This window comes from Alkalibacterium pelagium, from assembly GCF_900109325.1.
Lineage (GTDB): Bacteria > Bacillota > Bacilli > Lactobacillales > Carnobacteriaceae_A > Alkalibacterium > Alkalibacterium pelagium.
Map to the genome: position 1 here is coordinate 69122 of NZ_FNZU01000007.1, position 57671 is coordinate 126792.

The 57671-nt window shown below is 44.2% G+C and carries 54 protein-coding genes (2 of these 54 running past the window's edge); 15 read left to right on the top strand and 39 right to left on the bottom strand.

Annotated elements, in window-relative coordinates; translation table 11 throughout:
- The 5 genes in view from aroC to BMX79_RS07020 are tightly spaced (at most 12 nt apart) and all read right to left on the bottom strand, a layout consistent with a single transcriptional unit that may run on beyond the window.
- Positions 1-516 carry the 5' portion of a chorismate synthase gene (gene aroC, locus BMX79_RS07000; RefSeq protein WP_091480749.1) on the bottom strand. 573 nt of this gene lie to the left of the window's left edge, so 516 of the gene's 1089 nt are visible here — the first part of the coding sequence; its start codon is at positions 514-516; its stop codon lies beyond the left edge, outside the window.
- On the bottom strand, positions 517-1776 hold the full coding sequence (gene aroA, locus BMX79_RS07005) for a 3-phosphoshikimate 1-carboxyvinyltransferase (RefSeq protein WP_246117664.1): 1260 nt from the start codon (positions 1774-1776) through the stop codon (positions 517-519). It lies immediately after the preceding gene.
- Complete coding sequence (aroB, locus tag BMX79_RS07010; RefSeq protein ID WP_091480752.1) at positions 1773-2861, bottom strand: 3-dehydroquinate synthase; 1089 nt, start codon at positions 2859-2861, stop codon at positions 1773-1775. Before aroB ends, aroA begins: the two co-directional genes overlap by 4 nt.
- Positions 2862-2873: 12 nt before the next feature.
- On the bottom strand, positions 2874-3914 hold the full coding sequence (gene aroF / locus BMX79_RS07015) for a 3-deoxy-7-phosphoheptulonate synthase (RefSeq protein ID WP_091480754.1): 1041 nt from the start codon (positions 3912-3914) through the stop codon (positions 2874-2876).
- Positions 3911-4468 carry a hypothetical protein gene (locus BMX79_RS07020; protein ID WP_091480757.1) on the bottom strand — a complete coding sequence of 186 codons (558 nt, stop codon included), beginning with the start codon at positions 4466-4468 and terminating at the stop codon, positions 3911-3913. The genes aroF and BMX79_RS07020 overlap by 4 nt, the downstream gene beginning before the upstream one ends.
- 571 nt (positions 4469-5039) lie before the next feature.
- On the opposite strand from BMX79_RS07020, the gene BMX79_RS07025 reads away from it, so the two are divergent.
- Genes BMX79_RS07025 through BMX79_RS07040 form a run of 4 tightly spaced genes read left to right on the top strand, consistent with a single transcriptional unit; the run spans position 5040 to position 7649 of the window.
- Positions 5040-5849 (top strand): shikimate dehydrogenase family protein, encoded by an 810-nt coding sequence (locus BMX79_RS07025; RefSeq protein ID WP_091480759.1) that lies wholly within the window; start codon positions 5040-5042, stop codon positions 5847-5849.
- Positions 5850-5853: 4 nt separating this feature from the next.
- On the top strand, positions 5854-6366 hold the full coding sequence (locus BMX79_RS07030) for a shikimate kinase (RefSeq protein ID WP_091480762.1): 513 nt from the start codon (positions 5854-5856) through the stop codon (positions 6364-6366).
- On the top strand, positions 6366-6812 hold the full coding sequence (aroQ, locus tag BMX79_RS07035) for a type II 3-dehydroquinate dehydratase (RefSeq protein WP_091480765.1): 447 nt from the start codon (positions 6366-6368) through the stop codon (positions 6810-6812). Before BMX79_RS07030 ends, aroQ begins: the two co-directional genes overlap by 1 nt.
- Positions 6813-7649, top strand: a complete 837-nt coding sequence (locus tag BMX79_RS07040) for a prephenate dehydrogenase (protein WP_091480768.1) — start codon at positions 6813-6815, stop codon at positions 7647-7649.
- A gap of 186 nt (positions 7650-7835) precedes the next feature.
- On the opposite strand, the gene BMX79_RS07045 is transcribed toward BMX79_RS07040, so the two are convergent.
- From BMX79_RS07045 to BMX79_RS07060, 4 genes are all read right to left on the bottom strand, one after another.
- Complete coding sequence (locus BMX79_RS07045) at positions 7836-8288, bottom strand: GNAT family N-acetyltransferase (protein ID WP_091480770.1); 453 nt, start codon at positions 8286-8288, stop codon at positions 7836-7838.
- Between the two features lie 59 nt (positions 8289-8347).
- Positions 8348-9361: a tryptophan--tRNA ligase gene (gene trpS, locus BMX79_RS07050; RefSeq protein ID WP_091480773.1), complete on the bottom strand. Its 1014-nt coding sequence runs from the start codon at positions 9359-9361 to the stop codon at positions 8348-8350.
- Between the two features lie 90 nt (positions 9362-9451).
- Positions 9452-11131 (bottom strand): hypothetical protein, encoded by a 1680-nt coding sequence (locus BMX79_RS07055; RefSeq protein WP_091480775.1) that lies wholly within the window; start codon positions 11129-11131, stop codon positions 9452-9454.
- Entirely contained in the window at positions 11121-11909 is a 789-nt protein-coding gene (locus BMX79_RS07060) for an ABC transporter ATP-binding protein (RefSeq protein ID WP_246117663.1), read from the bottom strand. The genes BMX79_RS07055 and BMX79_RS07060 overlap by 11 nt, the downstream gene beginning before the upstream one ends.
- Before the next feature lie 127 nt (positions 11910-12036).
- Between BMX79_RS07060 and BMX79_RS07065 the strand changes: the two genes are divergently transcribed.
- Together BMX79_RS07065 and BMX79_RS07070 are read left to right on the top strand one after the other, a co-directional pair.
- Entirely contained in the window at positions 12037-12921 is an 885-nt protein-coding gene (locus BMX79_RS07065) for a CPBP family intramembrane glutamic endopeptidase (protein ID WP_091480780.1), read from the top strand.
- 130 nt (positions 12922-13051) lie between these two features.
- Entirely contained in the window at positions 13052-14425 is a 1374-nt protein-coding gene (locus BMX79_RS07070; protein WP_091480783.1) for a M20/M25/M40 family metallo-hydrolase, read from the top strand.
- 144 nt (positions 14426-14569) lie between these two features.
- On the opposite strand, the gene BMX79_RS07075 is transcribed toward BMX79_RS07070, so the two are convergent.
- The 6 genes from BMX79_RS07075 to BMX79_RS07100 all read right to left on the bottom strand — a co-directional run bounded on the left by BMX79_RS07075 (position 14570) and on the right by BMX79_RS07100 (position 18657).
- Positions 14570-15211: an HD domain-containing protein gene (locus tag BMX79_RS07075; protein WP_091480784.1), complete on the bottom strand. Its 642-nt coding sequence runs from the start codon at positions 15209-15211 to the stop codon at positions 14570-14572.
- A 119-nt stretch (positions 15212-15330) separates the two neighbouring features.
- On the bottom strand, positions 15331-16002 hold the full coding sequence (locus BMX79_RS07080; RefSeq protein ID WP_091480787.1) for a PepSY domain-containing protein: 672 nt from the start codon (positions 16000-16002) through the stop codon (positions 15331-15333).
- Between the two features lie 133 nt (positions 16003-16135).
- Positions 16136-16393 (bottom strand): metal-sensitive transcriptional regulator, encoded by a 258-nt coding sequence (locus BMX79_RS07085; protein ID WP_091480789.1) that lies wholly within the window; start codon positions 16391-16393, stop codon positions 16136-16138.
- A 1-nt stretch (position 16394) separates the two neighbouring features.
- Entirely contained in the window at positions 16395-16691 is a 297-nt protein-coding gene (locus BMX79_RS07090) for a rhodanese-like domain-containing protein (protein WP_091480792.1), read from the bottom strand.
- Positions 16684-18339, bottom strand: coding sequence for an FAD-dependent oxidoreductase (locus BMX79_RS07095; RefSeq protein WP_091480795.1), 1656 nt, complete (start codon positions 18337-18339; stop codon positions 16684-16686). The genes BMX79_RS07090 and BMX79_RS07095 overlap by 8 nt, the downstream gene beginning before the upstream one ends.
- Positions 18340-18657 carry a rhodanese-like domain-containing protein gene (locus BMX79_RS07100; RefSeq protein WP_091480797.1) on the bottom strand — a complete coding sequence of 106 codons (318 nt, stop codon included), beginning with the start codon at positions 18655-18657 and terminating at the stop codon, positions 18340-18342.
- Positions 18658-18815: 158 nt separating this feature from the next.
- On the opposite strand from BMX79_RS07100, the gene BMX79_RS07105 reads away from it, so the two are divergent.
- The gene (locus BMX79_RS07105) at positions 18816-19778 is read left to right on the top strand and encodes an alpha/beta hydrolase (protein WP_091480800.1); all 963 of its coding nucleotides are present in this window, start codon (positions 18816-18818) and stop codon (positions 19776-19778) included.
- Between the two features lie 165 nt (positions 19779-19943).
- Here BMX79_RS07105 and BMX79_RS07110 read toward each other — a convergent pair whose 3' ends face one another.
- Positions 19944-20939, bottom strand: a complete 996-nt coding sequence (locus BMX79_RS07110; RefSeq protein ID WP_091480803.1) for an ion channel — start codon at positions 20937-20939, stop codon at positions 19944-19946.
- Between the two features lie 477 nt (positions 20940-21416).
- On the opposite strand from BMX79_RS07110, the gene BMX79_RS07115 reads away from it, so the two are divergent.
- On the top strand, positions 21417-23276 hold the full coding sequence (locus BMX79_RS07115; protein ID WP_091480805.1) for a diguanylate cyclase domain-containing protein: 1860 nt from the start codon (positions 21417-21419) through the stop codon (positions 23274-23276).
- A 48-nt stretch (positions 23277-23324) separates the two neighbouring features.
- Here the strand turns inward: BMX79_RS07115 and BMX79_RS07120 are convergent, their stop codons facing one another.
- The 9 genes from BMX79_RS07120 to BMX79_RS07160 form a co-directional block, all read right to left on the bottom strand.
- The gene (locus tag BMX79_RS07120) at positions 23325-26189 is read right to left on the bottom strand and encodes a DEAD/DEAH box helicase (RefSeq protein ID WP_091480809.1); all 2865 of its coding nucleotides are present in this window, start codon (positions 26187-26189) and stop codon (positions 23325-23327) included.
- The gene (locus BMX79_RS07125; protein WP_091480812.1) at positions 26189-26587 is read right to left on the bottom strand and encodes a (deoxy)nucleoside triphosphate pyrophosphohydrolase; all 399 of its coding nucleotides are present in this window, start codon (positions 26585-26587) and stop codon (positions 26189-26191) included. Before BMX79_RS07125 ends, BMX79_RS07120 begins: the two co-directional genes overlap by 1 nt.
- A gap of 31 nt (positions 26588-26618) precedes the next feature.
- Positions 26619-27284 (bottom strand): DUF6320 domain-containing protein, encoded by a 666-nt coding sequence (locus BMX79_RS07130; RefSeq protein WP_091480815.1) that lies wholly within the window; start codon positions 27282-27284, stop codon positions 26619-26621.
- Positions 27284-28633: a condensation domain-containing protein gene (locus tag BMX79_RS07135; protein ID WP_091480820.1), complete on the bottom strand. Its 1350-nt coding sequence runs from the start codon at positions 28631-28633 to the stop codon at positions 27284-27286. Before BMX79_RS07135 ends, BMX79_RS07130 begins: the two co-directional genes overlap by 1 nt.
- Before the next feature lie 12 nt (positions 28634-28645).
- Positions 28646-29557: an alpha/beta hydrolase gene (locus tag BMX79_RS07140; protein ID WP_091480823.1), complete on the bottom strand. Its 912-nt coding sequence runs from the start codon at positions 29555-29557 to the stop codon at positions 28646-28648.
- 423 nt (positions 29558-29980) lie between these two features.
- Positions 29981-31015, bottom strand: coding sequence for a MupG family TIM beta-alpha barrel fold protein (locus tag BMX79_RS07145; RefSeq protein ID WP_091480826.1), 1035 nt, complete (start codon positions 31013-31015; stop codon positions 29981-29983).
- Positions 31008-32432, bottom strand: a complete 1425-nt coding sequence (locus tag BMX79_RS07150) for a PTS transporter subunit EIIC (RefSeq protein WP_091480829.1) — start codon at positions 32430-32432, stop codon at positions 31008-31010. The genes BMX79_RS07145 and BMX79_RS07150 overlap by 8 nt, the downstream gene beginning before the upstream one ends.
- A 17-nt stretch (positions 32433-32449) precedes the next feature.
- On the bottom strand, positions 32450-33322 hold the full coding sequence (murQ, locus tag BMX79_RS07155; RefSeq protein ID WP_246117668.1) for an N-acetylmuramic acid 6-phosphate etherase: 873 nt from the start codon (positions 33320-33322) through the stop codon (positions 32450-32452).
- A gap of 17 nt (positions 33323-33339) precedes the next feature.
- Complete coding sequence (locus tag BMX79_RS07160; protein WP_091480835.1) at positions 33340-34185, bottom strand: MurR/RpiR family transcriptional regulator; 846 nt, start codon at positions 34183-34185, stop codon at positions 33340-33342.
- Between the two features lie 283 nt (positions 34186-34468).
- Between BMX79_RS07160 and BMX79_RS07165 the strand changes: the two genes are divergently transcribed.
- Positions 34469-35629, top strand: a complete 1161-nt coding sequence (locus BMX79_RS07165; RefSeq protein WP_218025367.1) for an MFS transporter — start codon at positions 34469-34471, stop codon at positions 35627-35629.
- A 73-nt stretch (positions 35630-35702) separates the two neighbouring features.
- The gene (locus tag BMX79_RS07170) at positions 35703-36188 is read left to right on the top strand and encodes a cupin domain-containing protein (RefSeq protein ID WP_091480837.1); all 486 of its coding nucleotides are present in this window, start codon (positions 35703-35705) and stop codon (positions 36186-36188) included.
- Positions 36189-36213: 25 nt separating this feature from the next.
- Here BMX79_RS07170 and BMX79_RS07175 read toward each other — a convergent pair whose 3' ends face one another.
- The 4 genes from BMX79_RS07175 to BMX79_RS07190 all read right to left on the bottom strand — a co-directional run bounded on the left by BMX79_RS07175 (position 36214) and on the right by BMX79_RS07190 (position 41216).
- Positions 36214-36606 (bottom strand): VOC family protein, encoded by a 393-nt coding sequence (locus tag BMX79_RS07175; protein ID WP_091480840.1) that lies wholly within the window; start codon positions 36604-36606, stop codon positions 36214-36216.
- Positions 36607-36643: 37 nt separating this feature from the next.
- Complete coding sequence (locus BMX79_RS07180) at positions 36644-37516, bottom strand: alpha/beta fold hydrolase (protein WP_091480843.1); 873 nt, start codon at positions 37514-37516, stop codon at positions 36644-36646.
- Between the two features lie 197 nt (positions 37517-37713).
- On the bottom strand, positions 37714-39993 hold the full coding sequence (locus tag BMX79_RS07185; RefSeq protein WP_091480845.1) for an EAL domain-containing protein: 2280 nt from the start codon (positions 39991-39993) through the stop codon (positions 37714-37716).
- A gap of 365 nt (positions 39994-40358) precedes the next feature.
- The gene (locus tag BMX79_RS07190) at positions 40359-41216 is read right to left on the bottom strand and encodes a DMT family transporter (RefSeq protein WP_091480848.1); all 858 of its coding nucleotides are present in this window, start codon (positions 41214-41216) and stop codon (positions 40359-40361) included.
- Positions 41217-41445: 229 nt separating this feature from the next.
- Here BMX79_RS07190 and BMX79_RS07195 point away from each other — a divergent pair, with 229 nt between their 5' ends.
- Entirely contained in the window at positions 41446-41892 is a 447-nt protein-coding gene (locus BMX79_RS07195) for a GNAT family N-acetyltransferase (RefSeq protein WP_091480850.1), read from the top strand.
- Between the two features lie 55 nt (positions 41893-41947).
- On the opposite strand, the gene gloB is transcribed toward BMX79_RS07195, so the two are convergent.
- Positions 41948-42649, bottom strand: a complete 702-nt coding sequence (gloB, locus tag BMX79_RS07200) for a hydroxyacylglutathione hydrolase (protein ID WP_091480853.1) — start codon at positions 42647-42649, stop codon at positions 41948-41950.
- 137 nt (positions 42650-42786) lie between these two features.
- Entirely contained in the window at positions 42787-43212 is a 426-nt protein-coding gene (locus BMX79_RS07205; RefSeq protein ID WP_091480856.1) for a hypothetical protein, read from the bottom strand.
- A gap of 117 nt (positions 43213-43329) precedes the next feature.
- Here BMX79_RS07205 and BMX79_RS07210 point away from each other — a divergent pair, with 117 nt between their 5' ends.
- Positions 43330-43659: a hypothetical protein gene (locus BMX79_RS07210; protein WP_091480859.1), complete on the top strand. Its 330-nt coding sequence runs from the start codon at positions 43330-43332 to the stop codon at positions 43657-43659.
- A gap of 69 nt (positions 43660-43728) precedes the next feature.
- Here BMX79_RS07210 and BMX79_RS07215 read toward each other — a convergent pair whose 3' ends face one another.
- A complete protein-coding gene (locus BMX79_RS07215) occupies positions 43729-44286 on the bottom strand; it encodes a GNAT family N-acetyltransferase (RefSeq protein ID WP_091480861.1) in 558 nt (185 codons plus the stop codon).
- A gap of 345 nt (positions 44287-44631) precedes the next feature.
- Here BMX79_RS07215 and fabV point away from each other — a divergent pair, with 345 nt between their 5' ends.
- Positions 44632-45825, top strand: coding sequence for an enoyl-ACP reductase FabV (gene fabV / locus BMX79_RS07220; protein WP_091480864.1), 1194 nt, complete (start codon positions 44632-44634; stop codon positions 45823-45825).
- 76 nt (positions 45826-45901) lie between these two features.
- Here fabV and BMX79_RS07225 read toward each other — a convergent pair whose 3' ends face one another.
- Genes BMX79_RS07225 through arr form a run of 3 tightly spaced genes read right to left on the bottom strand, consistent with a single transcriptional unit; the run spans position 45902 to position 47194 of the window.
- Entirely contained in the window at positions 45902-46393 is a 492-nt protein-coding gene (locus tag BMX79_RS07225; protein WP_091480866.1) for a GNAT family N-acetyltransferase, read from the bottom strand.
- 29 nt (positions 46394-46422) lie between these two features.
- The gene (locus BMX79_RS07230; RefSeq protein WP_091480869.1) at positions 46423-46731 is read right to left on the bottom strand and encodes an MGMT family protein; all 309 of its coding nucleotides are present in this window, start codon (positions 46729-46731) and stop codon (positions 46423-46425) included.
- Between the two features lie 46 nt (positions 46732-46777).
- Positions 46778-47194: an NAD(+)--rifampin ADP-ribosyltransferase gene (gene arr, locus BMX79_RS07235; protein ID WP_091480872.1), complete on the bottom strand. Its 417-nt coding sequence runs from the start codon at positions 47192-47194 to the stop codon at positions 46778-46780.
- A 354-nt stretch (positions 47195-47548) separates the two neighbouring features.
- On the opposite strand from arr, the gene BMX79_RS07240 reads away from it, so the two are divergent.
- Positions 47549-48166 carry a CadD family cadmium resistance transporter gene (locus BMX79_RS07240; protein WP_091480875.1) on the top strand — a complete coding sequence of 206 codons (618 nt, stop codon included), beginning with the start codon at positions 47549-47551 and terminating at the stop codon, positions 48164-48166.
- Between the two features lie 149 nt (positions 48167-48315).
- On the opposite strand, the gene BMX79_RS07245 is transcribed toward BMX79_RS07240, so the two are convergent.
- The 4 genes from BMX79_RS07245 to BMX79_RS07260 all read right to left on the bottom strand — a co-directional run bounded on the left by BMX79_RS07245 (position 48316) and on the right by BMX79_RS07260 (position 57037).
- On the bottom strand, positions 48316-49536 hold the full coding sequence (locus tag BMX79_RS07245) for a family 8 glycosyl hydrolase (RefSeq protein WP_091480877.1): 1221 nt from the start codon (positions 49534-49536) through the stop codon (positions 48316-48318).
- Positions 49537-49583: 47 nt separating this feature from the next.
- Positions 49584-52895, bottom strand: a complete 3312-nt coding sequence (locus BMX79_RS07250; RefSeq protein ID WP_091480880.1) for a trifunctional glycoside hydrolase family 18/polysaccharide deacetylase/glycosyltransferase family 2 protein — start codon at positions 52893-52895, stop codon at positions 49584-49586.
- Between the two features lie 1075 nt (positions 52896-53970).
- A complete protein-coding gene (locus tag BMX79_RS07255; protein WP_091480882.1) occupies positions 53971-55128 on the bottom strand; it encodes an FAD-dependent oxidoreductase in 1158 nt (385 codons plus the stop codon).
- A gap of 334 nt (positions 55129-55462) precedes the next feature.
- Entirely contained in the window at positions 55463-57037 is a 1575-nt protein-coding gene (locus BMX79_RS07260) for a DEAD/DEAH box helicase (RefSeq protein WP_281282340.1), read from the bottom strand.
- Between the two features lie 242 nt (positions 57038-57279).
- Between BMX79_RS07260 and BMX79_RS07265 the strand changes: the two genes are divergently transcribed.
- Positions 57280-57671 carry the start of a polyprenyl synthetase family protein gene (locus BMX79_RS07265; protein WP_246117661.1) on the top strand. Its footprint extends 598 nt past the window's final position, so only the first 392 of its 990 coding nucleotides appear in the window; it begins with the start codon at positions 57280-57282; its stop codon lies beyond the right edge, outside the window.

The window sequence follows — 57671 nt, forward strand, 5'->3', positions numbered from 1 at the left end:
CTCTTTCTGGTCCGCAAACCGCTGATCTTCAATGTGGCCGATTGACTGGATATGGGAGCTGACTGTTACGCCTTTCTGCTTCAACCACTGCTGGCAGATCGCTCCAGCAAATACGATCGGTGCGGTAATCCGTCCGGAAAAATGTCCGCTGCCACGGTGGTCATTATGACCTTTGTATCTCATTCGTCCAGGGTAATCTGCCTGACCCGGTCGCATGACATCCTTAAGTAAACTATAGTCTTTTGACCGTGTATTTGTATTTCTGATAATGGCCGTTAGTGGTGCCCCTGTCGTTTTCCCGTCCAGGAATCCGCTCAGAATTTCCGGCAGATCTTTTTCTTTACGCGGAGTCGTCAGGTCACTGCTTCCCGGTGCTCGTCTTGCCATTTCAAATTGTACCTCTTCCATATCGATTTCAAACCCGGGCGGCAGCCCATTGATTGTGATTCCTATCGCGTCTCCGTGAGATTCACCAAATAGAGAGAGTTCAAGTTGTTTTCCCCAAATGCCACTCATTTACATTCCTCCTAATAGTTTAAAGTCTTCCCAGAAATGCGGGTATGATTTTGCTACACATTCTGTATCTTTTATTGTAATGGGTTCGTCGCATCGTGTTGAGGCGATCCCCAGCATCATAGCCATCCGGTGATCCTTGTGACTCCAGACTGTCGCTCCACCTTTGAGCTGATCCACGCCTTGAATGACGAGACTATCGCCTTCAACTTGTATATCTGCTCCTAGTGCTTGGAGTTCTTTCTGCGTAGCCGCAAGACGGTCACTTTCTTTGATCTTAAGTCTCTCCAGATTGGTGAACCGAGTGTGTCCGATGCTCAAAGCTGCTGCCAGAGCTGCTGTTGGAATGATATCCGGAAATTGAGACCCGTCGATTACACGCTCTGTTTCATCAGATAGTTTATCCAGAATGTTCAATATAGCCTTGTCCCCCTGAAGCGACTGACTGTCGAGACCGGATAGACTGATATCATTTCCGATATGATTAGCTGTGAGGAAGAATGCTGCCTGAGAAAAATCGCCTTCTACAGCATAATCCGCCGCCTGCATCTTCTGATTACCAGGTATCACGAAGGTCTGACCCTCGTCCTCAACTGTGATCTTCATACCAAACAGCTCAAATACGTGTAAAGTCAGATCGATATAGCCCTTGGATTCAAGAGGCGTTGTCACGTGGATTCTGGATTCGCCGTTTAAAAAGGGCAGAGTCATGAGCAGGCCTGTGATAAACTGCGAACTGATGTCACCCCTCAATTCAATTGTATCAGAAGAAAGCTGACCACCAATAAGAAGATCAAGCTGATCCGTACCCTTTAAATCATAGTCCAGTCCCTGTTTCCTGAACAAATCCTCATAAGGAGTTAATGGACGCTGACCAAGTTTCCCTCGTCCGATGAAACGGGTCTTTCCTTCAAACAGAGTCGCTACAGGCACCAGGAATCTTAATGTCGACCCAGACTCATTGCAGTCGATCGTCCGAACTGAATCTGAATCCTTCCCTTCAGACTGATTATTCGCCAAGCTTTTAGACTGAAGGCCGATCCCATGAATCGTGAGAGCATCTTCCTGCTCATCAATTTCAGCACCCATGGCACGCATTCCCTGAATCGTGGCTTTAATGTCATCGGAAAACTGAATGTTGCTGATCGTGCTGGTTCCTTCAGCCAGTGCAGCACAAATGATCGCTCTGTGGGCCAGACTCTTAGACGGAGGCACAGTCACGTCTCCTTGTAGTCTATCTGGTGTAAGTGTTAAATCCGTCAATGGTCCTGTCCTCCTGTTCTAAGTGATTCAAAAAAGCTGACGTCTGTCTGATGAGTGGCTGCCGAGCCGATCGAGTTGAGAAGAACGACATGCAGCTGGTTGTTGAGCTGTTTCTTGTCTTTGCTTACAAACGAAAGAATGTCATTATACGCCTTTGGATCCTCCAGCTCAGATGGCAGCTGGTGCATCTTCAGCACGTGCCGTATCTGATCAGCTGTTCCTGCTTCAGTCAGCTGTCTGGCTTCGGAAATTTCGGTCAAGGTTGCCATACCGATTGCCACTGCATGTCCGTGTGTAATATTTTCATAGTGATAGTAGGCTTCGATCGCATGTCCGAGCGTATGTCCGAAATTCAGAAGCATGCGCATACCCTTGTCTTTCTCATCCTGCTCGACAACTTCTCGCTTGATGTCGCAGCATCGGGCGATGATCCATTCAATCTCTGTCATCACTGCATCTCTTGATTCAAGCTTAGACAGACTGTCAAAAAATGCTGCATCCCAGATACATCCGTATTTAATGACTTCTGCCATCCCGTCCGCAAAGTAATGATCGGTCAAAGTGTTCAAAACCTCTGGGTCGATAATCACTTGTGTAGGATGATAGAAGGCCCCAACCAGGTTTTTCCCTTCCGGCAGGTCTACACCCACTTTTCCGCCGACACTGCTGTCAACTTGAGCGAGCAGGGAGGTCGGGATCTGAACTAAATCGATGCCTCTAAGGTAGGAAGAGGCAGCAAAGCCTGCGATATCGCCTATCACTCCACCTCCTAAAGCAACGATCACATCGCTTCTGGTCAGGCCAGCTTCAATCAGCTGGGAAAAGATCAGAGGCATCATGGAGAAGGTCTTCGTCTGCTCACCCGGCTGCAGAACAATCATGCTGACCTCGAATCCTTCATCAGCCAGCTGCTGTTCTACTCTAGCGCCGTAATAGCTGTCAACATTCCTATCAGTGATGACGGCGACCCGTCGACTTTTAGTCAATTGAGCCACTTCTTTCCCGACTTTCTGAAGCAGCCCTTTTTCAATTTTAATCTCATAAGATACAGAAGACTGCGGTAATCTGACTTTCAATTCATTCATCTGAATGACTCCTTAATTAGATACTGACTGAGTGGATAGAGGAACTGTACGGCCTTCGACTGATGCCAGCTTCTCGGCTTTTTCCATCAGGAGTCCGAATTCGTCTGGTGTCAGGCACTGTTCTCCATCGCTCCATGCGTTTTCCGGATCATTGTGTACCTCGATCATCAGCCCGTCCGCTCCTGCTACGATTCCCGATTTCGCTCCAGCTTCAACCAGATAAGACATGCCTCCAGCGTGGCTTGGATCGATAATGATTGGCAGGTGGGACAGTTTCTTGATGACCGGTACTGCCTGAATATCCAGTGTGTTACGTGTTTCCGGTTCGAACGTGCGGACCCCTCGTTCACAGAGAATGACATTCTCGTTTCCTTCTGACATGATGTATTCCGCAGACATCAACCATTCCTTGTAAGTTGCAGACAGTCCACGTTTTAGAAGGACAGGTGTCTTGGTTTTCCCTACTTCTTTCAACAAGTCAAAGTTCTGCATATTACGTGCACCGATTTGAATCATATCAACAGATTCTACGAATTCGTCGATCCATTTTGTCGACATCAGTTCAGTAACAATCGGCAGTCCCGTTTCTGCTTTAGCCGTCTGCAGCATGCGCAGCCCTTCAAGCTCCAGTCCCTGGAAGCTGTATGGCGATGTACGCGGCTTGAACGCACCCCCTCTTAGGAAGTTGGCTCCGGCTTTCTTGATTCGTTTCGCTACGTCAACAATCTGTTCTTCACTTTCGACAGAACACGGGCCGGCAATGATACCCAGCTGGTCTCCACCGATAGTTTCCTGACCGACTTCTATAATCGAGTTTTCGGGATGAAACTTGCGGTTGGCTCGTTTATATGGTTCTTCAACTCTGACGATCTGCTCGACTTCCGGACGTGCCTGCAGACGATGCGTATCGATAGCGCTAGTATCTCCGATCACACCTAGAAAGTCCCGTTTGATATCTGAGAAATGACTGACTGATACCCCTTGTTCTTCAACCTTCTTCGTAATCTCTTTTATCGCTTTAGCACCTGTTCCCTGTTTTAATACAATAATCATTGATCTCTCTCCTCTTCTGCTTTTATTTTATACAGACACCAGACCATTTGAGGTTCATAACGCTCAACAATCTGATAATTGTCTGTTTTTTCTTTTTCAAACACATCTTCGCTGATAATCGTGTACTTCAGACCCATATTTTTAAAAGCGGTCCAGGCTTTGAACTTGCTGTCAGTGTAGGTGATCGGAAGTGTCTCATTCACTTTGCTCAGGTATTTTTCCAGAAAAATCTTTGTTGCCGGATGAATCATGGCGCTGTCCATTTTTCTGTCTCTATTTTTTACCAGGACCATCGGCTTGGTTTTCCTTGCGAAAACTTGAAGCAGTTCTATTTTCTCCCAGTAATCGTAATTGAATTCTTTCCAGCCATAGGGTTTCCTGGCACTCTGAAAGGCTACGGGAAACAGAACGCAGTCGCCTTTAAGCCGTTCAAGCTCATGAAGGATGGTATCGAATGACGGATAGCCAACAATGTCATCCTCCTCTGCCTGCAATAACGACTGGGCTGCGGCATAACTGTCTGTATTTTCCGGCCCTAATGTATGAATAATCATTTGATCTCCTCCACTGACATATCTTGGTAACTTGATGTTTCCTGTTGCTTCGTGTCAGATAAACAGAAGAGCTGATTTGCCATTCAAACCAACCTTAGGATAAACAAAAAGCTGCATCCGTTATCTGTTTTACTCAAACAGGATAATCGAATGCAGCGTTGGTTGAAATCACATGTATAAATTAAAAGTTCATTTATAGTGTGCGCCCATTCGATGTCCTGATGGAATCTATGGGGCACTGTTTTTTAAGACAGTTTAAAGTGCTCTAGCCTCCATAGATTGTTTCTAAAGAAGCTAAAGTAATAACGATTCAATTGTGGCGTGATTAAGTTGTTTAATTCTTTAGTCATGTTAAACACTCCTCAATTGGTTTCAGTCATTAACTAACTGTGCTCACAATACTAGCAAGCATGAAAATGAATGTCAAGGGATAAGTTAAAAATAATTATTGTTTTTATCATTTTACTCTCATGTTACACTTTACTTGTGCTTAAGCAATCGGCAGAATCTCAATCTATTTGCCAATTTATAGTGAACATGTGTATACTTTTTAGAAAAACGAGGTGCCCATATGAAATTTTACGGCCTGCTGGGTGAAAAACTGACACACAGTTTATCTCCTCAGCTGCATAAAGAATTGTATAAACGACTGGCCATCAACGCGGCTTATAAAACGTTTCCCTGCCCACCCGATCAGGTCCCTCAGGCTGTCGGGAGTCTGAGAATCCTGTCCATCAGCGGATCAAACGTGACGATCCCCTACAAGGAAACTGTCATCCCTTACCTTGATGAGATCGATCCGACTGCCCAGACACTTGGTGTAGTGAACACGATAAGCAATCAGAACGGCTACTTGAAAGGCTATAATACTGACTACGAGGGCTTCGGCCTGCTGTTCGAGCGTCGCCAATGGAATCTGAGCGGCAAGTCAGTCACTGTTCTCGGTACAGGCGGATCATCCAAAATGGTCGTCCAGTATCTGAAGGATCACGGAGTCAAGGACATTACTTTAGTTTCCAGAACCATCAAGGAGTCCCGTTCTGATTCAACGGTCAGATACCGGACTTACGACGACTTGGACACGTTCAGCGGACATTATCTGATCAATACAACCCCCGTCGGCATGTATCCCAACACAGGCGTTTCTCCGGTATCGGATGAAACGGCCACACGCTTCGACGCCCTTATTGACCTGATTTATAACCCTCTGGAAACGGCATTCCTGAAACAGGCCCGTTCAATAGGCAAGCCGGCAGTGAATGGCCTCGAGATGCTGATCGGACAAGCCATCAAATCTGTAGAAATCTGGGAAAACCGTTCAATCTCATTGGACTTGATGGATGAACTGATTCAGGACTTTTCCCAGTGGAAGGAAGGGTGAGCCTATGACAAACATTGTCCTCATCGGAATGACCGGTAGCGGAAAAACAACCATTGGGAAAGAGCTGGCCAGCCGTCTTAAGTTTCCTTTCATAGACATGGACGACTATATAGAAGAACAGGCGGGCCAGTCAATCCCGGAATTGTTTGAACAAGGCGAGGAGCTTTTCAGGTCTCTGGAAACTGACGTCTGCATCAAGCTGGCCGATTCCACTGATACAGTCATATCGACTGGAGGAGGCGCTGTCCTTAAACCAGAAAACCGGAAGTGGCTCAAGCAGACGGGTATGATCGTATGGATCGACCGTCCGATAAATCTGATTGTAAAAGACATTGAGACCGCCCACAGACCGCTTCTGAAAAATGGCACCGATGCCCTGTATACTCTTTTTGAAAAGCGCCGACCGATCTATGAGGCTCTTGCAGATGTGACTGTCCGCAACGATCAGTCCCTGTCAGAGACGGTGGATGACATACTCAATCAATTGAATAAAAACGATACTAAAGGAGACCACTAATGAAAATATGGATTATCAACGGCCCCAATATTAATCTTCTAGGAACAAGAGAACCGGATGTTTACGGTCACGAAACAATGGAATCGATCAACCGTCAGATTCAGACTTATCTGACTGATCACGGACATCTGTATGATTTTTTTCAGAGTAACTCCGAAGGGGCACTGATCGATAAAATACAGGAGGCGTTGAATGAGCAGGTTGACGGCATCGTCATCAATCCGGCTGCCTATACTCATTACAGTTATGCCATTCATGATGCCTTGAAATCTGTGTCCATTCCGACAGTAGAAGTCCATCTGAGTGCCATCCATTCCAGAGAAGCGTTCAGGAAAGATTCGGTGATCGCTCCCGCCTGCATCGGTCAGGTTTCCGGCTTCGGATCAGCCAGCTATCTGTTAGGCGTACAAGCTCTGGAACTTCATTTGTCAAAGGAGAACGCCTAGATGAATTTAGCAATTGTAGGCCTTGGTGCCATCGGTGGATCCTTTGCAATGAGTCTGATGAAGAAGGGATATGAGCGTATCATCGGTATCGATATCGATGAACAGACGATTGACTATGCGCTGAAAGAACAGATCATTCACGAAGGCATGACCTCTCCGGAAGAAGGATTGAAGGATGCTGACGTGATTATGCTGACGCTTTATCCCAGCCAGATCGCGCCTTTTGTAGAGCAGTACCGTTCCTATTTCAGGCAGGGTGTCGTTCTCACTGATGTGACTGGCGTGAAAACCTCTATTATCAAAGAGACCACTCGCGTGCTTCCAGATCACGCTGACTTTATTTTCGCTCATCCGATGCGTGGAAGTGAGAAAAAAGGAATAGCAGGAGCATCTGCAGATAAATTTGAAGGAGCCAATGCTCTGATCACTCCTGTTCCTCTTAATAAAGAAGAAAACATTCTAAAGATTGAAACTATGTACAAAGATGCAGGGTTCAGCACACTGACCCGGGTGACACCTGAAAAGCATGACGAACAGATTGCCTACGTCAGCCAGCTGATGCACGCGCTGTCTGTATCCGTCGTGAACAGCAGTCAGGCCTCAGACGACACACTGCTCTTTGCCGGCAACAGCTTTCAGGAACTGACTCGCATAGCTGATATCAACGACAGCCTCTGGAGTGAACTGTTTCTGAATAATAAGGAGGCACTGCTCCAGTCGATTACGTCCTTTGAAGCCGAGCTGGAAACCTTCAAACAAGCTGTAGAAACAGATGATGAAGAAGCACTGAAAGACTTTCTGACCCGAGCACGCGAGCAGCGCAGGAACTGGTACTGATCAAGCTCAAAGAATCGTTACCCACTCTTACGAAGCAGATTTTTAATAATGACGTAAATATCGCCAGGCGGCGGGTCTTTTTATTTTATAAAATTATAAAAGCCTGTCATTATAGGCAGAACGGTGTTTCATGACATTAGAAAAAGGGATGTGTCTCAAAAAAAGACACATCCCTCATTTACATACTCAAACTTTCCATTCACCGACATAGACGTTTTCGCCTTCCACCATGCCTTCTTTCCTGAAGCCAAATGATTCATACAGACGAATCGCCCGGTCGTTGTCCGGCTCGGCACCGATCCTCAGGTCCTTCACATGTCTGTGCGGCTTAAAATCTTTGAGAAAAAGGATCAGCGCTTTTTTCCCGATCCCTTTCCCCTGGTAGTCCCTGTCGATCATAAATCGTTCCAGCCACCAGGAGTCAATGGGATAGGCATCATCTGCAGGGTAGTAGCTGCACATCAGAAAACCCACAACTGTTCCAGCCTGATAGATAGCAAACGGGTACTTTTCTTCTTCATAACTCGCTTCCAGTAGAGACAGGTAGTTCGGTGCGACAAAATCCTGCTGGTGCGGATGGACTTTCAGATCCACAACGGTCATATAATTATGTTTGTCTACAGGTTTCAGTTCGATCATCGGTCATCACTTCTTCAATAAAATTTGAATTAAACTGCCAGTGGGTCACCTTCAAGTCATTACTTGAAATAGTTGATACCCATAGCATCCTTAACTTCATCCAGAGTCTGGGCTGCGACAGCTTCTGCTTTCAGGCTCCCCGCTTTCAGCATATCCAGAATGGCTCCTTTATCTTCAGCAAATGCTTCTCTGCGTTCACGAATCGGTTGTAGCTTGGCCTGAAGCACATCGTTCAGGTAACGCTTGATTTTGACATCACCCAATCCTCCGGCGCGGTACTGGTCTTTCAGTTCCTGAACCTTTTCCTTGTCGTCATCAAACACATCCAGATACGTGAAGACAACGTTACCTTCGACTTGACCCGGATCCTCCACACGAATGTGGTTCGGATCGGTATACATGCTCATGACTTTTTTCTGAATAGTATCAGCACTATCAGACAGGTAGATGCCGTTATTCAGGGATTTGCTCATCTTCCCTTTTCCATCGATTCCGACCAGACGGCCCTGACCTTTTGGAGGCAGGATGATATCCGGTTCAACCAGAACATCTTTTCCATAAGTCCGATTGAAGTCGCGTGCCACTTCACGTGTCTGTTCCAGCATAGGCTTCTGATCTTCTCCTACAGGAACGTGAGTCGCTTTGAACGCTGTAATGTCTGCGGCCTGGCTCACTGGATACATGAAGAAGCCTGCAGGGATACTTTCGTTGAAGCCTTTTTCCTGAATTTCAGACTTAACAGTCGGATTGCGATGCAGTCGAGCTACCGTGACCAGATTCAAGTAATAAATCGTCAGTTCCGGCAGTTGAGGAATCTGAGACTGAATGAAAATCGTCGTCTTCTCAGGATCCAGTCCGACAGCGAGGTAGTCCAGAGCCACTTCCATAATGCTCTGCTGAACTTTTTCGGGGTTCTTAGCATTATCCGTCAGTGCCTGCTGGTCCGCAATCATGACAAAGACATTATTCTGTTCATCTTCCTGAAGCAACACCCGGTTCTGTAACGAGCCGACATAGTGACCTAAATGCAGTTTGCCGGTCGGGCGATCACCGGTTAATATAGTACGTTTCATAATTATTATCTCCTTGGATAGCGTAGTCTAATTGATTTTATTGTATCTTACTTACACAGTAAAAAAAAGGTAAAATGCATCTCCTGCTGATCAGGCCTGCTTCTTCTCGTTGAAGCCTCGCGTCATCCACCAGATGGTCAGGCCTGACATGATAATCAGAATAATCCATTCTCCGAATGGAATGAAGAGCTGGCTGAGAATCATAATTAGAGAAATAATGAAGACTGGCACGAAAAAGATCAGCGTACCCATGCATCCCAGATTAGCTTCAGACGCTGAATATTCCCTTGAAAAAGGCAGACTTTTGACGGATCGGCGTGCTTCCAGATAAAAGACAACACTCATCAGCAAAAAGCCGTTGATCATCTGAAGCAGATAGCCCCATCCAGAAAACACAAGGACGACTGCAGCAATTATCAGATAAAGCGGCAGCAGGATTTTTACCAGCATCGCCTTCAGAGCCGCCCGCATGAACGGGGCTTTCGACTGCTGCGGTGTCAGATTGAACACCCAGCTTCCCTTGTAGTTAGTTGAAAACTGAATCGATACAGTCAGAACTGGAATCAGCAGCAAGGTGAAATAGGGCAGATACAGAAATGATACGGGATTCTGTTCCAGTCCCGCAGTCTGATCACCAGTCAGTGTCGTGAAGACGAACACGATCGGGAAGACCAGTGCACTGGCAATCGACGGATACAGACGAGTCTTGAATTCCCGCTCCGTCTTTGTCAGCTGCCAGGAGAAATGAAAGTAAGCCTTCTCCAGAGGATCTTTGCATAGTCCTGCAGCAGCGATTCTTTCCAGAACCGACCGTTTATTTATTTTTAGGCTGGAAGCATTCATTTTCTGAAGATTGCTTTCGATTTTATCCGTACTCCAGTTATATAAAATCACAAGTAACACGGATCCTACTATAAGCAGGCCGGTATATATGCCGTAAGTCAGTGTCCATCCTTCCTGAAGCAGTCCAAATGGGGCCACGAACCACATCGGGAAAAGAACTGAGTGGCCGAGGGTCAGATTCATTTCAACCAGCAGCGTTTCCGGATCAATGATCTGAAAAATCTGGCCGACTAAGTAATAGCCGATTACCATAAAGATTGATAGTGAGATCTGACTGTAGGCAATGATGTTTTTCAAGCGTTCTCCATCGAACTGCTTAAGAATCGTAGCGTAAACGATGAGGGTCAGACCCAGACACCACAGAGAAGCCAGCAGTGACAGGATAAGAACCAGCAGTCCGGCCAGTATGCCATTAAAGTAGAAAGTGAATAGAATCACTGGAGCTCCGATGGCCATCGTAAATGAAATGAGATAAATGCCTACATGTGTAGCCTTAGCTGCTCCGAGCGTCTTCCTGGTTACAGGCTTTGTTCCGATGAGTATTGAGTCTTTTGTATCCAGCAGAATAGTTGAAAAATTAGCCAGAAGAGTCGAAAACGTCATCAGGAACAGAAAACTGAAATACGTCGTGTACTGAAACACCCAATTGTCATACGCAAAAAGGAATAGCAGAAAGACACTGATCAGTGCGTAGACCCACAAACTGGAGAAAAAATGGTTTTTTTCTTCACCCGACCGGCTGTTTGAACTGACTGCCTGCATCGGTGATTCTCGCCTGCCGTCCATCGTCATCTTCATAGAAAGAATGTTGCGCATCTGAGGGTAATCGACCCCAAACTTTTCATATACTCCTGAGAGAACATCTATAATCCGCAGATAGACCGGTGTCTTCCCACCTTTTTTCAGCCCAAGAATGTCACGCATCATTGGAACCGTCTCCCTTCATTGCAGTCAGGAACTGTTCGGCGAGAGCCGCATGCTGGTCAAAGCCTGTCAACGTATTGAAAAGCTGCTCCAGCGTGCCATCCGCCTCTTCTTTTAACTCTTCAAATGGCCCGTCCGCAACGACTTCTCCGTCATTCAGAATCATGATGCGGTCACTCAGTTTTTCAACGGTGTCCATAACGTGGGATGAATAAAAGATCGTCTTGCCTTCTTTTTTCAGCTGCCATAACAGCTCCTTTATGATCTGTACACTGTTCGCATCCAGTCCATTGAGCGGCTCGTCCCAGAAGAGGATATCCGGATTGTGAAGCAGGCTGGAAATAATCAGAACTTTCTGACGCATCCCTTTTGAAAATGATGCCAGACGTCCATTCAGTGACTCTTTTATGCCTAAAGCATCCATCATTTCTTCTGATTTCGACAGGATGATTTCTTCTTTCATTCCGTACAGCTCGCCGATGAACAGCAGGTACTCTTTAGCCGTCAATGTTTCGTAAAGCTCTGCATTCTCAGGAACATAACCGATACGTGATTTATAAGTAACCGTCTGATTGTCTATCGGCTGACCGAACAGGCGAATATCGCCACCGTCTCTTTCCAGCACCCCAAGAATAATTTTGACCGTCGTACTCTTTCCCGCTCCGTTCGGCCCTATGTATCCGATAATTTCTCCAGGATGTACTGAAAAATCAACGCCTTTCAGTACCGGTTTTCCGTCAAAGGATTTAGTCAGATTACTGATTTCTAATATTGGTTCCATAACTGCCTCCATGTGTCATTTAGTGATAGTTTATCACAAAATAATAGCTTTACTCCTTTCTATTACCAATTATCTTTAAAATATGCTAATGTTTACTTATTCATTTTACTGAAAGTGAGCTGATGACATGTATACATATGAAACTTCATTCGAACGCGCTTCTTTATGGGCAATCATCTGGCGGATCGCTCTGGCCACGCTTGGTGTGATCATTCTCGGCGCTGTGCTGCTAGTTGCCTTCATGGGTGAACACATCACGATGATCGGACTGCTGACGGATGGGCTTATTTACTTCTTTCTATATAAAATAACGATAAGCCAGATGAGAAAACAGTCCTTGTCTGTGGCAGCACTGTCTTCTCCCTATGAAAAGACTGTTTCCCCACTGATTCGAGTGGCCGGCTGGACTGTTCTGACAGCGGTCGTAGCTTCTTTATTTGTCTACTTTTTTGTTTCTGTTCTGACATTTATTCCCACGCTATTTGACCGCATCGTGCCTTATGTTCTTGAACTGACTGGTTCAGAAGATCTTCCGGTGTTCTACCTTGTCATTGTTGCTGTAATATTTGCACCAGTTGTAGAGGAAATTGTATTCAGAGGGTATCTGCTTAATAAATGGGTCGACAAATACGGCGTAAACAAAGGGATTATTTTCAGTTCTGTCGTCTTCATGGCTATTCACCTGCAGTCGCTGTTCATTCCTCAGCTTCTCGTTGGACTGGTCTGTGGAGTTATTTATGTGAAATACAACAATCTGATCTATCCAATTATCGCTCACGCTTTATACAATCTGCTGGTAATCCTCCCCCTATTTCTGGCCCCATCCGTTTCAATTGCGGATGCTCAGGCTGAATTCTTAATGTTGAGAGATGGCCTGCCGACTGAATATGTCGTCTACTCTGCATTATTTATTCTTTCTCTTATCTTCCTCATATGGCTACTTCGAAGAGAATGGAAATCTCTTAGAAATTCAGACAGCCCTTACGCTCAGAACATTCATTCCATTGAATAGATGATCCATTCCTTTCCGTCTTTCGGGAAGGATTTTTTTATTTTAGCCTTCCTAAAATGAATAAAAGGTGTATACTATTAAAATATAGCAATCTTTCTAATAAAATTCTAATGCAGGGAGCGCTTCATACATGACCGACTGGAAAACTGTTTACCAAGATATCAGACCATTACTCGATAAGAATAAAGATAACCACTTGAACACCCTTTTCACTCTTCTAAGACAGCCAAGTATCAGCACACTTAACTTAGGCGTAAAAGAATCTGCCGATCTTCTGCTCAATATGATGACAGAGAATGGCATTAAAGCTCAGCTCATGGATACCGGTGGACACCCTGTGGTTTACGGGGAACTGCTCGATCCTGAGAATACGACCACCATTCTCTTTTACGGGCACTATGATGTCCAGCCTCCTGAGCCACTTGAGTTGTGGGAGTCCGATCCGTTCGAGCCAACAATTAGGAACGGAAGAATTTACGGCCGAGGTACAGGCGACAACAAAGGTCAGCTGATCGCCCATATCCTAGCTGTGGGTACTTTACTTAAAGAACATGGCTCGCTCCCGGTCAACGTCAAATTTCTTTTCGAGGGAGAAGAAGAAAAAGGCAGCGTCAATCTTGCTTCCTTTGCGGAAAAACATAAGGACCTGCTCAAAGCAGATATTGCCTATACTGCAGACGGGCCAATGGAAGGAGACGGGCAGCCCTCAGTGACTCTGGGTAACCGCGGACTGCTCTATGTTGAAGTGAAAGCTCAGGGTGCCAATAGAGATAACCATTCAGGTAATAAAGGAAACATTGCCCCTGATCCCGGCATGGCTCTATTAAATCTGGTCCGGTCCATGGTCACTGAAGAAGGAGACGTTCTAATAGACGGATTTTATGACGGTGTACTGACTCCAACCCCAGAAGAAGCAGAACATCTGAAGAGCCTGGCCTTCTATCCAGAAAAAACAGCGAAAGTCATCGGTCTGGACAGCCTCGATATGACTGGAGAAGAATACTACACAAACTTATGCTTCAAACCGACGTTTACCATTGCAGGATTTGAAACGGGGTATACAGGAGAAGGAACAAAGACGATCATTCCTGGAAAAGCGAAAGTCAAACTGGATATGCGCCTGGCACCTAATCAGGACCCCCAAGCCATCTATGAAGCTATTGAAAAGCATGTGGCAGCCTTTGATTCCCGCTGCCGCTTGTCAGTAGAAAATCTGAGTGCAGTCAAGCCTTCCAAAACGCCTCTGTCTCATCCACTCGTACAGAAAGTGATCGAGTCAGTCGAGGTGGCTTATGATACCCCGCCAGTTGTCCTTCCAGCTCTGGGGGGCACCGGTCCTATGTATGTCTTCACTGATATTTTGGGCATTCCGTCTGTCACGGTTCCTTATGCCAATGTCGATGAAGATAATCATGCACCCAATGAAAACCTGGGACTGAAAGAATTTTACTGGGGCATTCAGGCCAGCTGCAGCACCATCCTTCACTTAGGGCTGACAGACTGACTCGTCACAAAAGTTGGGACATTTTAAAAATCTGCATAATAAAACCAGCTGCCTGCTATAGTGACCAAATAAAGTTAGACCTGAAAAATCTAACTTTCTGGGGTCTGCACAGGTAGCTGGTTTTTTTCTGACTAGCTTTTCAATTTACCCTTCCCATTCGTTAAAGAACTGGATCAGGAAGTCTTCCATAAAGGCGTGGCGCTCTTCGGCGATCTGCTTTGCCGTCTCGGTGTTCATCAGATCCTTAAGCTTAAGCAGCTTCTCGTAGAAATGATGAACCGCACTCGATGGCCCTTCCCTGTATTCTTTTTCAGTCATGCTCTCGCGTACAGACAGTTCCGGATTGAAGATGACGTCTCCCTTGCTTCCTGCATACGTAAAGCAGCGGGCAATTCCGATTGCCCCAATTGCATCCAGTCTATCTGCATCCTGAACTATCTGAGCCTCAAGAGTCGTCAGTTTCCGTCCATTTCCACCCTTGAAGGAAATAGTCTGGATGATGTCCATGATCCGTTCTGAGTCAGATGACGATACACCCGCCCCCTCAAGCCAGTATTCAACTTCCTGAACAGCCTCATCTTTGCTGCTGACCAGCTTGTCATCAATCAGATCATGCAGCAGAGCAGCCAGCTCCACTATATAACTGTTGGCCTGTTCTTTTGCTGCCAGCTTGGAAGCCATCTTCCAGACTCGCTCAATATGATACCAGTCATGTCCGGACCCTTCATTGTTCAGTTTCTCTTTTACCATATCTATTGTGTCTGCTACAATCGTCTGCTTGTTCATATGAGAACTCCTCTGCTCTTTTCTTAACTTTAACACACTTGAGGAGGTTTGAACATGTGTTCTAAAAAAGCACCTTTCAACTCGTAGTCGAAAGGTGCCTGATCGTTGTGCTTATTGAATTAAAGGACATCTCCGGTCTGAGCATCGACTTGCTGGTCGCTGCCGCCTTCAACGTCGATATCATAAATCGTACGGCCGTCTTCTACTTCGAGATCCCATTCTTCTACATAACCGGAACCTGAAGCATCAAGTGCAGCTCCCATCGCTTCCTGTGGTGAGATGATTCCATCCAAGTCAAGTATATCATCTGAATCATCGTCATCGTCCTGTTCCTGCTGAACGATTTCACCAGTTTCAGCATCGATATCCAGTTCATATTCGTACTGGCCATCCCAGCCTTCGAATTCATACAGGTAACGTCCATCGTCATGATTGAACTGAATCTCACTTATATTGATGTCTTCACTGCCGAACGTTTCATAGAACTGATCGATCGCATCGTCCAGACTTACAGAGAACGTCATCCCTTGGATCCCCTGAGAATCAGCGGCATCGTCAGCTGCACCATCAGTCTCATCATCGGGTGTATTGTCCGCAGCGGTACCATCAGTATCGTCTTCGCCCGTATTATCTGCAGCAGTATCGTCTCCCGCATCCGTGTCGCCGTCAGTCTGTTCCGTATCATCTTCCACAGGCGTTGTATCCTGAGTATCATTGTCGCCACAAGCAGCTAATAGCAGAGAAGCTGATAATGACAGCACCCCTAATCTGATTGCTTTACTCGTTGACATATAAATCCTCTCCTTACTATCATTCTTTCTTACTGCATATGAATGATAACAGGTTTAAAGAATAAAGGCAGACATGACGCTTGTGAAAATAAGATCATTTCAGCCCTCTACTCAGTGTAGAATGGGGCAAGCGTTATTTCTTCACAACCAACTGAATGGCTTTCTGAATCATTTCTTCCTGTTCTTCTATGTTGGCTGATGGATTTTCCAGGCATTGCTTCAGGTTCTCAGCAACGATCACACCCATGATCCGGTCCACACTGGAGCGAACTGCAGACAATTGTGTGACGACATCACTGCATTCTTTGCCTTCTTCGAGCATTTTCTGCACGCCTCTCAACTGTCCCTCTGTCCGTTTCAGCCGATTATAAATACTTTTATCGCATTTCATATTACTCGATGTCTCCTCTCCAGGCAGACATGCCGCCCATTACATTTACTACATCATACCCCTGATTCCCTAAAAAGTCACACGCCATTGACGAACGTCCACCTGATAGACAGATGACATGATATTCCTTATCTTTTTTGAGGGTTTCAAATTCTTGTGCAAGTCCGCTTAACGGCATGCTGACTGCTCCTGGAATGTGTCCGGCAGCGAATTCATCTGCTTCTCTGACATCGATTATATTTAGATTTTCCCGTTTCTGTTTCTGTCCAAATTCGTCCATACTGACTGATCTATACATATTCCAATTCCTCCGGTCTGACTGCCTGATAAAGCGCATACGCACCATCCAGGTTTTTCACTTTAAATCCTGACTGTTTCAATAATCTTTCACCAATGTAGCTTCTCTGTCCGCTTCTGCAGCTGATGATATATTCCTGTTCTTTATCCAGCTCATCCATCCGGTCACGAAGGTCATTCAAAGGAATGTTCAGGGCATTCGGGAATCGGCCCGATTCCAGCTCTGATTCAGTTCGGACATCCAGAAGAACGGCACCTTTTTTTAGTTCACGGTTCAGCTCATGCCATTGAATCGAGTCACTTAACCCTTCAATAATATTCAATGCGGCGTATCCGGCCATGTTTACTGGGTCTTTTGCCGAACCGAACGGTGGGGCATACGTAAATTCAAGCTCCGGCAGATCAAAAACAGTGAGCCCTCCCTTGATGGCTGTCGCAATAACATCGATACGTTTGTCTACACCTTTAACGCCGACTCCCTGAGCCCCATACAGTGTACCACTGACTGGATCAAAAATAACTTTTAATGTGATATCGGTCGCTCCTGGATAATAACCGGCATGGTCTTTGCTCAATGTATGCACGGAGGCAACGTCTTTGCCTGCTTGTCTGAGCTGTCGTTCGTTCAGGCCGGTCGAAGCGGCAGTCATGTCGAAGGCACGCACGATTGCTGTTCCAATGCTTCCTTTGTTCGCACGACTGATTCCAGCTATATTGTCCGCAACCTGACGTCCCTGTCGGTTTGCAGGAGAAGCAAGGGAAATCAGTGCATCTTCCTGGCTGATCTGATTCTTAACAACTATTGCGTCTCCGACTGCGTATATATCTTTTACGCTGGTCTGATAGGTGTCATCAACCAGAATCCCTCCACGAAGACCCAGCTCTATTCCTGCGTGTTCAGCCAGACTGCTTTCCGGTTTGACGCCAACTGACATAATAGTCAGATCTGTTTTAAATTCTTTTCCATCTTCCAGTACGATGATGCGGCCTTTTTCTTTAAACGCCACCGCAGACTGAGAAGTAATCACCTTGACACCTTTTTCTTTCAATTCATTCTGCACGAAGACCGCCATTTCTTCGTCCAGAGGCGGCAGGACATGCGGAGCTTTCTCGATGATCGTCACGTCGATGCCCCTGTGTTTCAGGTTTTCTGCCATTTCAATGCCTATAAAGCCTGCGCCTACAACGACCGCTTCTTTTGGATCGACCTGATCAATTCGGTTCATGATTTTATCCAGATCAGGCACGTTCCTCAACGTATAGACATTTTCAGCTTCGTCCAGCCCCTCAACAGGAGGAATAAATGCTTTTGCTCCAGGTGACAGGATCAGTTTGTCATATGATTCAGTTATCTGTTTTCCATGATGGGCTGCCGTCACAGTCTTCTCTTCAGGATTGATCGACAGGACTTCATGCTCCGGCCTGACATCCAGACGGAACCGGTCATAGAGAGCCTCAGGAGTCTGAACCAGGAGCTTGTCTCTTTCTGATATTTCACCAGAGACATAATACGGCAGGCCGCAGTTGGCAAAAGATACATACGGCCCCTTTTCAAAAATAATGATTTCAGCTTCTTCTTTCAACCGGCGTAGACGTGTAGCGGCAGACATTCCTCCAGCTACCCCGCCTACTATAATAATTTTTTCCATTTACTGTTTTCCTCCTCTGACAGGTCCATTCCATTGGGTCATGCCCCCGCGGATATTCACGACATCATAGCCCTTCTTTTTTAGAATGGATGCCGCTCGCTTGCTTCTCATTCCAGATTGGCAGATCACGTAGACCTTTTCATTATTATTCCCCGTGTATCCTTCAATTTTATTTAGTGGAACATTTTCTGCTCCAGGTATATGCCCTGCACGGTATTCTCCAGGCATTCGTACATCTATAATCTTGGTCTGACTGTTTCTATCTACTTTTAACTGATCAGCACTTATGGAGGCTGACCGATTGAATAACCCAAACACTCGTGTTCCTCCTTATTTGTTACTTTTTTTATACCCTATGGGGTATATTACCATCTTAGTTTGATCACTGTCAACCCCCTTAACATAAACTGTCTGCAAACTTTTTGACTATGATGTACAATATAGAGTAAGAGTACTTAAAGGAAGGATGGAATAAAATGAAGAAGTCTTTGAAGTGGGGATTCTTTGGAGCTTTGGGGCTGACGGCTGCAGCTCTGGCTTATTCAAGTGCCTTTTTTTATAAAAAAGCTGTAGGAATCAACCGCAAAGAATTTGTAGATGAGTTCAGCATGGATGAGATCCAGGCTGACGACCCCTGGAAAGAAGAAAAAGAATGGTATAACACAGTAGATAAAGAGATTCTGACGATCCGGTCTACGGATGAACTGACTCTTTCCGGACTATTCATTCCCCAGCAGGAGCCTACGAAACGAATAGCTATTATCGCTCATGGATATAGTGGAAGCAACAAGGACATGGCGCCCTGGGCTAAACTTTATTTCGATTTAGGCTTCAGCCTCCTTCTCCCTGACGCAAGAGGACACGGGGACAGCGATGGAGATTACATCGGATTCGGCTGGCATGAACGCAAAGATTACATTACCTGGATAGATAAATTGATTGATGAATTTGGCGATGACACCGAAATCCTACTTTTCGGATTAAGTATGGGGGCGGCTACAGTTATGAATGTCAGCGGCGAACAGCTGCCAGATAATGTCAAAGCTGTTATTGAAGACTGCGGCTACAGCTCTGTGACCAAAGAGATGGCTCATCAGCTGAAAACCATGTATAAACTGCCTCAATATCCGTTTATTCCGATGACCAGCCTCATCACAAAGGTTAAAGCCGGCTACTGGTTCGGTGAAGCCAGTCCTGAAGAACAGGTGAAAAAATCCTCCACTCCAACATTATTTATTCATGGAGATGAAGATGACTTTGTGCCCACCCATATGGCCTATGAACTCTATCACTCAGCGAAAGGCCCTAAAGAGCTGTATATAGCTGTCGGGGCGAAGCATGGCTACGCATATGTTACGGATAAAGAGATGTACCGTACCCGTATCAAGCATTTCTTGAATACACACATGAACAGCATCACCTATCCACTGGCAGTCTGACCCTGTTGAATCATCTGACTATTATCGGAAGACTGCAAGAGCGGGCTGCATAAACACATTATGGACCGAACGATTCTACTCAATTGATAGCTTTTCAAAATGCTCTTGTATACAGAACGACCCCCTTCAGTTTTTGCCGAAGGGGGTCTATTTATTTTGCATTGGCTAAGGCTGGGGCCATTCATGATTATCTGCCTTCACAGCTCCCAGAAGCTTCCGGCGACGATGACTGACCTTCTGAATGCGCTCAGAGAATTCCTCTTCTTCAACCAGCGGCAGCTTCAATTCTTTTAAGTCTGTCCAGTCTGGATAAGGGGGTTCATTTTCTGCTTCCTCGATGAAAGCAGAGGTCATCGTTTCAAGGTATGTTTCGACGCTGGATCTCGCTTCACAGATCAGCATCATATTGACCGTTCCTTTGTCTGCCAGCCCATGATAAACCACTGTCAGCACATCATCCAGAATGGCGATTCCCACTGCAGATGACTCTTCAGGCTTCTGACTGTGATAATAATGGAGGAGAGGGTAGGCCTGATGCTGCTGAGTCAGTTCTGTGATCTGAGAAGATGCATTCATGAGGAACAGATCTAGCTGGTAAAAATCTTCCCCGCTCCAAGCCTTCTGCATGACCTCTGAGCTGTCCACTCCCAAACCAGTGACCGTCCGGGCCAGCGCACGTTTTTTAACGACTGCACTAATAACTGAGATGACATAAGATGCACCCAAGGTCAAAAAAAGAATGCCTATTCCTGAATTTAACGCTGTGATAACCTGCCAGAATCCCGGTTGCGGAGAGTAGTCCCCTACCCCGAGAGTAAATAATGTAAACCCTGTGAAATAGAGACGCTCGTACCACATGACCGGCCCTTCAAACGTCGTCTGGACAATAGACTCCGGATCTCCTGAAAAAAACAGAGTCAGACCGATCCAAAGCAGCAGGACCCAGCTGAGAAGGGTCAGAACGAGAATAAGCGGACCGACGATATTAAATAAGCCCTTCTCATTCTTACTTATTTTCCTGGTAATCTTCCATGTCGATCGAGCTATCCTCTTTGACATGGGTCCCGCTCCACCGTCTACCCACAGGGTGGTCCATATCAGATCTGTGATCGTAAACAGGATTAGAGTAGTACCTGATACGTACAATAAAATACTAGCCATTTCATCGCCTCGTTTTAGTCTTTCTTTTATTATAGTTGAGTTGACAAATCATTTACAATGAATAGACATCTGTCATCTCCTAATCATAACAAAAATTATAAGTCATGTGTGTGATTATAAAGTTATAATAGAATCTGAATAGAATATAATTGATAATATTCAATATGTCGCATAAAAATTTTAAAAACCAGTTATTATGCATACCAGAACGATAATTATTCAATAAAACGATGTTTTATTTCTCTTTAATTGAGCTTAAAAGACTATTAATTCGTATGATTATATTGAATATTTTACATTTCCATATTTTTTATTCAGATATCGCTATGTTTTATCGTTAGGAACATAGTATAATACTCTTAAACAGGATGAATATTCATAATTATTTAATCAAATATCCAGACATTACCCAGTCCCTTGCTGATTCAGTTGCCATAATAAACTGATCATGTGCTTTATTACTTAAGGAGAACTACCATGCCTATTCAGAAAAAGAATGTTTACGGATTAATTTTTATTTTTGCATTTACGCTGTTCTACTATCTATGGCTTTTCCTTTTTCAAGACCATTCTTACCTACTTACCTGGGGTGGGAATACCCTGTCTCTGATTGGATCAGCTGTCCCATCCATCTGGCTTTATCAGGCCTATAAAACTGCCGAGAAGCCAGACAAGCCATTCTGGTTCCTGATCACTTTAGGAACATTCAGTTATTTCCTGGCTGAATGTTCCTGGATACTTTACGAGAGTGTCCTTAGAATCGAAGTCCCTTACCCAGGAATCCCTGATCTCTTTTATATACTTAATGTCTTGTTCTACCTTAGTGCCTTCGGATTCAAACTATACAAGGAAAAGACAAAACTTGTTCTGACCCGCTACATTTTCGATATTCTTTTCATTATGATTGTTTACGCCACCCTCAGCTGGTATTTTTTATTAAACCCGATCATTTTAGCAGGAGATGTTTCTCTTCTAGCCGTAGTTGTATCGCTTGCCTATCCAATCGGTGATCTGGCGCTGGCTTTCTGCCTGCTTATGGTGATTTTCTCAAGTAAACAACTCTTTTCGAATGACTTAATTCTATTTTTCGGTGCCGGTCTATTTACTTATATTGTCGCAGATACTGCTTTCGTCTATCTAGTCAGCACTGAAACTTACGACTCAGGATCCTGGACTGATCCACTCTTTATCTTAGGCGTCCTGCTTATCGGCTTTACCGGACTGCTTCAGAAAAATCAGTCGTTTAATCTGTTGAGAAAAAAAGCAGTCGACCGGACGAAACCTATGCTGTTCGCTATCCTCTTTCCTTTTTTCGGACTGACTTTTCTGTATCTGTTTATGATTTATACAACCACCGGGGCTAATGCCATTACTATCGGTGTAGGGTTGTCCATACTGCTTGTCATAATCAGGCAGTTTCTGCTTCTGTCAGAGAATCGACGCCTACTTCAAAAATATTTAAAGAATGCTGATGAGCTTCAATCCAGTCAGGAACGTTACCGGTCATTGTTCGAGCACCATCCTGACGCAGCCTTTTCATTCACACTTGACGGGATAGTCCAGAGCGTCAATGAAAAAGGTGCTGAAATTCTCGGCAAAACAAGAGAAGAACTGATCGGACACTCACTGATTGACACTATACATGCCGATTATCAGGAAACGGTCAAAGGACATTTTAATAACGCAAAAAAAGGCATCTTCAAGCATTATGAGCTTCCTTTCAGCAATCTGGGCAATGAGTTTTATTACCTGGGTGTGACTCATGTGCCGATCAAGGTAGACGGAGAAGTTATTGGTGTCTACGCCATTGCGCGAGACATTACGGAGAACAAGATCAATCAGGAGCAGATCAAGTATATGGCCTTCCATGACCATCTGACTCACCTGGCCAATCGCATCCGTTTCGAAGAAGTTCTTCAGAAATCTATAGAGGATGCTAAGATGCACGATAAGAAGTTTGCGCTTCTCTTTATGGATCTGAATAATTTCAAAGACGTCAATGATGACTATGGTCATGCATTTGGAGATAAGCTGCTGGCTCAGGTAGCCAGACGCATTGCTTCGATGGTCAAGAAAGATGACTGTGCTGCACGACTGGGCGGGGATGAGTTCACTATACTGATTGATGATCTCGATAGCTATGATGACGCCATGAGATGGGCCAGTCAGCTCCTGAACAAGCTGAACAAACCTTACCTCATCGATGGAGAAGAAATCGTCTGCACGCCGAGTGTCGGCTTTGCCTACTACCCTAAAGATGGTGAATGTGTACAGGACCTGCTGAATAAGGCCGACGCAGCCATGTACAAGAATAAACGCCATTCCAAAGCAATGTAGCTGCTAAACAAAAGATCCCGCACGCTTGATTAGCGTCGGGATCTTATTTTAGTTTTCATTTAATGTTAAATAGTTATACAGAGTTCGTTCAATAGGAGTCTTAAACTTGAGCATCATTTCGACCACAGATTTCAGCCTGCCATTCTGTAATGGTTTTTCTACCTGTCTGATGGTATCTTGAACCGGGATCACTTCCCCCAGATAATAAAAATCCGTTCCTTCATCATCAGATTTCTTTAAGAATACTCTAAATGTCCATGAATCTGGATCCTGTAATTTTTTGACTTCCGGAGAAGAGAGTGTTCGAGGGGATTTAGTGAACCAGTGCATCGTTTCATTGTCTACAAGCTCGTCTGCATATGACATCTGTGCTCCAGAAAAATCTTCTCCTTTTTCCAGCGTGACGAAAATAACGAATTCACCTTCTGCCGAAGTATAGCCGCCAATGTTCTGATCTACCATCTGTTCTTTCCAGTTTAACAATCGAAGAACGTCTTTCCGCTTATATTTCTGATAGGTAGTAAGTGGTTCATGGTCATTGAATGATTTAGATCTTAAGCTGGCTGTCTCGATTATGTCCATGAACAACTTAAAGAAATATTTATTGGATAATGCCTGCTTAAACCTTTTGTCTAAAGAAACTATATGGTCACTAACTGTAATAAAAGGTTGATTTTTAAAAAGGATAGCAGAAGATCCTCTATAAAAACTGAGATCGAGTGTCTGAAGGACCGATCGTATGGTTTCATCGTCATGGAGGAGACCTTGAAATCTGAAAAGATTTTTCACATCGCTGAAGGTTACTACGTCGACCGATTCTTTCATCAGTTCACTTAATAGACTCAGCTCATTTCTCCTCATTCCAGGAAGTAGTTCTCTTGATGCGATCAATAGATACAATTGGTCACGATCAGACAACACGGCTTCATTTTCTTTCATACTTACTAGAAAATTATAATACGTTTTCTTCTTGTTAGCTAGAAGTACTGGATCGAAAGTCTGATGAAGCTGAAAGTCCTTTAAATAAGGAACACGGCCAAGGCGGTTATACAGCAGTTCGAACCCTTTTCTCAACTCTTTCATCGAGTCCAGTTTCGCTTGATCGATCGATTGAAAAATCTGTTTTTTCGCTATCTCTTCAAAATTGATTGTCGACACACCTGATAGAAACCCTGTATCATACGTATCTTTACGTAGCCCATTTTTATTCCTGGACACATCACCTGACAGAGCCATTGGAATCATGTAGTTATTTTTGTAATTTCCTATAAAATCTATAACTGTTACATAATCCTTCGATGGGTCTTTACGTAGGCCACGCCCCAGCTGCTGGATAAAAATGATGCTCGATTGCGTATTTCTCAGCATCACTACCTGATTTATTTTAGGTATATCTATCCCTTCGTTAAAGATGTCTACAGTAAAAATATAATTCAGCTGGCCTTCTTCAAGCCGTCTGACCTCTTGTTCTCTCTTTTCTAACGCGTCTTCACCCGACAGATAAGCACTTGGAATATCTCTTTCGTTGAACGACCTTGCCAGCCTTTCAGCTTCTTCCTTTCGGCTACAAAAAACCAGCCCCTTAGGCACATTTTTTGAGCAGCCATAGTAATTCAGCTTCTGAATAAGATAATTCACTCGTTCTTCTTCTACAAGCTGGTTAATGGTCGTTGTATCAGATATGAGCTCTCCATCTTTCTCATAATCTGTCACCCCAAAATAGTGAAATGGAGCGAGCATGTCCGCTTCTAAGGCTTCTTGCAGCCTAATTTCGTATGCAATATTGTAATCAAATAGTTCAAAGATATTAAACCCATCTGTACGCTCAGGAGTAGCAGTCATTCCAAGTAAAAATTCCGGATTGAAATATTCAAGTATACGATGATATGACTGAGCACCTGCTTTATGCACTTCATCAATTAAAATATAATCAAAATGATCTTCAGTGAATTGACTAAAAATCGATTCTTTTGACATTGTCTGAACTGTGGCAAATAGATACTTCGCGTCGCTCTCCTTTTTTGATCCCGACAATATACCGTAATCTTCTTTCTTTCCACCCAAAATTTTCTGATAATTCTCTTTGGCTTTGTTTAAAATCTGTTCTCTATGTACTACAAATAATACTTTATCTGGCCTGGCTTGTAGAACATCAAAGGCAGACAAATAGGTCTTTCCTGTCCCAGTTGCAGACACAATGATGCCTTTTTTCTCACCTCTTCGGCGAAGGTTAGCCAAGTTCCTCAAGGCATCTTTCTGCATGACGTTTGGCGTAATGTACGTATCTTCCTTGTCATCTATTGGGGAAACATATGCATTGGTCCATCTTACTCTTGTTTTATACGAAGCACTGTAGTCTTCGATCCATGTGACCGTCAGCGGGTCTGCCTGATGCCACTCTTCTTCCATATGATCCTGGATGTCCTGAATCATTTGCCCGTTATCACGTGATGTCAGACGAACATTCCACTCATAGTTGACCTTCAGTGCACTCATAGTCAGATTTGAACTTCCAATGATGAAAGAGTGATAAGTACTCTGCTTAAACAAGTAACCTTTAGAGTGAAACCCATCTTTGTTGGACAATCTGACCTCGAGGTTAGGAATAGACAGCAGATCCTTAAATACTTCTGGCTGATTAAAAGCTAAGTAGACTGATGTAAGCAGACGGCCCCTCACTCCCCGTCTGTCCAAATCCGACAACTGTGCTTTGAGTGAAGCCAGTCCATCCTGGGTTACAAAGGCAACGGAAAAAAAGAATGACTCACACGTATCTAATTCATCGTGCAGGGCATTAAGCATATATGCTTTCTTCTGCTGGTCATTTACGATTAGTTTTGGATCATAATGAGAACTCGTCATTCTCTGATCCACAAATGCTTTCTCCAGTGACTGCATCAAACGATCTACCATTAACTTATTCCTCCAGACATCAGTTTTTCGACCGCCGGGATATCAGCTGGAGCCCAGTCTAGCTTATTTAATTCTGACGGAGCAAGCCATTTGACCTGGCGGTGCTCCGTCAGCTTGGGACGCCCCTTCGTCAGCATACAAAGAAAAGTAGTCAGATGGACGCGTCCAAAATCATAGTCATATTTGGTCAGTTCAAATTGATTCGCTGATACGTCGACTTCTATCATCAGTTCCTCTTCGAGTTCCCTCAATAAAGCCTCCTGAGGTGTTTCTCCTTTTTCTATTTTGCCTCCAGGAAACTCCCACAAATTAGGCAGAGACTTCCCGTTTCCTCTTTGAGCACATAATATCTTCCCGTTTTCTACTATGATTGCCCCTACTACATGTATATCTTTCATATTAACACCCTTACTTCATTCATTTTTCATTTTAAACGTGCATTCGTTTGCTCAGCTCATTCCTTATAGCTTTGCCGTGGCGAAGCAGAACAGACCAGAACATGATGAAGCTGAACAGAACGGACAGCCAGCTGGGCAGTTCGATGACGACCCAGTCCATTTGTATGAAAAGGAAAGGGATGAAGCCTACTAAGGCTGCCAGCTGAAGGTACAGAATATAGTCGCCTGCCTGCAGCCTGACGACTTGTATGACCACAAACATCGCCAGCAGGGCGGAGATACACAGAATCGGTATCACGAAGGTCAGTGACCAGCCGAGCCAGCCGAAGATATAGTCAAAGTACACGCTTAATAGTGAAAAGAGAAAGAGGATGTAGACAATCCCTTTGACGATATTCCGCCGCTTTCTGATCAGGACCAGCACCATCATCCAGGTGACCATCAGTCCGAATAGTACGAACTCAAGTCCGAAAAAGCGGAAGCGCCAGATCGACTGACTGATGAAGTAAATCAAAATGACCAGCAATGACACCAGCGTCAGTGACTGCTTAACTTTTCTCCTCTGAAATCTGAGACCGACTTCCGGAAAGGATGTAGACGGGCTTCTCTTGTCTGATTCAATTAGTGGCGTGTCACACAATGGACAGACATCCCAGTTATCCAGCACATCTACCTGACATTCAGGACACTTTTTCATCACTGAAACTCCTCTCTCGTCACCTTATTGACATCCAGCTGTATATCAAGCCCTTCGCTGGACAAATATCTGATAAACCGTTTCTGAATATCCGTTTCAATGAACGGACTGGTGAACAGGATATTGAGTTTATCTTTATAACTGTTCACGCAGAACTGAGGTCTGACGACCGCCGTGTAAAAGTTAATATTATCCACGTATGGTTCAACCATTTCAGGGAGTGACAATTTCCCAAGATTGGACATCGCTACAGTTATTTTCCGGTTTGTATAAAGGCTGACCCATTTCAGCACCAAGTCCTTGATCGGTCTGAATACGACACGAACAGCCGGATGAAACTCAAAACCGATGAACCGTTTCAGACGTTTCTCAATAGCTTCAGGCTTGATTTCCTTCTTCAGCTGCTTATCGATTTCCTGACAGATGTCTTCGATATTATAAGGCTGATCCTTTTTAAAGGTATACGCCATCAAAGTCGTACTGAAAAAATTTCTGACTGAAAAAGACGGATAGAATTGTCTCAAATTGACTGGTATCGAAACAGTGACGGTGTCCTCTTCTTTTTTCTCCTCAATCGATTCATAGACGGATATCATAAATATAGCTGTCAGATATAAGGTCAGTGATACCTTGTGTTTCTTCGACAGAGCCAGTACATCTTTGACCTGTGTGGTCATCTCAATAATACGCGGGCGGTGATCAGGTGTGATCGTGCCTTTGACTCTGTGTACATTTGAATACTGAGTCTGTTCTTCGTACGGCTGAAGACTTTTTTCGATGTTGTCTGCTTCCTTATACGCTTCTTCAAACGGTTCCCGCGTGGGTACGTTCTCACGCTTCTTCTTTTTCTTTCTGAAATAACGGTTAAAGCTGTCTTCCAGATCCTGTTTCTGCCGAGGCGTTCGTTCAGAGTTTTCTCCAAAAGCTTCCGGATGTCTTAAGCGCGTATATTCTGTAATCAGGTCTTCGAAGAACCACATCGCTCCCGTTCCATCAGTCAATGCATGAAAGACTTCAATGTGGATACGGTTTTCATTATAAATCACTCTGAAAAGCAGCTCTTTCCGGTCGTAATGATAAATGGCTGTACAAGGCGGCATAGTTTCAGGCTGAACATACGGAATCTTTTCAGTGTGTTCCAGATAGTACCAGAAAATCCCCCGTCTCATGACGTTCTGAAAGAGCGGGTAGCCTTCATAAACTTTGATCAGTGCTTTCTGAAGGGAGGCCGGATCGACTTTTTCAGACATGTGCGCCGTAAAACGAAAGACTTTAGTATCCACATCCGTACGTGCAGCTAAAAAAATATTGGACGCATTATCCAGTCTGACCCAATTTTTCTTTTCCATGTCTCTGCCTCCTTATGATTGATTTAAAAATGAATTGATTGCTGAAAAAGTCTCCTCGATTGGTTCGGTAAATTTAGGGTACGTGATAAAGCCATGTACACTGTTATTGACCCGATGAACTTTAGCGGTGTTGCCTGCTTCTTCCAGGGCTCTGGCATATGCCTCCCCTTCGTCTCTGAGCGGATCGAATTCTGCGGTGATGACCAGCGTGTCCGGCTGATTCGACAAATCCTCAGCCATCAGTGGCGAAATCGTCTCGCTCTTACGTATCGCCTCATCCGGCGCGTACAGTTCCATGTATTCCTGAATTTTCTTGATAGTCAGGCCATAGTCGTAGCCGTTGGTCCGAATCGATTCGAAGGGCGATGCTTCGGTGTGATCCCAGTACGTCACGGGATAAATGAGGATTTGCCTTGAAGGCAGACGTTTCTTTTTATCTCTCAACATCAGTGAGACGGCAGCTGCTAAGTTGGCTCCAGCTGAGTCTCCCATCAGGATCCAGTCCGGTTCGTCTTCCTCAAGCTTCGTCATCAGCACTTCCGCCACCCGCAGACAGTCATCCAGACCGGCCGGATACGGGTGTTCCGGGGCGAGCCTGTAATCGACCGAGTAGATGATACGCCCCATGCTGTCAGCCAGGTTGATGCATGGACGAGTATACGTCTCGATATCTCCGATGACCCATCCCCCGCCATGAAAATAAATGACTGGTTCCTCATGCTTCTTTACTTTGGGATAGAAAATCCTGACAGGAATCTCGTGATCGTCTGCTGTCGCGTAAATTCTTTTATCCATAATTCGATAGGTCGGTTTAGGCTGCCGGGAAAACAGTTTCTGCAGCCGACGCATGGACTGATAGTCTTCCTGGATATCTATTTTAGGCGAAGATACCAGCCTCAATATAAATTTAAACAGTGGATTCATTTTTTCTCCTTGTGGAACTGAACTTTTTAACAGTTTAACACATATCGAACCGGTCCTGATAACCCGAGGCGACATAAGTACTTCCTCATTTTACCTTAATTCCCTTGCTATAAGAAGAGTTATAGCGAGTAAGCGCCCTGTTCCGTGCGGACTCTTTCGATAATTTGACGATTCTTACTATTCATGTGCCTGATCTGGTGGCGCTCTGGTCTGCGAATGGGTCATAAATCTGTATATGGTACATTCACGAAAAAAATTCAGGCCGAATGGACCATATCTTCGTTTATGATCCATTAACCAATTTTATCCGGCAGCGAATGGTCCATATCTCCATATATGAACCATTCGCCCCACCTCGACCTCTCTCACCAATGCTCTAATATAGAAAAAACCAGCATCCGGGCAGGATGCTGGTTTACCTCATTAATCATTTTCTTCCACAAACATGAATCGGTCTCCGTTAGACAGATTGTCCAGAAGAAGCAGATGGTTGTCTGCTATCTTACCGATGACATTGACTCTCTCATCAGCTGGATAATCCTTCTTCGTTATCTGAACTTCCCCCGAATATCGCTTGTAGCCTTCATTATCCAGAGTCACAGACCCTTTTGTTCGTGATGTAGTATGCGCCGCACTCACTGTTCTCCCCGGCTGGGCATACTCACGTGACTCCTGCACACGAATAAGTGTCGACGGAGAATCTACCCGGACTGTAAACGGCTGATCATACAGATAGCGGTTCTCCCTAGAAAACTTAACAGGAAGCCGGACGAGACCGTCCCTGCTATACGCCAGAATTAAATCCAGCTCTTCGTCAGACAGTCTGACATCTCCCACAAATACGTTATCTATGTCATACCGTTTCACCAGATCCACATACTGTGCGTATGGTGACTGTGACCGGTGTGCTTCAAGCGTCGGAAGTCCCTCGTATATCGGCCCTCTAGGCTCCTCATCCCCCGTTATGAAGGCTCCTAATCTGCCTGAAGCAGCTCGAATCGCCTGGTTCATTTTGACAAACTGCTCAGGCTCCAGCCCTGTTTCCGGCCTTGGATAAAAATTGTGCATATATAGGGCGTCTGAAAACTGTTTGTCAGTCTCCCGAACTGTTGAAGCATTGAATGTCAGATCCAATGCCTCATCCAGTTCGATCGTATCCAGATCAAACCCGTAGTCGAGCCGGACGTTGTTCAGGTGAAGACGTTCAGCTAAGGTGTTCAATGACTGCTCATTAAATTTTTCGATCGTAACCGGTGAGACGTCTGCGATCACATAAAACTCATTCTCCGCCAGCCATTGACACAAGTCTTCAACTTTATTGACATAATCCCGAGTCATTTCTTCACTCATATGAAGTGAGGTGAAAATAGGTGTGCCTTTTCCTTTTAACTGTTCAAGAGCCGGCTTCTGTTTTTCGAAATGGGAAACATAGACCGAGAATCCTAAAGATTTAGACATGCTCAATGTCCTTAGCTTTTATGAACAGGAAGGTAATGATGAATCCGGCAACGTAAGAAAGCAGGATGCCGATTCCATAGTGCAGCATGCCGTTCCCCTGCATCAGCGGAAGAGCGACCCATCCAGAAGGACCCCAGGCATTCGCCATAACGCCCATCAGCATGACATAAGCGCCACCGAATCCGGCACCAAGACCAGCTGTAATAAATGGTTTACCTAAAGGCAATGTGACACCGTAGATAAGTGGTTCACCGATACCAAGTATTCCAGCAGGCAGTGCTCCTGAAATGACTTGCTGCAGGCGCTGGTTCTTGGCTTTTTTAGCAACGATGAAGATAGCAATCGCAGCACCAACTTGACCGGCTCCAGCCATTGCAAGCACTGGGAACAATGATACGCCGCCTAGCGCTTCAAGTTGAATGGCATAAATTGGAATCAGGCCGTGGTGCAGTCCAAGAAGAACCATTGGAAGAAACACCGCTGCAAGAATGTAACCGGACAGAACACTAACAAACATATTTTCAGATCCGATGATGACACTCAAGGCATCTACCAGGAAGTCTGAGGCGAATCCTGAAAGTGGCATAATAATGAAAGCCATCAGCAGTACAGTAATGAGCAGGGTGATAACTGGCGTGACGATCAGGTCCAGTACATCAGGCACACGTTTGCGTACCGCTCTTTCAATTTTAGATAAAATATAGACGCCGAAAATGACCCCGATGATTCCGCCTTTACCTGTAGTAAGAATGGAATTCAATGGCTCTTCTGCATCGTAAAGTCCAACTAAAGTGGAAAGTTCTACTAGTGGGGCAGCGATCGATGCCGCACCGATCATTCCTCCAAGCGCTTCAGTTGCTCCAAAACGTTTAGCCGCATTCACACCAGTGAAGATTGCAAAGTAACCAAGGAAGCTGTTACCAATTAAGGCAAACGTGATACGCATGCCATCCCAGAACTCTCCGCTGATTGTTCCTTCTCCCATCATTGTTCCAAGTAGACTACTGAATCCCTGGAAAATACCGGCTGCAATAATAGCTGGAATCATTGGAATGAAAATATTGGCAATTGTTTCCAAGGCCGTTTTCAGTTTTCCTTGGCTTTGGCGGTCTTTGACAGCCTGTTTATTGTCCTGCCAGTTATTCGAAGAATCTGAAGATGACGGAACGTTATAGGTTTCAATCAGTAAGTCAGCCAGTTTCTTCGCTTTCCCAGGACCAACGACAACTTGAAGCGTTTCAGCGTCTACAACGCCCATGACCCCTTCAGTATTTTTCAGGGTGTCCTGGTCGATCTTGCTTTTATCCTTAATGTTCATACGAAGACGCGTCATACAGTTAGTGGCGGAATTAATATTCTCCGTACCACCAACGGCTTCTACAATTTCTTTAATCAGGGTTTCATTGTTTTTAACCATTGACTATTCTCCTTTTCTTATAAAGCTTTTCTGATGTGTCCCTGTGATTCTTCCAGTTTTTTAACAGCCGTGTCTTTGTCGATATCTAATAAAATCATAATTATGGCTATTTTGACTTTTCCGTCACTGGCTGCTAAAGTTTTTCTGGCTGTTTCCCTGTCAGCATCGGTTGCCTTCATGACAATATTCTCAGCACGAGATACGAGCTTTTCATTCGTCGGCTGAACATCGACCATCAGGTTCTTGTATACTTTTCCGATCCCTACCATGGATAGAGTAGACAGCATATTCAGAATCATTTTCTGAGTCGAGCCTGCTTTCAGACGAGTCGAGCCTGTCAGCACTTCCGGTCCAGGGACCGCTTCTATGGCAATCTTTGCTTCATTTCCTATTGCACTGTTCTTGTTGCAGGCGATAGCTATGGTCGGCGTGCTGATCTCATTCGCATAGCTCAGCGCACCGATGACATAAGGTGTTCTGCCGCTCGCTGCCAGTCCCACGACGACATCGTTTTCATTTAACTCTATAGCTTTGAGATCTTCCTTACCCATTTCTCTGCTGTCTTCTGATCCTTCTATGGCTTCTGTAAATGCCCGCTGGCCTCCTGCGATCAGACCGACAACTTGTTCTCTTGGTGTACCGAAAGTTGGTGGGCATTCCGCCGCATCCAGCACACCAAGGCGTCCACTCGTGCCGGCGCCAGTATAAATCAGTCTCCCTCCTTTTTTCAGCTGGGTTGTAATGACTTGAACAGCTTCCTCAATTTCAGGAATCACCTCCCCAATGGCTTCTGCAACCTTCTTATCTTCACTGTTCATAATCGTCAATGCTTCTTTTATACTCATTTCATCCAGATTCATCGTGTTCGGGTTCTGTTTCTCTGTTTCCATTTTTCCTAATTCTACCACTAGTCTCGCTCCTTCTTGATCTGTGTTTTCTCCAGGATTTCGAGGGATTGTTCATACATTCTATTAATAAAGCTGGTATATAAAATATCTATGACATTCAGCTGAGCAATTCTGGAAGACATCGCTCCACTTCTGAAACTGAACTCACTGGAGGCCACATAAAGAGAGTAATCTGCCATCTGGTTGATCGGTGAATCTCCCGTTTTGGTAATGGAGATGATTTTGGCTCCGTTCTCTTTAGCTACCTTGGCACACGTGATCATTTCTTCAGTCTGTCCTGAATAGGAAATGATAAGCGCCACATCTTTTTCGCTCATATTCTTTGCCATCAAGAGCTGCGTGTGCCAGTCTTCACTGACATATGACATTTTATTGATCCGAGTGAATTTCAGCTGAGCATCTTTAGCTACAATCAGTGATGCCCCGATACCAAATATAGACAGCTTTTCGCATGTCAAAATCTCTTCCACAGTTGCCTTGACCACATCATTATCAATTAACTGCGCTGTTTCTTCCAGAGAAAGAATATTTTTATGGGTGACCTTCTTGACAATTTCATCCACTTCATCTGTCCGTGTGAGATCAGATATATTCTTTTCTTTATAATTTGACCGGATCGCCTGCTCATAGATCAGGTCTTTCGAAAAATCTTTGTATCCAGTGTACCCATTTTTCTTGCATAGGCGAATAATTGTCGAAGGCGAAGAAAAAGTCTTCTCTGCAAGTTTATAGATTGTCAGTCTGCTCGCTTCATCAGGATGTTTCAAAATGAAATCGATCACTGCCATTTCTGTCGGACTTGCTACTTTCTTGTATTCTTTTAATCTGATCGTTGCTATGGCCATAGTCTTATCTCCTTCTTCACCTTTATCTTATCAGTATAAAACTAAGTGTCAATGAAACGCTTACTATATGGAACATAGTACCACACAATGATGTATTCGATTCCAATATATGAATTTTTCATGAAACTTTTTGGTCCTTCCAAGAAAGAATGTTTCAGACAGAATGAGCTTTGACAAAGCCCTTGGAATTACCTATAGTTATCTGGTATGACAGATTCATCCTTATATATCGGATCCCGTCACTGTCATTTACATGTAAATTAATCTTTCGGAGGATACATAAGTGAAGAAAATCGTCTTTATATTAATCATTTACCTGACTTATATCAGTCTCGGTCTGCCGGATTCACTCTTAGGCGTCACCTGGCCTGAAATGCAGTCTGACTTTCCTGTTCAGCAGAGTGCGGCAGGTATCATTTCCATGACCGTAGCTGCCTGCGGAGTGCTGTCCAGTTTACAGACCGCTCGCCTGACCAGAAAACTGGGAACAGGCCAGCTCGTCTTTATCAGTGTACTCCTGACTTCTTTAGGCCTGGCCGGATTCGCATTATCACGGCACTTTTTCTTCCTGCTCGTTGTGGCGCTGCCTCTGGGACTAGGTGCCGGAGCAATCGATACATCCTTGAACAACTATGTTTCAGCAAACCTTAAGGCTTACCACATGAACTGGCTTCATGCCTTCTGGGGTGTAGGGGCAACGGCCGGCCCTCTGATCATGGGGTTTACACTAAGAAGTCAGTTCTCCTGGCGTGTCGGTTATGCGACTATTGCAGGGATACAGCTCCTTATTGCTCTGGTCCTTTTCTTTTCTCTTCCCATGTGGCAGAGCGAATCCGCTGTCCGGGATCAGGAAGAAAGCCTGTCCCTTACACCGTCACTCTTTATGAAGAACAAGGCCATCGGTTACTCTCTTCTATCTTTTCTAATTTATGTATCGATTGAAGGAGTCGTGTTCCTTTGGGGAAGCACCTATCTGATCAGTATTAAAGACCTGACACCGGCTACGGCCAGTTTTATCCTGTCGATTTTCTTTACCAGTCTGACGCTTGGACGGGTCGCTTCCGGTTTCGTCACCTTCTGGCTGTCTAATAAGAAGATTCTCTATTTAAGCATGATCCTGCTGATAGCGGGTATCGGATCCACCGCGTTCGGAACAAATACGCTGCTTTATGTCGGGCTGGCTCTAATCGGTCTGGGTTGTGCAGCGATTTTCCCGACTATGATGCATGAAACACCTCGTCGCTTCGGTGATCAGCTCTCCAGCAGCATCATCGGTCTGCAGGTCGCATCCGGTTCCGTCGGCATCATAGCTGTTCCACCTCTTCTAGGCGTAGTATTCCAGTCGATCGGCATGGAGCTGTTTCCAGTCTTTCTTGCTGTATTGACCCTCATGCTGTTTGTCCTGACCATACTGATCGACAGGACGCATCAGAAGAACTCGTAAACCCTGCTTCAATTGTAACCTGTCCATGGTAAACTATACCCAGATGAATACTATACTGAAAGAAGGTCATCCAATGAAAACCGCTCAGCAATGGATCGAGGCGCTCGATCTGCAGCCACATCCCGAAGGCGGCTATTACCGGCAGACGGATCTGTCCGACGACCAGTACAATAAGCCGGACAGATCCTTGCCCTTATATACAAACATCTATTTTTTACTGACTGAGGACAACCCGTCTCATTTTCATCGGCTGTCATCTGATGAACTATGGTTCTTTCACGACGGCAATCCACTCACGGTTCATTCTCTGACTCCAGAAGGGGCATATACTGAGACCACCCTGGGACTGGAAACCAACCAGCACTTGCATCATACCGTGCCGGCCGGAACCATTTTTGGTTCGACTGTTGACCAAGGCTACGCACTGGTCAGCTGTGCAGTCATTCCAGGCTTTGACTTTTCTGAATTCAAACTCTTTACTAAAGACGATCTGTTAAAGACTTATCCTGACCATTCTGATATTATAAACAAACTAGCCTACGACACCTTACCTGAATAAGGGTGTCATAGGCTAGCTTTTCAATTCAACTATTCATTTGCGGGGAATCAGGTTCTAGCTGCATAAATTCAAGGTAGTTGCCGTCTGGATCTTGAATCCAGAACTGGTAATTGTTATCTTTCCCTTTGGATACCTCCTGAACGAACGGGATGCCCTGCTCTTTAATACGCTCTGCCTCGCCGTCTATATCATCCACGACAAAGCAAATGTGGTTCAGCTGATTCTTCTTCTCTACAGATCCGTCATAGAAAAACTCCAGAAAAGACTGGTCAGCCACTTTGACGTAGACGATCCACGGGTCTCCTTCATCTGTATCCAAGTCGAAAGCCCGCTCAAACCCTAATTTGCCGCAATAAAAATCCAGTGTCTTCTCCATGTCCACGACATGGTAGCCCTTGTGATGTATGCCTTTGATCATATCTGTTCACCTTTTCCTCTTCTTTAATATGTGTGAGTTATCTGTCCATATGCCCGTCAACAAATTCGCCGATCAGGGTGTTGATCTGTTCCGGTTCTTCATGATGGAGCCAGTGCGTCGCTTCGCCGAGAAGGATACCCCGTCCATCATCACAGAAGTCCAGACTGTTTACAGCCATCTCTTTTCCGAGAAACTGGTCCTTAGCGCCCCATAGAATCAGTGTCGGTACCTTCACGCGTTTAGGCAGATTCGATGAGGCCATACTCTTCGCATTAGCCCGATACCAGTTGAGCATGGACCGCATGGCGTTCGGCTGAGCCCACGCTTTACGGTAGGCTTCGAGATCCTGACCCGAAAAGGCACCCGGCGTGCTGGTCATCTGCAGTGCACCGGCTGCGTTCTCTCCGTCTGAAGACAGGAGAAATTGCTCAGGAATTCCTTGAAGCTGGAAAAATAGAATATATGAGCTTTTCAACAGCTGACCAGGGTGTCGGGCAATCTGCTTCTTCAATGCACCGGAATGAGGAGCATTAAGAATAATCATTTTTTCAATGAGTTCCGGGTATTCTCTGGCTACACGCCATGCGACAATACCGCCCCAGTCGTGTCCGACCAGTATGACTTTAGATTTTCCAGAGGCTTTGATCAGTCCCACTACATCATCAACTAAATGAGTCATCTCGTAGTTTTCAACAGCTTCTGGCTTATCACTTAAATTATAGCCCCGCTGATCAGGCGCCCAGACTCGGTAGCCTTCAGCTGCAAAATAGTCGATCTGCTTATGCCAGCCGTACCAGAATTCTGGAAAACCATGTAGAAAGAGCATTACTTCTCCGTCTTTAGGCCCGTGCTGAACCACGTGCAAGTCTATCCCGTTTACATTGACCGTTTCATGTTCAAACGCTTCCATCTTTTTCCTCCCTGCTTCTTTTCATTATTATTCAATCAGCTAATTTGTTCACTACCTTAATCATATTTTAAATGCTCTCTCTACTCCACTCATAACACTTGCCTGAACCATAATTATAAGCAATATCTTATCCCCTGAAGATTACCTTTTTGAGCTTATAAAAAAAGGCAAAAGATAATCTCCTTTGCCTTTTCCTGTTACGTTCCAAGTTTTCTTATTTCTCTATTTATCAATGTATCTTTCATCATCTCTTCAAAAGCATCTACCGGAACTGGGCGGGAAAAGAGGTAGCCCTGACCGATGCGGCACCGGCTGTCCAGCAGTTTATTAACCTGCGATTCGGTCTCCACTCCTTCTGCCACTACTGCCAGATCAAGGCTCTCGCCTAATGCGATGAGGGATTTGACGAAAGCGAGCTGACTCGGCTCTTCCATTTCTGCAATAAAAGATTTGTCCAGTTTGATCGTATCGACCGGCAGTTTCTGGATGATGTGAAGCGATGAGTAGCCCGTACCAAAATCATCGATCGATATGCTGATCTTCATCTCTCTTAAATCATGAAGGACAGGAGAGCTTTGATGAATATCCTGCATAATACTTTCCGTCACTTCCAGTTCCAGATATCTGGATTCCATTCCAGTTTCATGAAGGACCCTTTTTATATAAGACAACAGTTTGCCGTTCTGAAATTGTTTAACTGAGACATTGACGGCAACTGGTAGAAATGGCAGCCCTTTTCTCTGCCATCTTTTATTCTGCCTGCAGGCTTCTCTGATCACCCATTCACCGATTGCAATGATGTGCCCGGTTTCTTCTGCAACCGGTATGAATTCAACAGGAGAGATTTCTCCCAGTTCAGGATGATTCCAGCGCAGCAGAGCTTCCATACCAATAATCTGACGTGTCTTCAAATCAACTTTTGGCTGATAATGTAAGCTGAACTGCCCCTCTCTCAGTCCGTTCTGCAACCCATTTTCTATGGTCATTCGTCGGGACATGATCTGATTCAACTGCTCATTGAAAAACTCAAAGCCATTCTTTCCTTTATCTTTAGCCAGATACATTGCAGTGTCTGCAAACCTGAACAGTTCCTCATACGTCTTTCCGTTTTCGGGATACATACTGACTCCAATACTGGTCGTCAGGGTGATATCGTGCCCATCAACGGAGAACGGATCCTGTAGAATTAGCAGGATCTTATTCGCAATTCTCTCGCATACATCATCTTTCGGCCGGGAAATAATGACTGCAAACTCGTCTCCACCCAGACGGAAGACCTGCATCCCCTGTTCCATTATCTGAAGCAGCCGGTTCGCAATTTTTTTCAGCAGAAGATCGCCAACTTGATGACCAAGTGTATCATTGACAATTTTGAACCGGTCCAGATCGATCATCAGCAGAGCAATCTCGTTATCTTTTCTGACAGCCATTTCAGCATCCAGCTCTTTTTTGAAGCTAACTCTGTTCTTAAGTCCAGTCAAGGAATCATGATGAGCTAAATAACTGTATTCTTCAATCAATTCATCATTTTGCCTAAGAACATACACTTGTCTTCCGATAATCATCACTATAATAACTAACGCCCCAAGACTGAGTGCGTTCAACTGCCAGTTGTAGCTGTCTATAACGAGACCGATAAGAATCAGTGTCACGATATAGGGCATCATCATATCTGCATGTTTGACAGGCTTGCTGATATTGAAGAGCTGCTGTTCGTTCTCTTTTTTTACATAATACGCGGAGAGTCCAATAAGCCACAGACCGAAAAGCCATAAATAATCCGGCGCGCTTCCCGGATAATAACTCCCGTTCATTTCCAGATAGGTATACACATAATCAGCGCTGATGGTGAAAGAAAATCCGGCAATCAGGAAAAGGATCTTATTGTTTTCTCTGTTTTTCTGAACCAGATAATATAAAATAGCTATCATAAAAAATGAGCTGAGATTGATTAGTGGGTAAGCAAGTGTGACAAGGGTCATGACTATAGAATTATTCGTATAGTCCCACGCCGAATCCACTAAGTAATAAGCAATGACAGACGACAGCATGACCATAAATACAGCAATATTGAAATGGTAGTATTGCTTGAAAGATGCTCTGTCAGAAGCCCAGACCCGATAAATAAGTGCCGCCAGATAGACCACATACGCTATAAGCCACAAAGTAAATTCGATAGCTGAATTAACAGGCTGACCTGACATGATCTGAGGAAAAAGCCAGGTAATATTTCCGGATAAGTATATCAGCGTGCCCACACTGAGCAGCCTCCAAAAATATTTAAATCGGGTCACTTCCTTTTTCGAAGCTTGATAAAGGTAATAAAAGTTGAATATAAGTGCCAGTGTCTGAAGGATAGTAATACCCAAACCAGCCACCCAGGTATTTTCTCTGAAAAAGAAGCGCCACCCTGCAAGAATGCTCATATTCAAAAAAATAAAAAACAGGATAGGTCGGTTCCGTCTAGCCCACGTCATGCTCTCACCTCTATTTGTGTATACTTGTATATTTATAATCGACAATTACTACTCCCTATTAATAGACTTATAAGAAATAAATATATTTAATTAGAAAATAAGTAATAATTTTATAATTAAATTGTCCGGTTATTGTCAATTTTCCATTGTCACATCATATTAATACTTATATCACCGTTTCCTTTAGAGCCTTTTCTGATTCATTACTGTACACAAAAAAGTCAGATGATTGAAGCGAATCATCTGACTTTTTCCTAATTGTAGTCATCATTTTGTTCTTTAAAGAAGTGGTCACCTGCGTAACCGAATGACTTTCTAAAAAATGACTCAACCTGTTTACTACTATCCGCTTTCGCCTACCAACATCAGCTGTTTTTCACACTTAAAATCGTTACTGTTCCAAGAATGATGCCCATTCCTCCAAGTTGAGGGAGGGTCAGTCCTTCACCCATGACCAGCACACCGAAAAGGGAGGCGGTCACTGGTTCAACCATCGCTGACACAGAAGCAGCTGTTGGCGTCGTTTTCTTCAATCCAGTGATGTACAAGAAAAACGACAGGCCGGCTCCAAAGATGCCCAGAAGGATCATCCAGAACAAGTCGGGAGAAGTTACTGCAGAGACTGTTTCCCCATAATCGACCACAAACAGCATCAGAACAGATAAGGTCAGAAAGGCTACCGTCAGGACACCTTGCGGCTTGCCATGTAAAGAGGCCCGCTTAAAGCTGAACAGAAAGAGTGCATACGACAGACCTGCACCTAATCCTGTGGCTATTCCAAAAGGTGTGATGCCATCAGATCCGGCAGCGTAAACCTCAGTCATGAGTACGACTCCGACAGTTACACTCAAAATAGCCAACCACTTGAATACTGTCGGCTTTTCCAGACGCAGAATGAAGGAGGTCAGAAGGACAAAAATTGGTGCCGTATACATTAAAGTAGCGGCTACGGCTATACTCCCTTCGGATATGCTGACAAAGTAGAAAATAAAGTTCCCTGCTACGCCCAAACCGGCCACCAGCGACCACAGCAGCATCTTTCTGCTCCATTTTACAGGCCTGAGAATCAGCCAGATCCCTATGAAAATCAGCCCCACTGCCCCTCTATAAAAAGCAATGACCAGCGGATCCCAGCCCCTATCCATCAGGAAGCCACCTAACCCTCCGGATAGGCCCCAGAGAACCGCGGCTATCATAACCAGTCCCAATCCACCAATACTCACATACGTATCCTCCTAGTAATTACATTCAAATCAATTTCGAATAAGCTAATAGTACACTGACCTATCTCCTTTAATCCTATGGAAATTATCTTTCATATACAACTTATCCTACTTATATTCAGTCAGATTTGAGGCAACTGAGTTCCAATTACTGATTGGATTGCTTTCTTCCAAGCGAAAAATTATACTTAAGGCATTAACCTAACTGATACTGGAAGGACTGATACATATGCTGCATTTAGAATCGATCACTAAAGACAACTGGACAAAAGCTATTGCTTTAAAAGTAAGACAAGACCAGGAGACATTTGTAGCCTCCAATGCCGTGTCTTTAGCTCAGCTGAATTTCCTCGACAACTTTTATGCTAAAGGCATTTATCACGATGATGAAATGGTCGGCTTTACACTTTACGGCATAGACGACGAAGACCAGCAGTACTGGATGTCCCGCTTGATGATCGATGAAAAGCATCAAGGCAAAGGATTCGGCACGCAGGCAGTCAGACTGGTCATTGAAGATGTCCGCAGAATAAAAGAACCAAGCCATAAGACCTTGACGCTGTCTTATGAACCGGAGAATGTTCATGCCCGAGACATTTACAAGAGGCTAGGATTTGAAGAGATCGACGGCATGATTATTGAAGGAGAACAAATCGCAAGGCTGTCTTTAGATTAAGAAAAAACGTTCAGCGACTGTTGCGCTGAACGTTTTTTCACTATTTTACTAATAGTTAAAACTCATCACGTTCTTTTCGTAGACTGATAAAGTCCTCCAGTGTCTCCGCCTTGAGAAACAGATTGATGGCCTTCTCTTTTTCAATAGTAGACGGCAAGGTCGGTTTGTCCTGTTCTCTCTTCTCCTCAACCTCTTTGAGTGCATCCGCAATCGTCTGATTATCGGGCTGAACCGACTGAGCAAACTTCAGATTCGTCTGAGTATATTCATGACCCGCATACACTAGAGTATCGTTATCGAGCGTGTTAAATATCTGTAGTGCCTCATACTGTGCACCATAATCTCCAGTAAAGACTCGTCCGCAGCCTCCGGAAAACAGAGCATCACCGCAGAACAGCGCTCCTTCTGTCAGAAAACTGATGTGCTCATTCGAATGTCCGGCCGTTTTCATCACCTTGAATGTCTGATTCAACAGCTTAAATGTGTCCCCATCTTTGACAATATGATCAGCCAGCTGCTTCGTTTCCACTGGCCCATATACCGGTATTCCAGGGTGTTCTTCAAGAACAGCTTCCACCCCGCCGATATGGTCATTATGCTCATGGGTTAGAATAATCGCATGCAGGACTAATTCTTTATCTTTCAGATGCTTAATGACGCCTTCAGATTCTCCAGGATCTACAACGACTGCCTCCTGTCCCTCTTCGATCACCCAAATGTAGTTATCAGAAAATGCTTTGACTGGATAAACATGCATGTGACTCGCTCCTTTTATACTATTCTATAACCTTACCTTATGATTACATATGTCATGATAGTCCATAAAGTTTTGTTGCTTACGGCTAGTTATCTTCTACTCCCTGTTAGTCTTATGAATCGTTGCCAGCCATTTATTTAAACAGTGTACCGCTCTTTCCAGCTTACTGGAAAGGTTATCTCATTTGCATAGGCGTACCGGATCAGCTGGCCATGGTGCTGGACCTCGTGTTCGTGCAGATCAATCAGAAGATCCAGATCCAACAGGCTTATGGCGGTCCGGTCAATAAAGTTATTCAAGTCATTACGCGTATGCGTCATTGCTTCGACTACGACATTCTTATTATCAATCTCCGTTAAACTGCAGTCGAACCCGAGCCACTTCCCTTCAATCAGGGCTTTTAAATAACTTTCTCTTGCTCCAATAATACAATAAGCCTGTTCTCCTATTGTATTTGATGGAGCATCAGGTATTTTCATTTTAAGACATTCTTCATTAATAAACAGGTAAAACTCGTCAGTTAATTGAAGTGACTGCTTTATTCTATTTATCAACTGATCCATTCCCAAACATCTCCTCCCAGTCCAAACGTTTTTAAAAATAATGTCACATCAGAGGTATCCTTTTCTATCTTCTTAGATTATACTATAAGCAAATCAGCGAGAAGGAGGATATCCCTTATGTCTCAAGAATTTGCATATGAGTGGCTTAATGTGGCCAGTCTGTTTTTCGGACTGTTAGCCTGGGCCATTCCAGTTTATCAAATTGTCCGACCGATCAGACGAACTTACAATCAGTCGCTACTTGTTTTGAGCAGTTTTACCTTCTGTACCGTTGCCCTATGGTTTCATGTTTTGTATAACAATCACCTGGTCCAGATTCAAGATTGGGGAGCCTTACTTGATACCAGCTCCGTACTGACTTGGGTAGCCGGTATTCTTCTCCTTGTCACCGTTGTACTCAACATCTTCAGTATTAGATCTTATGCTCAATTGAGAGTAAAGAAGTAAGGTCAGGTCCTTCCTCTATTAGTAAACAAAATCTCGAAAAAAGTTATCTTAACAACAGAGCCAGAAATATTATAATGAAGAATAATCTTGTCGTATAATTTCATATGTCATGATATCGCAGAGGCCTGTATTATTTATGGCTACCTGTCTTCTAAGCCCTGTATATGTAAGCCCAGATTTTTCAAGCACTTTCCCAGAGCCCGCATTTCTTGGATCTACATGAGCTTCAATACGATTAACACCAATATCTTTGAATAGAAAGAAGACGATTTCCTTTAGTGTTTCAGTCATGAATCCTTTATTCCAGTATTCTTTTCCAATACAGTATCCTAACTCAACGGACTCTACCCTTGTGCTTATCGATACTACACTGATACTTCCGATCGGTTCTCCGGTTTCCTTTAATACTATGCACCATCTGTATGTATCCGGGTCCTCATAGCTTAAAATCCCGTTTTTCAGCAGAGAACGCGTCTCGTCACTGCTTTCATGTGCAGGCCATGTTAAAAATTGCGTCACTTCAGTATCATTGGCCCAGTTTTTATACATTAACTCTGCATCATTTTCTTCAAATTTCCTCAATAGTAACCGTTCTGATTCTATCTCCTGCGTTCCACAATGATTCATGTCACATGCCTCCATGATATTTTTCAAGATGCTTAAATTCTTAGTAAGGATCTATCTTTTTCTTGTTTCTGTTTTAACTGTCTTCTTATAGTTCCTTCCCCATATTTCTTCTCCTTTGCAGCAAAGTTAATCCTTTACCAGTTTAGTTAGTTTGATTATAGCACTTCATGAGACACAAGTAAGTATACAATAGGATTCTCTGTCCATTGTTACTCCCTTCCTGTCTTTTTGTCACTATATAAGCATCGTCTCGCAATCATAATCTCCAGGTTCATTAATGTGCGTTTCTCTCAGCCTCCTTTTTCTGCTATTATATTTCTATAATAAGCTTTGGGGGTAAGAACAATGAAATTCAAGCAGAATATCCGGGGGAATTTGGCCTTGGGGGTCAATCCGGTGGGGTGCAGGCAGGAAGTTTTGAACCAGATCGACTACGTGAAGAGCAAAGGGCATTACGAGGCTCCTAAAAAGGTCCTGATCATCGGTGCTTCTTCAAGCTACGGCCTGGCTACTCGTATCAGTCTGGCATTTGGGGCAGGAGCAGATACGATCGGTGTCTCATTTGAAAAAGGCCCTAAGAGTGAACGTAATCTGGGGACTGCCGGCTGGTACAACAACATCGCTTTCCGCGAAGCAGCAGAAAAAGAAGGACTGGTAGCCAAGAACTTCGTAACCGACGCCTTCAGTCATGACGCTAAGCAGGAAGTCATTGACTATATCAAAAATGAGTTCGGCGGAAAAGTCGATCTTGTGGTTTACAGCCTTGCTAGCGGACGTCGCACCGATCCGGATACTGGTGAAACTTACACCTCTTCAATCAAAGCTATTGGAGATCAGGTAGTCGGACCGAACATCAACATGCAGAAAGAAGAATTCTTCACAGATACTCTGGAGCCTGCAACTGAACAGGAAATAGCAGACACTGTGAAAGTTATGGGTGGCGAAGACTGGGAACTATGGATGAAGGCGCTCAAAGATGCTGACGTCTTATCCGAAGGTGTACTGACGACCAATTATTCATACTTAGGTACAGAACTGAATCGCCCTTATTACGGCGGAGGTACACTCGGACAGGCAAAAGCGGACTGTGACGTCAAAGCAGACAACATCAACAAGCTCCTGGCAGATATCAACGGAAAAGCTCAAATCGTTGTTGCAACAGCGGTAACGACTAAAGCCAGCTCAGTCATTCCATTCTTCATCGTCTACTGTATCGGCCTGTACAAAGTGATGTCTGAAAAAGGCACGCACGAAACACCGATCATGCATCAGGACAGGATCTACCGTGACATGATATACGGAGACAACCCTGAATACGATGACGAAGGTCGTCTGCGACCGGACAGCTGGGAACTAGACAAAGACACTCAGGCTGAAACAAAAGAACTGATCATGAAACTGAACGAAGATAACTTCAATACTGACATGACTGCTTATGACTTATTTTATAAAGAATTCTCAAACTTAAGTGGCTTCATGGTCGATAATTATGTCGATGAAGACATTACGATCAATGAACTGAAGTCCTGGGAATACTAATTTAAATGCTGTAAAAAAGGGTATGACATCACTGTCACACCCTTTTTTGCTTGTCCATTTCCTTTTTATTCTGAGTTTAAAAGTTGTACTTGAAAAAAAGCTTGTCGACTTCCAGAACGGGAAAGCCTTCAGGCAGATCAGTCTGATTTATCCGCTCAAAGCCGTGTTTAGCATAAAAACGGTGCGCTGCTAAAAATAACGGAGTTGTTCCCAGATAAATAGCATCTACTTCCTGTTCACTCGCCCACTGCTTGGCTGCATCCAGAAGCAGCTTAGCCGTATTGAATGTCGCCCCTCGGAAACCCTCAGCCACAAACATTTTACGTAAGGCAGCATTTCCCTTACCGATATCCAGCAAACTGATTGTTCCGACCACTTTATCCTCGTATAAAGCTACCCAGAAATTGCCATGTCCCGTCTGGTAGACCCTTTTCACTTTAAACAGATCCGGCTGGTCTTCCGCGGTGAGTGCCACCCCGTATTCCTGTTGCTGGATGGATAGAATCAATTCTACCACTTGGTCTTGATCTGACTCTTTGTATTCCCTAATTACCGGGCTGTCTGCCATGTCCTTCTTCTCCCTTAAAATCGACTCATTCATATATGCCACTGACAGGTTTTAATATCCACATGGGTCTGGTTTTTCATTGGGACATTTTCTGCCTCAAGCAAGTCTTTTTGCTCACTCCATCCTGGGGTCAGTCGCCCAGCATGATTGACTACTCTGTGACAAGGGTAGCTTCCGTAGAATTCTGCCATACTTAAGACTCGTCCCACTAATCGAGCATTTCGCTCTCTTCCGATCAGTCCGGCAATCTGACCATATGTCGCCACTTTGCCGATTGGAATTTCTTCGACCACGGACAGAATTTCATAAATTAGTTTCTCATTCAATCCTTTCGACATGGTCCCCTCCAAACTCTATTACACTGATAGCTCTACTAACACGTGTCTAATCATCGATAGTCGCAAGCCCGGAGTCTCTCAGGCTATTTATATGATCCAGCATCGTTCTGATTTCTTCATCTGTATGCCTCTCCCAGCCAGTCACTTCCCCAATGATCTTCAGTGCCGAATCTGATCGGTAAGACCGCGTCGGATTTCCCGGGAACCGTTTATCCGTCAGGTTAGGGTGATCTTCAAAATCTCCTGTCGGCTCCACCAGATATATCCGTTCAGCCCCGTCTCCCTGTGCCAGCTCAGCTCCCCACTTCGCTGCGTCGAGTGAGGCAGTGAAATAGATGTAATTTGACAGTCGTTTTGATTCAAAATTCGAATGATAACCCGGTTTTAATAGCTCCCTGGTTGACAACTCAGCTTTTCCATGAAAGAACGGCCCGTTCTCATTCATACGCTGCTTCTCACCCATTAAATCCCCCCTGAATACTATCTTTTAAATATTTTGAAGATTAATCTTACCTGGAATATCAGGCGAAAAACAGTCTGATAATTACAGATTCAGTGTAGTATAATAAAAGAGAGGACTCCGGATACAACCATTCTCGTCTAGATAGGTTTATCTGTCCGCATATCTGTTCTTCAGGTCTCTCATAGACCTGATTGCTGAACTATTTATAAACTGGAGAAGAAGATGCACGCATTAATCTATGAAGACTTAAATCTTGCTTTTGATTATCCTCTAGAATGGCACAAGAAGATGTGCCTATGCAAGGTGTAAAAAGATAAATCTGATCATACTCTTTTTATACTATGGAGGATTCAAATGTTTCAAACACTTTTAACTGCTTCAGGTGTCTATGTGTCAACCAGTATAGATTACCTGTTCATATTGATCATCATTTTTGCTCAGCTTGATCGCTCATCTAGAAGAGGACAGGTTTATGCCGGTCAGTTTCTAGGCACCGGTATCCTGGTAGGTGTGAGTCTGATCGCTGCCTTTATTGTCAGTTACATTCCTGAAGAATGGATTATCGGCCTGCTTGGGCTGATTCCGATTTACCTGGGCATCCATTTTGCACGGGTAGGAGAAGAAGACGCCGATGAAGAGGCAATTCTTGACAAAATGAATCAGCGCCAGTCGTCCCGCCTCTTCTGGACCGTCACGTTACTAACCATTGCTTCTGGAGGAGATAATCTGGGGATTTATATTCCCTACTTTTCAACATTGACCTGGTCTGAAGTCATTATCGTCCTTGTTGTCTTTTCCATCGGCATGATTGGACTGGTAGAAGCAAGTCGTCTGTTGTCTGACATACCAGGTGTATCAGAAACGATTGAACAGTATGAACGCTTCATTATCCCGGTCGTTTTCGTTACGCTGGGGCTCTATATTCTAATAGAAAATGGAACACTGCAGACACTCTTTCGTTTTATGTTTTAACTGTCATTAAATAACGAGCAGCAGCAGCCGACTTAGGCTGTTGCTGCTCGTTTTCGATTTTATCGTATACTGAAAGAGAGAAAGTAAACTGATTCGTAATAGGCATTGGCTGATTTTATGCCCTCACTTCATGACTGAACAGCTATACTCTAATCAGTTAAGCTGATCAGAGGAGAGGCTGCTTCTTCCATGGCCAGCATGACTAATAATCGAATCGTATCACTGAAGTAATTGCCGGTCTCGTCTGGCCCCAGATCCATTGTCATATCTTCCCATAAAAGTTTGAACCATTCATCATGGTCGTCGTTTATCAGTGCACTGATGGCAAATGGCGCGATGAAAGTCATATCTGTATAGGAGGCAAGGGGTTCTCCGCTTAATGTATAACCAGCTTTTATGTTCGAGGGGTCATTTTGTGCCGTCTCCTTGAGCCATGTATTCATTCTTTCTAATGACTGTTTTATCTCTTCGTTTCGTGTTTTAAAGTATCCCTCGGCAAAGCGCCAGGGGACCCGTGCAGCATTATATGAGTAATAAGGATCCGTTTCTCTTTCAAGAAATTCCGGCTCTACTGGAACCCACTCATCCCCCTCCTTCCACACGAAATCAGGAAGCAGGCCCGTTTCTGGACTGAACTGGCTTTGAATGCTGGTAGTTAGTTCAATTATTCTATCTGATACTTTGATCCAACGCTCGTCATCAGTTACGTCGTAAAAGGTTGCCAGGTGACCAATCATCCAGTCCGAGGTTCTGGACGCCTGCCCGTACACCGGATCATCATCTGCTACCCAGTCGCCCAGCTTGATGACCCATTCATCCTGATTGACCGTAGCTTCCATCAGAGCATGAATGACAGTCAAGGCTTCCTGCTCGTAATCAATCGTGCCTTCGCTCCCCCAGAGCTGATCTGCAAGCAGCAAGGCATATGCGATATCCATATCCCCATCTGTAGCCGATCCAGTATGTTCGCCTATCCTGTAATCAGTCATCGTGCCATCTGCCTGACGGATCTGTTTCCAGGCCATGAATGCCGGATTCCGGTCCGAGGGATGAGCTTTTGCATAGTGGAACATGCCGTCAAAGACCGATCGGGTGTCGAGACCCAGATGGGATTCACCCAGAACCATAATCAGCATCCCGTATCCATGGGCCTCTGATACAGTATTATCTTCTTCATCATAAGATACATAGAATTGATCATGCCCGATCGCCCTCACATATCGGTCTTGCCATAAATCGAAGGCCTGAAGAGTGTCACTTTTTCTCTGGGTGTCGTCGATAGCCTCTGGATAGCTGATCTCTCTCTCCTCGTTGGCTCTACAGCTTATCAGAAGAAAGATGACCGGCAGGAGTACTATGAACTTGTACATATCGTCACCTCACCCCCCTATAATATCCTGTCACTTCTCTCTGGTCATCAGTGGACTGTCGTATGATAGTTCTCCCTCTCTTGAGACTCAAATGTTTGAGTTCGCCCCACATTCCCTGTCCGTTTCAACTTATTCCATCCCTGCAGCTGGCCTTTCACTGCATTGAGCAGCGATTTCCAGACGACAAAAGTGAAGAACTGACGGTAGACCAGTCGTTGTATGAAGAGGCTCAGTAAAGGTTTCTTATTTTCTCTCTCCAAACCGAAAGCATAGACAGAAACCAGACTGTCGGCCAGAAGAAAGATGATGTAGAAATAAACAACAGTCATATTTCCTGAGAATAATGCAAGGATAAAAATATAATCCACAAGAGGCGCACTAGCGAGCAAAATATACTGAAAAATCATATTGGGTATGGAAATGAACCCGAGTTTTTTATTTTTCAAGTTGAATAGTGCCTTCTGATGTTTCCGTAAACACTGCAGAATCCCAAATGTCCAGCGATATCGCTGTTTGATAAAGCTCTTCAGATCTTCAGGCGCTTCCGTATATGCGATGGCTTTCACTTCGCTTCTGATTTTATATCCTCTACGGAGCAGTTTCATAGTGACATCTGTATCTTCGGCTAGTGTGTCCTCTTCGAACAGCCCTACTGCTTCAAGCGCACTCTTTCTCCAAGCCCCTATGGCACCGGGCACGACTGTGATACTGTCCAGCTCATCCAGAGCCCGTTTTTCCAAGTTATATCCGGTCACATATTCAATGTGCTGCCACCAGGTCAGGATGTTTTTGCAGTTGCCGATCTTGACGTTGCCAGACACCGCACCGACATTTGGGTCACAGAACGGCCTGATTATCAGTGCTATCGTGTCTTCTGCAATGACCGTGTCAGCATCAAGAGTCACTATATAATCTGCGGTGGCCTGTTCGATACCAAGATTGAGCGCAGAGGCTTTTCCACCGTTTGGTTTTCGTATCAGCTGAATTTTGGGGTGTCTCTCCGCAGCTCTCTCTACAATGCTTGCAGTCTGATCCGTTGACCCATCATCTACTATGATTATTTCAAAGTGTGGATAGGAGCTGTTCAAGATTGACTGCATCGTCTTGTCAATCACCTCTTCTTCGTTGTAGGCGGCAATGAGAACTGTAACAAACGGTAAGTCTGACTCTTCAAAAACCAGCTGTTCGCTTTTTATCTTCTGCCTGAAACTGAAATAGATGAGGATGACCATTCGGACCAGTCCCATTGTGATCAAAACAGACAGGAATATTCTGATGGTTCTATTTAAAACAGCATTGAAAAGTGACCCATACAGAAACAGGGACAAAATCGATTTTTCGTTCTCCTGGACTCTGGGCATGACGCCTTCGCGTTCCAGACCAATCAGTTCACTGACGGGTACGATCGTATAATCATTAGCCTGAAGCCACTCGATAATGCGTGGAAGAGCTTCAAGAGTCGGCGTGCGGTCCCCTCCTGAATCATGCAGGAGAATAGTTCGCCCGTTCTCTACCCTGCTTACCGTATCATTGACTATTTGATCTGCTGTTTTCCCGCTCCAGTCACGAGGATCTATCGATGCACTCACGATAGTGTAGCCCAGATCCTGAATATTCAAGAAGCGTCTGAGCATGCTTTCTGTAGGGAGCTGACCGGGTAGATCATTTATGGCGAGGTAAGGTGGACGAAACATTACTGCTGAATGACCAGTAATCCCTTGAATGACACGCTGGGTGGCATTAAGTTCAAAGGCCAGTTCAGTGTCAGACAGAGAGGTGATGTCTCTATGGCTGAACGTATGACTGCCCAGTTCGTGGCCTTCATCAAAAATGGCCTTTGTCAGTCTCGGATGCATAGCGGCATTCTGACCAATCACAAAAAATCCGGCCTTCACATTGTATTCATTTAAAATATCCAGTACTTTTCTTGTATACCTTGGGTCTGGTCCATCATCGAAGGAAATGGCCACCCGCTTATCTTCGACGCCATATTTCTCAAGAAGATAAGGGCTAGGATAACGTTCATACTCTGCTTGTTTTATAAAATGATTATCCAGCTCTATTCTGCGTTCTCCCTCAGTTTCTTCCTGAGTCACTTTAAGAAAATCTCCTTCTCCCGCCTGAGCAACCGATACGCGGTTCGGAATGGTTTTCAGGCCAGCAGGATCAGTGGTTCTGCCACTTAACACATTCCAGATAGAGGGGTCTTCCGACCCGACATTCCAGATGCCAATAGATGGGACATTCTGTCCTTGAACTAGTTTGAGCTGATTATAGAATGTTACCCCGTCCAGCATCCAGACAATGTGTTCATCCTGCTCGTTCTTATACCTCAGATAAGGCGTTGACGAGTGATCATCCCAATTGATCTTCAAATTTTCTCTATTAACTTTCTCCATCAGACTTGAGAAGTCATAGGTCGTTGCCGCTTCTCCTGTCGACACATTCCAGTCGTATGCATAGTTTGCCAGAACAGGAACCAGTTTATCCATTGATCCTTCATAGGTGCTCAGCATCTCCTGAGTCCATTTAAATGATGCCAGCGGACCCGATTCTCCCTGTTCGATATGCTGATCAAATAGATTGACCATAATATAATCGGATACCTTTGACAGCAGTGATGAATCATACGTATCATCGCCAAGCCGAATAAATAAGGAGAGTGATAAGTCGGCTTCGTGAAAGGCCTGATAGGTTTTAGTGATGAACGCATTAAACAGCTCTTTGTCCTCCCACAGCACATCATCAAAATGAAGATGAATACCCTGATACTCATTCATCTCCGTGGTTTCAAGCAAATGAGCCACCATCTGATCCTGGCTATCTGGACTAGCCAGAAGGTTATGGAAGCCCTCAGCATCTACTCCTTCACCGAGGGTAATAGACGGTGTAATTAGAACATCATGATCCTTACCCAGAGAATCAATTCTTGAATTCGATTGTACATCGATTTCGCCTCGCTCATTTAGATAGAACCAGTCTGGCACAAGGACATCTGTATTTCCCATGTTCTCATCTAGAGAGATATGATGCTCAGCGTTGGAAAAGTGGCTGGACTGGAAAAAAGTAAAGACAGTCGGCTGTTGCTCCTGCCCTGTCACTGCCAGTGAGTCAAAAGAGACATCATCTTCAGCAGAGACCACTGCAGTGGAAACCGGATTGTTGATCGGCACGATATTTCCATTGCTCATTTCAAGACTTTGCAGTATCGGCTTACTGATCAGGCCCATTATGATAAAGAATAGAAACGCTAAAATAAGCAGCATCATGATACCTAAAACTCGCTTTGAATATTTCCATCGTTTCCCGGAGTTTTCCAGAAAAACAAACCGTATATTTTCTTCCTGTGTCATTCTCATTGGACTACACACCTTTCAGTTGGTACTTGTGAGGGGGGGATTAGGTTCGGGGATGAAATAGGTATAAAAAACTAAAGCAAATAGGGGGTGATCTAGGGATAGGAGAAAGTTGGACTGATTGATGAAGAAGGATTACTGAAAGGACTTCACGCATTCGATCATATAGAGCAGTTTTAGTCAGGCCTGTTACTCACTTGAGAAGACCTGATCGTAAAGCAATAAGGATCTGTGGGATGCGGAAATGCCTGGTTATAAGGGAGTGACAGGACAAACTGAGGGGGAAAAAGAAAGGTACTTGTGAACCTGTTATAGAAGGAAGGGGGCTGATAGTAAATAATAATTGGAAGATCAGGAGATAAGAGTAAAATAGAAGATTATCTTGGGGGAAAAGGAAGACCTTAAGAGGTATCGGATGCGGGTATAAGTATATGCATCGATTTTAGGATTGAATCTTATGAGTGAAAAGTTGAAGAAAAGGGGGAACGATCAAAACAATGACAGATAAGATGGGAAATGCATGAATAAGCTGAAGTTAGGATACATACAAGGGGTTTTTTGAAAAGATAACTGATGGATCTAGGACGAGCCATGGGATACGTGAGGAAACATATAGATGTGTTATGACACAACAATAGCTGATGTTAATAAGTTAAAATGGGAAGATTAAAAGAGAAAAAAATGAATGATACTGGAAACCAGCTTGAGTAATATAGAAGGGGGGGGTGAGGAGTAGGGTCACGAATCGGACCCGGTCAGTGATGAAAAAATATAGCGTTACTTATGTGCGTTTATAGGCTTTCCACCTTTCTTAAATGCCTGTTAATTAGAATCTAATACTAAATTAATCTATAAATTAACATACCCAAAAGAAAATTACAATTAATATCTGTATTTTTTTGGTTTTGAACACACCTTTTCTGACAATGACCTTCCAGTCATTGGGCATGCAGAAAAACGGCTTCCTTTTATAACAAAGGAAACCGTTCATTATTCACCAATTTATTTTGAAGATAGTCACGATACAAGTTGGTCCGGCAATCAGTTATGCACTTCACTCATTTTCAATGACTATTCTTCAATCATTCAACTTCACTTGATAATCCAGATCAAATTTAGCACCCATGTAGACGCCCTTTTTCTTTATTTCTTCAAAATCCATTCCCAAGCTTAAATTATCATTTTCAGCATACTCCTGAATGGCTTTAACTCTCTCTTTACGATCATGCTCATGATGGTAAAATGCTTTTGAATAATCATATTTACTTAATAAGCTGGCTAGATAAACAGCATCTTCTAAAGCTACAGAACTGCCAGATCCTGTGTTCGGATCAATGCCGTGAGCCGCATCACCTAATATTGCGACTCTCCCTTTACTTAAGCTCTCAAGATTTGATACCGTATAAATTTGTTTAGGAATGATTTTTTTAGTTTGTTTTATTAGCTGCGCTAAACTGCCGGAAATCTCATAATTAGAAATAAGCCAGTCTTTTAGTTCATCTTGACTCAATTGCTCAAAAGTTTCTGAAGGCATAGGTTCCTCTAAATAACCTGAAGACTGCCAGTTAATGTCCCACTCTCTATTTGGATTACTGTTAGACACCATTATATTAAATCCTTTGCCCATATATAAGCATTCTGTTTTTTCTAACAGAGGCAGGATGTCTTCCGGTATATCTTGACTCGAAAGAATACCGTACAGTCCGAAGCAATTTAAAAATCTTAATTCATCGTTGCCATCCATTTGTTTACGTACAGCCGAATGCAGCCCGTCTGCTCCAAGAAGTATTGATCCATTCACAGCCGTACCATCTTCAAAATAAGCAGTGACTTCTTCTTCATTCTGATCAAAATGTGTTAACTTCTTTCCGTAGTCAATGGAAATACCAAGGTCTTTAGCTTTATCCGTCAATATCTCAATTAAATCGGACCGCTGGATAAAGATAGACCGTTCTTCAAATTTTTCACTTTGAAACATATTCATATTTATGAATTCGATATTTTCTTTTGTCAGGATTTTCAAGTAATCCGCTGAACTGCTGTTATTTTTTACTTCGTTTATTAATCCTAGTTCTTTTAGTGCATATACCCCACTTCTACTCATACGATAACTGGACCCTTCTACACGTTCATATGGCCAAGTTTCAAAAATCTGGCTATCAATACCTAATTTCTTCAATCCAATAGCTAAAGACAGTCCTCCAACTCCAGCACCGATAATTACTACATTCGTCATAAATGTTTAAGCTCCTTCTCCATAAAATCTAATTAGTCCTATTGACTAGTTTGAGAATAAAGGATACAGCGACTGTAGAGTCAAGTAATTGAGCACAATAAGTAAGATAAACTTGCACACGAGCTCATTTAGTCGATGTAGATAGTGGATCCTGCACGAGCAGGATGGTATAGGTTTTTCTCATGTGTCAGGTCATTGATGACATAAAAAAATAACCCGAAAACTAAAATACTCTGTTTTAGAGTATCTCGTTTTCGGGTAGAGGTTCAGACGCTAAATTCTCCCTTTTTATTTCCTTGACTCTTATACTGATTACTTGTATTGCTCTTATCACTCATTTACGCGCTTTACGTACTTTCAATGTTTTCCCTTTAACCGTACGGTCCTGCATCTCAGAAATGACGTAAGGCCCTTTGCCGTTCATGATTTCAACATACGTCACATTTTCCTGAATCGTGATGATGCCGATGTCTTCGGCTGATACATCTCTGATACTGGTCAGTGTACCGACAAAATCACCTGCACGCAGCTTTTTCTTCTTGCCGCCATTGAAATAGACCTTCGTGATATCTTTGTTCAGTTCTTTATTGCGGGCGATTTTGGGTTTGACTCGTGCGTTTATTTTCTTGTTGAATGCTGCTTTCGAACGGGATACCAGACGTTCACTGGGCGTAAAAATTTCAGTCAGTTCCTGACCGTCATTGAAGGCGAACTCACGAATGTCCTGCCAGCGTCTCTGGTCCTGTTCACTGACCATAGTCAATGCCAGACCTCTTTTGCCAGCTCGACCCGTACGACCGGTCCGGTGCGTATAGCTTTCTTTTTCAAATGGCACATCATAGTTCACGACATGTGTCAGATTATCGATATCGATCCCGCGAGCCGCTACATCAGTCGCCACCAGATAACGAAGTTTTCCGGAACGGAAGGCATCCATGACAGCCAGACGGTCGTCCTGATCCATCCCGCCGTGCAGCTTATCGATTGGTAGATCAGCTCTCTTCAGATACGCTTCGACCGCATCTACGGTGTCTTTCGTATTACAGAAAATGATGCACGCATCCGGATTCTCAACAGTCAGCAGGTCCATGAGCAGTTTTTGCTTACCTGCTTCTTCCACGGTGATATACGAGTGCAGAATCTTAGGCGTATTCTGTTCAGAAGCCTCGATTCTAACAGAGGCCCGGTCGTCACGCATGTAAAAACTGGTCAGCCGGTTGATTTCCTCCGACATGGTTGCGGAAAACAGCATCGTCTGGCGTTCCTGCGGCAAGTGTGCAATAATGTCTTCCACCTGATCGATAAAGCCCATGTTGAGCATTTCATCTGCCTCATCCAGGACCAAACTGCTGACTTTGTCGACGACCAGAGTCCCTTCTTTCAAGTGTTCCAATAAGCGCCCCGGCGTACCGACTACGATATGACTTTTCTGCTTCAGTTCGGACTTCTGCGTTTTGAAGGGGGCCTTACCAAAAACGGCTGTGACCTTTATCCGCTTCAACCGGCCGACATTCATCAGATCCTCCTTGACCTGCAGAGCCAGCTCGCGGGTCGGAACCATGATCAGTGCCTGAGGCTTATTCTCTTCCCACTCTGCCTGTTCACACAGGGGAATGCCGAAAGCGACAGTCTTGCCGCTCCCTGTCTGAGATTCCACGATAATGTCTTTATTCTCTAACCCCAACGGAACGACCGCTTCCTGCACCGCCGTCGGGTTGAAGTAGCGCAGACTTGTCAGTGCTTTTACTATCTCGGGACTGATCCCGAATGATTCGAATGATGTCTTGATTTTAGTTTCCTGCTTTCTTTTTCTTTGCCGAATGCAAACAGCATCTTTCAGCTTAATATTTTTTTCCTTAATAAATCCAGATTCTTTTAGTAGAACCGTCTGAAGTCTCCAGTCTACCACTCTAAGGCATATGTATAAACATTTTTATTGCTTAGTTTGATCACTGTACTCCCTACAAATGAAGAGATAACACCTGGATAAAGATTACATGTACTATATCATTCTTCTACCTTCACACAATTTTCAATAAGTTGCCGGATGTTTTTATGCACGATTTCCTGGAATTTCGTATATACTTAATAAGTAACACTTGTTAGCATTAAAATGAACCAACGCCTCATTGGTTAACGAAGGAGAGCGGTATGATTAAAACTCATCCATTGTGGGACACTTATCCTACTATTCAAGCCTCTTTACTGGAGTGTCTTGAACTGATTATAGAAAAAATCACCATCGAAAATAAGGAAATCGAACAAACAGTCACGGCTCTGATAGAGAGTCAGGGGAAATTACTTAGACCAGCTTACCTTCTGCTTTTTTCACAATTAGGTTCTGTTTCAATAGATACACATAAAAAGATCATTGCGGCCGCTGCATCGACGGAAGTCCTTCATTTAGCCACGCTCATTCATGACGACATCATAGACGAGTCAGACACGCGTCGCGGAAGTGAAACGGTCCAGTCCAAGCATGGCCAGGACGTAGCTGTTTATACAGGTGATTTACTGATTTCGGTGTATTTCGAACTGCTGGC

What these genes read in the sequence shown, in the direction of transcription:
- aroB (WP_091480752.1), bottom strand. Translation starts at nt 2,861, where the DNA reads ATGAATGAATTGAAAGTCAGATTACCGCAGTCTTCTGTATCTTATGAG.
- aroF (WP_091480754.1), bottom strand. Translation starts at nt 3,914, where the DNA reads ATGATTATTGTATTAAAACAGGGAACAGGTGCTAAAGCGATAAAAGAG.
- BMX79_RS07020 (WP_091480757.1), bottom strand. Translation starts at nt 4,468, where the DNA reads ATGATTATTCATACATTAGGGCCGGAAAATACAGACAGTTATGCCGCA.
- BMX79_RS07025 (WP_091480759.1), top strand. Translation starts at nt 5,040, where the DNA reads ATGAAATTTTACGGCCTGCTGGGTGAAAAACTGACACACAGTTTATCT.
- BMX79_RS07030 (WP_091480762.1), top strand. Translation starts at nt 5,854, where the DNA reads ATGACAAACATTGTCCTCATCGGAATGACCGGTAGCGGAAAAACAACC.
- aroQ (WP_091480765.1), top strand. Translation starts at nt 6,366, where the DNA reads ATGAAAATATGGATTATCAACGGCCCCAATATTAATCTTCTAGGAACA.
- BMX79_RS07040 (WP_091480768.1), top strand. Translation starts at nt 6,813, where the DNA reads ATGAATTTAGCAATTGTAGGCCTTGGTGCCATCGGTGGATCCTTTGCA.
- BMX79_RS07045 (WP_091480770.1), bottom strand. Translation starts at nt 8,288, where the DNA reads ATGATCGAACTGAAACCTGTAGACAAACATAATTATATGACCGTTGTG.
- trpS (WP_091480773.1), bottom strand. Translation starts at nt 9,361, where the DNA reads ATGAAACGTACTATATTAACCGGTGATCGCCCGACCGGCAAACTGCAT.
- BMX79_RS07055 (WP_091480775.1), bottom strand. Translation starts at nt 11,131, where the DNA reads ATGATGCGTGACATTCTTGGGCTGAAAAAAGGTGGGAAGACACCGGTC.
- BMX79_RS07060 (WP_246117663.1), bottom strand. Translation starts at nt 11,909, where the DNA reads ATGGAACCAATATTAGAAATCAGTAATCTGACTAAATCCTTTGACGGA.
- BMX79_RS07065 (WP_091480780.1), top strand. Translation starts at nt 12,037, where the DNA reads ATGTATACATATGAAACTTCATTCGAACGCGCTTCTTTATGGGCAATC.
- BMX79_RS07070 (WP_091480783.1), top strand. Translation starts at nt 13,052, where the DNA reads ATGACCGACTGGAAAACTGTTTACCAAGATATCAGACCATTACTCGAT.
- BMX79_RS07075 (WP_091480784.1), bottom strand. Translation starts at nt 15,211, where the DNA reads ATGAACAAGCAGACGATTGTAGCAGACACAATAGATATGGTAAAAGAG.
- BMX79_RS07080 (WP_091480787.1), bottom strand. Translation starts at nt 16,002, where the DNA reads ATGTCAACGAGTAAAGCAATCAGATTAGGGGTGCTGTCATTATCAGCT.
- BMX79_RS07085 (WP_091480789.1), bottom strand. Translation starts at nt 16,393, where the DNA reads ATGAAATGCGATAAAAGTATTTATAATCGGCTGAAACGGACAGAGGGA.
- BMX79_RS07090 (WP_091480792.1), bottom strand. Translation starts at nt 16,691, where the DNA reads ATGTATAGATCAGTCAGTATGGACGAATTTGGACAGAAACAGAAACGG.
- BMX79_RS07095 (WP_091480795.1), bottom strand. Translation starts at nt 18,339, where the DNA reads ATGGAAAAAATTATTATAGTAGGCGGGGTAGCTGGAGGAATGTCTGCC.
- BMX79_RS07105 (WP_091480800.1), top strand. Translation starts at nt 18,816, where the DNA reads ATGAAGAAGTCTTTGAAGTGGGGATTCTTTGGAGCTTTGGGGCTGACG.
- BMX79_RS07110 (WP_091480803.1), bottom strand. Translation starts at nt 20,939, where the DNA reads ATGGCTAGTATTTTATTGTACGTATCAGGTACTACTCTAATCCTGTTT.
- BMX79_RS07115 (WP_091480805.1), top strand. Translation starts at nt 21,417, where the DNA reads ATGCCTATTCAGAAAAAGAATGTTTACGGATTAATTTTTATTTTTGCA.
- BMX79_RS07120 (WP_091480809.1), bottom strand. Translation starts at nt 26,189, where the DNA reads ATGGTAGATCGTTTGATGCAGTCACTGGAGAAAGCATTTGTGGATCAG.
- BMX79_RS07125 (WP_091480812.1), bottom strand. Translation starts at nt 26,587, where the DNA reads ATGAAAGATATACATGTAGTAGGGGCAATCATAGTAGAAAACGGGAAG.
- BMX79_RS07130 (WP_091480815.1), bottom strand. Translation starts at nt 27,284, where the DNA reads ATGAAAAAGTGTCCTGAATGTCAGGTAGATGTGCTGGATAACTGGGAT.
- BMX79_RS07135 (WP_091480820.1), bottom strand. Translation starts at nt 28,633, where the DNA reads ATGGAAAAGAAAAATTGGGTCAGACTGGATAATGCGTCCAATATTTTT.
- BMX79_RS07140 (WP_091480823.1), bottom strand. Translation starts at nt 29,557, where the DNA reads ATGAATCCACTGTTTAAATTTATATTGAGGCTGGTATCTTCGCCTAAA.
- BMX79_RS07145 (WP_091480826.1), bottom strand. Translation starts at nt 31,015, where the DNA reads ATGTCTAAATCTTTAGGATTCTCGGTCTATGTTTCCCATTTCGAAAAA.
- BMX79_RS07150 (WP_091480829.1), bottom strand. Translation starts at nt 32,432, where the DNA reads ATGGTTAAAAACAATGAAACCCTGATTAAAGAAATTGTAGAAGCCGTT.
- murQ (WP_246117668.1), bottom strand. Translation starts at nt 33,322, where the DNA reads ATGGAAACAGAGAAACAGAACCCGAACACGATGAATCTGGATGAAATG.
- BMX79_RS07160 (WP_091480835.1), bottom strand. Translation starts at nt 34,185, where the DNA reads ATGGCCATAGCAACGATCAGATTAAAAGAATACAAGAAAGTAGCAAGT.
- BMX79_RS07170 (WP_091480837.1), top strand. Translation starts at nt 35,703, where the DNA reads ATGAAAACCGCTCAGCAATGGATCGAGGCGCTCGATCTGCAGCCACAT.
- BMX79_RS07175 (WP_091480840.1), bottom strand. Translation starts at nt 36,606, where the DNA reads ATGATCAAAGGCATACATCACAAGGGCTACCATGTCGTGGACATGGAG.
- BMX79_RS07180 (WP_091480843.1), bottom strand. Translation starts at nt 37,516, where the DNA reads ATGGAAGCGTTTGAACATGAAACGGTCAATGTAAACGGGATAGACTTG.
- BMX79_RS07185 (WP_091480845.1), bottom strand. Translation starts at nt 39,993, where the DNA reads ATGACGTGGGCTAGACGGAACCGACCTATCCTGTTTTTTATTTTTTTG.
- BMX79_RS07195 (WP_091480850.1), top strand. Translation starts at nt 41,446, where the DNA reads ATGCTGCATTTAGAATCGATCACTAAAGACAACTGGACAAAAGCTATT.
- gloB (WP_091480853.1), bottom strand. Translation starts at nt 42,649, where the DNA reads ATGCATGTTTATCCAGTCAAAGCATTTTCTGATAACTACATTTGGGTG.
- BMX79_RS07205 (WP_091480856.1), bottom strand. Translation starts at nt 43,212, where the DNA reads ATGGATCAGTTGATAAATAGAATAAAGCAGTCACTTCAATTAACTGAC.
- BMX79_RS07210 (WP_091480859.1), top strand. Translation starts at nt 43,330, where the DNA reads ATGTCTCAAGAATTTGCATATGAGTGGCTTAATGTGGCCAGTCTGTTT.
- BMX79_RS07215 (WP_091480861.1), bottom strand. Translation starts at nt 44,286, where the DNA reads ATGAATCATTGTGGAACGCAGGAGATAGAATCAGAACGGTTACTATTG.
- fabV (WP_091480864.1), top strand. Translation starts at nt 44,632, where the DNA reads ATGAAATTCAAGCAGAATATCCGGGGGAATTTGGCCTTGGGGGTCAAT.
- BMX79_RS07225 (WP_091480866.1), bottom strand. Translation starts at nt 46,393, where the DNA reads ATGGCAGACAGCCCGGTAATTAGGGAATACAAAGAGTCAGATCAAGAC.
- BMX79_RS07230 (WP_091480869.1), bottom strand. Translation starts at nt 46,731, where the DNA reads ATGTCGAAAGGATTGAATGAGAAACTAATTTATGAAATTCTGTCCGTG.
- arr (WP_091480872.1), bottom strand. Translation starts at nt 47,194, where the DNA reads ATGGGTGAGAAGCAGCGTATGAATGAGAACGGGCCGTTCTTTCATGGA.
- BMX79_RS07240 (WP_091480875.1), top strand. Translation starts at nt 47,549, where the DNA reads ATGTTTCAAACACTTTTAACTGCTTCAGGTGTCTATGTGTCAACCAGT.
- BMX79_RS07245 (WP_091480877.1), bottom strand. Translation starts at nt 49,536, where the DNA reads ATGTACAAGTTCATAGTACTCCTGCCGGTCATCTTTCTTCTGATAAGC.
- BMX79_RS07250 (WP_091480880.1), bottom strand. Translation starts at nt 52,895, where the DNA reads ATGAGAATGACACAGGAAGAAAATATACGGTTTGTTTTTCTGGAAAAC.
- BMX79_RS07255 (WP_091480882.1), bottom strand. Translation starts at nt 55,128, where the DNA reads ATGACGAATGTAGTAATTATCGGTGCTGGAGTTGGAGGACTGTCTTTA.